This window comes from Streptomyces sp. BF23-19, from assembly GCF_041106355.1.
Lineage (GTDB): Bacteria > Actinomycetota > Actinomycetes > Streptomycetales > Streptomycetaceae > Streptomyces > Streptomyces virginiae_A.
This window is the reverse complement of the sequence record NZ_JBGBPT010000026.1, coordinates 1-57,671: the sequence shown is the minus strand read 5'-3', so window position 1 is coordinate 57,671 and position 57,671 is coordinate 1. Positions and strand designations below refer to the sequence as shown.

The window sequence follows — 57,671 nt, the reverse complement described above, 5'->3', positions numbered from 1 at the left end:
CACGTTCTGGCCGAGCAGGGTGATCTCCGAGACACCCTCGGCGACGAGGGCCTCCACCTCGGCGAGGATGTCGCCGGGCCGGCGGTCCTCCTCCTTGCCGCGCAGGGCCGGGACGATGCAGAAGGTGCAGGTGTTGTTGCAGCCGACGGAGATCGAGACCCAGGCGGCGTACGCGGACTCGCGGCGGGTCGGGAGCGTGGAGGGGAAGGCCTCCAGCGACTCGGCGATCTCGACCTGTGCCTCTTCCTGGATGCGGGCGCGCTCCAGCAGCACGGGGAGCTTGCCGATGTTGTGCGTGCCGAAGACGACGTCGACCCAGGGGGCCCGCTTGACGATCGTGTCGCGGTCCTTCTGCGCGAGGCAGCCGCCGACGGCGATCTGCATGCCGGGGCGCTTGGTCTTCATCGGGGCCAGCCGGCCGAGGTTGCCGTACAGCTTGTTGTCGGCGTTCTCGCGGACCGCGCAGGTGTTGAAGACCACGACGTCGGCGTCGCCGTCGGCGCCCTCGGGCGCCCGGACGTAGCCGGCGTCCTCCAGCAGACCGGAGAGCCGCTCCGAGTCGTGCACGTTCATCTGGCACCCGTAGGTGCGCACCTCGTAGCTTCGCTTCACGTCCACTGCCTGGCTCCGGTCGCTGCTGGTCATGCAACAAGGGTAGGCGGTACCCGGTGGCCCTCCGGTCCCCCGTTCGGCCGACCCGGGGGAAGGCGGCAGCCGAGGAGGACGAGCAGCAGGTCCTGGCCGCCACCGGCCTTGGCGCCGGCGGCGGACCGTGCGCGCCGCGGACCGTGCGCGCCGCGGATCACCGCGCCGGGGCCGACCGGCCGGGGCGCACCGGCCTGGCGCACGGACGGACCGCCCGGGCCGGCCGCGCGCACACCGCTGGGAAGGCTCCGCGCGCAGGCCCCCGGAAGACCCGCGCCGTGACAGGACGGCGGACGGGTGGCAGGATCGCGGCCATGCCTCTCGTACCGCCCCGGATCAGCAGGCGCCACGCCCTGCGGGTCCTGGTGGCCGTACTCGCCGTGCTCGGAGTCCTGACGTGGTGGCTGAAGCCCTTCGGGCACCCGGAACTGCAGGGCGAGCTGACCTTCAGCACGGGCGCGCGGGCAGGGGTCTACCACCGGTACGGGGAGCTGCTGGAGCAGGCCCTCAAGCGGGACATGCCCGGCGTCGACGTGCGGCTGGAGACCAGCGAGGGCTCGCAGGAGAACCTGAAGCGGCTGGCCACCGGCCAGGCGGACTTCACGGTGGCGACGGCGGACGCGGTCGCCAAGTACCAGCTCGACAAGAGGGCCGGCGCGGACCGACTGCGCGGGGTCGCGCGGCTCTACGACGACTACGTGCAGCTGGTGGTCCCGGCCGACTCCCCGGTGCAGTCGGCCCGTGACCTGCGCGGCAAGCGGGTGGCGATCGGTCAGCCGGGGTCCGGGGTGCGGCTGGTCTCGGAGCGGCTGCTGAGGGCGGCCAAGATCGACCCGGTGCTGGACATCACGTCGGTGTCCATCGGCATCGACAGCATGCCGAGCGAGCTGGAGGCAGGCCGGATCGACGCGTTCTTCTGGTCCGGCGGCCTGCCGACGAACGCCGTGCGGGAGCTGTCGGAGCGCTTCGACATCCGGCTCGTGCAACTCGGCGACCTGGTGGAACAGCTCCAGGAGAGCGGCTCCCCGGCGCGTTACTACCGGTCGGCCGTGATGCCGCAGGACACCTACGCGCGGGCGCGCAACACCAGCGCCGTGTCGACCCTGGCCGTGCCGAACCTGCTGGTGACCATGGCGGGGACCGACCCCCAGCTCACCGAGCAGTTGACGCGGACGGTGATCCTCAGCCGCGACCTCGTCGGACGTCAGGTGCACGCGGCGCAGCTCGTGGACCTACGGACGGCGATCTACACCGACCCGGTGGACCTGCACGAGGGCGCACGCCGCTACTACCGGTCCGTCAAGCCCTGACCTCGAGAACCTGGGGGTCCCGAGGACCTTCAGGTTCACGACGCGGACGGCTGTGGCGACGGCGAAGGCAGCAGCATGCTCGCCGCCGCGGCCGCGCCGATCAGTCCCGCATGGGTGCCCAGCATCGCCGGCACCACCTGGATGTCCTTGACGAACGAGAGCGTGGCGTAGGCCGCGAGGTGGCTGCGGATCGGGGCGAAGAGGGTGTCGCCGGCGGCGGCCACTCCGCCGCCGATGACCGCGATGTCCGTCTCCACCAGGGTCGCGGTGGCCGCGATGGCGGCGGCCAGGGCGCGGCCCGCCCGGTCGAAGGCGGCCAGGGCGATCGGGTCACCCTCGGCGGCGGCGACGGCCACCCCGGCCGCCGTGGCATCACGCCCGCCGCTCGCGCCGCCCGCGCCGTTCCCGCCTCCGCCGCCGGCCGCGGTGCCCGACGGGGTCCAACCCTGGTCCCGGGCCCAGCGGGCGATCGCCGTACCGGAGGCGATCGACTCGACGCACCCGTGGCCGCCGCAGGCGCACGGTTCGCCGTCGAAGGCCACGCTGATGTGACCGATGTGTCCCGCGTTGCCCGTGGGGCCGGGGTGGAGCTGGTTGTTCAGGATCAGGCCGCCGCCCACGCCGGTGGAGACCACCATGCACAGCGCGTTCGCGTGGCCCCGGGCCGCGCCCAGCCAGTGCTCGGCGGCGGTCATCGCCACCCCGTCACCGGCCAGCACGGTCGGCAGGTCGGCCCCGCGCGCCGCGAGTTCCGCCACGACCCGTTCCTGGACCGGGAAATCCCGCCAGGCTCCGATGTTGACCGGGCTGACGGTGCCCCGGGAGGTGTCCACCGGCCCGGCGCTGCCGATCCCGCAGCGCTGGGCCGAGGCCCACAGCGGCGACGCGGAGAGGTCGGCGACGACCTCGGCGACCGCCGCCATGACACCGTCGGCGTCCGCCCCGCGCGGGGTCGGGCGGCGGGTGGTGGCCGTCATCGTGCCGTCGGGGTGCACCAGCGCACCGGCGATCTTCGTGCCGCCGATGTCGATCGCCACGGTCGGCCCGTAGGCCTCCGCGGCTGCCCGCGGTGCGGAGAACGGGGCGCTGGGAATGATCACGGTGGCGGCTCCAGGAAGGTTTCAGGGTTAAGTATGCGCCGAGGGTGGCGCCGTGCTCTCGCGAGGCTCCAGACGGGGCCGCTCGCTGATCCGCACCCCGGGCGGGTCGCCCGCGAGGACGGCCAGGAGTTCCTCGGCGGCCAGCCGGCCGAAGCCGGCGGTGTCCCGTACGAGAGCGGTGAGCCGGGGATGGGTGACCCGGCAGAGCGCGGAGTCGTCCCAGGCGACGATCGACAGCCTGCCCGGGACGGGGATGCCCAGCTCGGCGGCGACCGCGCTCCCGGCCACGGCCATCACGTCGTTGTCGTAGACGAGGGCCGTGGGCGGCTCCGGCTCGGCGAGGACCCGCCGGGTGGCCGCCGCGCCCTCGGCGTCGGAGTAGTCGGTGAGCACCGAGCGCACCTGGTCCGGGCCGAGCCCGCGACGCCCGGCCTCGGTGCGCAGGGACTCCATCCGGCGGACGGTGTGGGCGAGGCCGGGGAGCCCGGCGACATGCACGATCCGACGGTGGCCGAGCCCGTAAAGGTGCTCCAGGACCTGGGCCATGGCGCCGGCGTCGTCGGCCCGGACCGAGGACAGGACGGAGGACAGGACCGCGGGCCGGGCCGCGGACGGCACCGCGGGCGTGGCCGCGGCCGGTACCGCGGGCGTGGCCGCGGCCGGATCGGTCCCGCCCCCACCCTCACCCTCCTGGGGCAGGGCCTCGCCGATGGTGACCGCGGGCAGCGCCAGTGCCTCCAGGAGCGCCGGTCGCGGGTCGCTCGTCCGCGGGTCGACGACGAGGACGCCGTCGACCCGGCGCTCGGCCCACCAGCGGCGGTAGACCGCGCATTCGGCGTCGATGTCCTCGACGACCTGGAACAGCAGGGCGGTCCGGGCGGCGGAGAGGACCTCCTGGATGCCGGAGACGAGCTGGAGGAAGAAGGACTCGACGCCGAGCGTGTGGGCGGGCCGGGCGAGGACCAGGCCGACGGCTCCGGAGCGTTCGCCGGACAGGGCACGGGCCGCGCTGTTGGGCTGCCAGCCGAGTTCCTCGGCGACGCGGCGGATCCGGGCCCGGGTGTCCTGCGAGACGCCCGGCCGACCGTTGAGCGCGAAGGAGACGGCGCTCTCCGAGACGCCGGCCTGCCGGGCGATGTCCTTGATCGTGGGTCTGCGGGCCATGGACTGCCTCATTCGTCCTTCGGGTGCGGTCACGCGTGGCGGAATACGGATGGCGATGGCCGGACCGTACGCGATCCTGCCCTGACAGGACGCTTTTATGACGATCCACGGTCCGCCGCGCCTCCGGAGCTGCGCGCGCCGCCGACCCGGCCGGCTGCCGGTGGTGTCCGCGCGCGGGACGCGCGGGCGTCGGAGCGGCGATCGACGTGACCGAAATATCACTGTCCATTTCCGCCCACACCCTCACCCCACCCCTCACCATCAGGCAGAACTAAAGCGCATTAGTTCCCTCAGGGTCTTCGGCACACAACCCTTGTGTCAACTGGGCTGAAGCGCATAAGTACACAGCCGTGGGGCGATCGGTCGCCCTGTTGACTTTCCTCATCCGCACCGGCAGGTTGTGGCGCATCCGGTGAATTCGTCGAGTACTCGCGTACTCCAGAACTCCAGGACGCCCCGTGCCCGATGACGCGCTCCGCTTCGGCGCCAACTACACGCCGTCCCAAGGTTGGTTCCACCACTGGCTGGACTTCGATCTCGACGAGGTGCGGGCCGACCTCGACTCGATCGCGGCGCTCGGCCTGGACCACATCCGCGTCTTCCCGCTGTGGCCGGTCTTCCAGCCGAACCGGACGCTGATCCGGCCGCGCGCGGTCGAGCAGCTCGTCGCCCTCGCCGACGCGGCCGCCGAGCGCGGGCTCGACGTCAATGTGGACGGCCTGCAGGGGCACTTGTCGAGCTTCGACTTCCTGCCCGCCTGGACCCGGACCTGGCACCGGCGCAGCATCTTCACCGACCCGGACGTGGTCGCCGGGCAGGAGGAGTACCTGCGCACGCTGGCCGCCGCCCTCGCCGAACGGCCGAACTTCCTGGGCATGACGGTCGGCAACGAGATCAACCAGTTCTCCGGCGCCCCGCACCCCGACCCGGACCGGATCACCCCGGACCAGGCCGCCCGCTGGCTGGAGCGGATGCTCGCCGCCTGCGAGGAGGGCGCCCCGGGGCGGCTGCACCTGCACGCCGAGTACGACGCCGCCTGGTACCAGGACGGGCACCCCTTCACCGCGGCCCAGGCGGCCCGGCTGGGCGGGGTCACCGCCGTGCACTCCTGGGTGTTCAACGGCACCGCGCAGCGCCACGGCCGGAGCGGGACGGCGACCGAGCAGCATGCCGCGTACCTGATCGAGCTCTCCAAGGCCTGGGCGCTGGACCCGCACCGCCCGGTGTGGCTCCAGGAGGTCGGCGCCCCGGCGCCGCTGATCCCGCCCGAGCACGCGGCGCGGTTCACCGAGGCCACCGTCGCGAACGCCCTGGACTGTCCGGACCTGTGGGGCGTGACCTGGTGGTGCTCGCACGACGTGTCCCGCGAGCTCGTGGACTTCCCGGAGTTGGAGTACGGCCTCGGCCTGCTCACCAACGACCGACGGACCAAACCGGCCGGCGCCGCCATCGCCCGGATCACCGCGCGGTGGCGGGGCCGTGCGCACCGCCCGGCCCCGCGGTCCACCGCGCTCGTCGTCGACATCGGCGAGGACGGGGGCGAGGTCGTCGGTGGGGCGGCGCGGGCTCCGGGGCGCTCGGTGTGCGCCCCGGGCGGGGCCTTCTTCGAGGCGTGGGCCTCGCTCACGGCCCAGGGGGTGCGCCCCGCGGTGGTCCTCGCGGAGCGCGCCTCGGATCCCGCGCATCTGGCCGCGCGCGGCATCACCGAGGTCCTGCGCGTCCACGACGTGACGTGACCTGACCTGATGCAGCCGCCCCACCCCGCCCCGCCCCCCGATCCACTCGTGAGGAGCCCCGCATGCCCGAGACCGACAACGGCGTCGATCCGCGTACGCCGCCCGCCGCGACACGTCCGAACCGGCGCAGGGTGCTGGCCACCGGGGCCGGGGCGGCCGTGCTGCTGGGCCTGGCGGGCCGCGCCCGGGCCGCCGCCGCGCCCGCGCCCTTATCGGTGGGAACGTCCGCCCTCGCAGCACCCGCCCAGGCCCCGGCCCCGGTCTCGGCCCAGGCCCCGGCCCCGGCCCCGGCCCCGGCCGATCTGGCCCCGTACGCCTCGTACTGGTTCCCGGACTCCCTCCCGTCGGGTACCCCCGGCCCCGGGATCGTGTGGCGCTCGCTCAGCCGGTGGACCCCCGAGAGCGACCCCGATCTGGCCCACAACACCTCGACCGTGCCCCTGGCGCAGCGGTTCACCCCGGTCCCGGCGAACCGGACCGCCCGCGCCGGCCAGGCCCGTATCGCCTCCCTGGTCTCCTTCGGGCCCACCGCCGGGAACCCGTCCCAGGGCTCCCCGACCGCCGACCACTACGCGCTCACGCACTGGGCGTACATCGACGAGCTGGTCTTCTGGGGCGGGTCCGCCGGCGAGGGCATCGTGCTCGCGCCCAACGCGCCCGTGGTCGACGCCGCCCACCGCAACGGGGTCCGGGTGCTGGGCAACGTGTTCCTGCCGCCCGTCGCCTACGGCGGCGACCTCCGGTGGACCCGCGACCTGGTGCGGCGGGATGCCCTCGGCCGCTTCCCGATCGCCGACAAGCTCGTCCAGGTCGCGCGGACCTACGGCTTCGACGGCTGGTTCGTGAACGCCGAGACCGACGGCGGGGACAGCGCGCTCGCCACCCGGATGCGGGAGTTCCTGCGCGCCCTGCGGGCTGGCGGCGAGCCCCACGGCCTGCGCATCACCTGGTACGACGCCATGAACAGCACCGGCCGGGTGGGCTGGCAGGGCGCCCTCAACGCGCTCAACCAGGAGTTCTTCGAGGACCGGGCCGGGAAGGTCGCGGACACGATGTTCGTGGACTTCCGCTGGACCCCGCAGACCCTGGCGGCCTCGGGCGCGCTCGCCGACCGTCTCGGCCGCTCCCGCCACGAGCTGTGGGCCGCCGTGGACACCGAGTCCCGCGGCTGGGACTCCGTCGTGGACTGGGACGCGATCGTCCCGCGCGAGCGCGATCACGTCGTCGGCTACGGCTTCTATCGCCCCGAGTGGACCCGCAACCACCTCACCGACCGCTCCCCCGGGGCCTTCCACCGCGCCGACGACCGGTTCTGGACGGGCGAGTCCCTGGATCCGTCCCGGCCCGCACCCGCGCCCGATTCCGGCTGGCGGGCTCCCGCCACGGTCGTCGCCGACCGGTCCACCGTCACCGGGCTCCCCTTCGCCTGCTCCTTCAACACCGGGCACGGGCTGCGCTGGTACGACGGCGGCAGGGTCGTCTCGGACCTGCCCTGGAACCACCTCGGGCTCCAGGACCGGCTCCCGGGCCGCCGCTGGGCGGTGGACACCGCCGGGGCGCGCCCCTCGGTCACCCTGGACTTCGCGGACGCCTGGCGCGGCGGCTCCAGCCTGCTGGTGGAGGGTGTCCCGACCGCGCCGGTGATCATCGGGTTGCATGCGACACGACTGCCGTTGACCCGCGGGGCGGTGCTGGAACTGGTGCACGCCACCGGGTCGTCGGAGCCGGTCACGGTGGAGGTCGGCGTGGCCGTCCGCGAGCCGTCCGGCCCCGCCGAGCCGGTCCCGTACACGTGGATGCCGGCCCGGACCCGGGACAGCGGGCAGGGCTGGCGCACGACCCGGGCCGGGCTCGCGGCACTGGCGGGCAGGACCGCGTACGGCCTTGCGGTACGGATCACCGCGCCCGGGAGGAAGCCGGTGGTGTGGCGGATCGGCGCCCTGTCGGTGCACGACGAGACCCGCACCCGGCGCCCGGCCCCGCCCACGGCTCCGGTCGTGGACGCCTCGGCCCGACAGGACGGCCGGGCCTGGCTGCGCCTGTCCTGGCGGGCGGCGGCCGGTCCCGACGGGCGGCCACGCCACTACGAGGTGTGGCGGGTCCTCCCGGACGGCACCCGGCGCTTCCTCGGGGGCACCTGCGGCACCGCCCTGTACCTGCCCGCCGTCCCGCGCGCCGGGCGGGAGCGGGCGGCGGCCTTCGAGGTCCGGGCCGTCGACGAGCTGTACGCGGTGTCGGAGGCGGCCCGCACCACCCTCGTCTGGTAGCCGGCGCCTCCGGACCGGGCGGCGGAGGCCCAGCCTCAGGCTCAGGCGCCCTGGGGGTCGGTGCGCGGGACGGCCACCGTCACCCGCAGCCCGTGCGGCGGGTTCTTCTCGTAGGAGAGGGACCCGCCGCCGGCGGCGAGCAGGGCCCGGGAGATCGACAGGCCGAGCCCGGATCCCTTGATGTTCTGGTGGCGGCCGCTGCGCCAGAACCGGTCGCCGACGCGGAGCAACTCGTCCTCGGTGAGGCCGGGGCCGCGGTCGGCGACGACCACGAGGACGGAACGCCCCGCCGTGGAGACGGACACGTCGACCTCCTCACCCGTGGGGGTGAATTTGAGGGCGTTGTCGATGACGGCGTCGAGGGCGCTGGACAGGGCGATGGGGTCGGCCCAGCCGGTGATGGCGGTCCGGCCCGTCTCGGTGATCCGTACGCCCTTCTCCTCGGCGTACGGGCGCCACGCGGCGACCCGCTCGGCCGCCAGGGCGCCGATGTCGGTGAGGCTGATCTCGGCGGAGGCGTGCTCGGCCAGCGCCAGGTCCAACAGGTCGTCCAGGACCTGGGTCAGGCGCTTGCCCTCCGTGCGCACGGAGGCGATCTCCTCGTTGCCCTCGGGGAGTTCGAGGGCGAGCAGCTCGATCCGCAGGAGCAGCGCCGCGAGCGGGTTGCGCAGCTGGTGGGAGGCGTCGGCGACGAACGCCCGCTGCTGTTCCAGGACCTCTTCGACGTTGTCGGCCATCTCGTTGAACGAGCGGGCCAGGCGTTGGAGTTCCGGGGGCCCGCCGGCGGCCGCGACGCGCGAGTTCATCCGTCCGGTGGCGATGCCGTGGGCGGCCGCGTCCAGGGTCTGCACGGGCTTGAGCACCCAGCTGGTGAGCCTGAGGGCGGCGCCGAAGGCGACCAGCATGGCTGCGGCGAGGCCGCCCGCGATCAGCAGCCAGCCCCTCAGGACCCGGCCGCGCATCTCGTCGGTCGGTGATTCGGTGGCGACGACCGCGACCACGTCGCCGTCGAGGACGACCGGGGAGACGACGAGCAGTTTGCCGTCGGTCTGCCAGGGCCACACCTGCGGCGGATCGTGGCTGCGCCGGCCGGCCAGCGCGTCCAGCAGGGCCTTGCGGCCCTCCCGGGATTGCGGGAGGGTCCACCAGCTCGGGGATCGGACGAGGGCGTTGTCGTCGCGGAAGAAGATGCCGGCGCGGATTCCGTACAGGGTCTGGTAGCGGGCGAGTTCCTTGCCCAGGGTCTCGCGGCGCTCGGCGGCGCCGGTGGATCCGGAGCCCTCGGCGTCGATGACGAACTGCGCGAGGGCGGCGAAGCGGGCGCTGTCGTCGATCCGGTCGACCACCACCCGCTGCTGCTGCCCGGCGGCCAGGCTCACGGCGAGCGGGAAGCCGAGGGCGAGCAGCGTGCCCGCCATCAGGATGATGAGCAGGGGGAGCAGACGGGCACGCACGGCAGAGGGCCCCTAGGGAGCCGCCGGGGTGACGAGCCGGTAGCCCACCCCTCGGACGGTCTCGATGAGGGCGGGCATGCGCAGCTTGGAGCGCAGCGAGGCGACGTGGACCTCCAGGGTGCGCCCGGTCCCCTCCCAGCTGGTGCGCCACACCTCGCTGATGATCTGCTCGCGGCGGAAGACGACGCCGGGCCGCTGCGCGAGCAGGGCCAGCAGGTCGAACTCCTTGCGGGTGAGGGGTACGTCGGCGCCGTCCACGCTGACCCGGCGGTTGGGCAGCTCGATGCTGACGGAGCCGAGGCGGACCGTGGTGGGCGTGCCGGAGCCGGGGGCGGCGGCCTCGTCGGCGGCGCCGGTGCGCCGGGCGACGGCGTGGATACGGGCGAGGAGCTCGCCGGTGTCGTAGGGCTTGACCACGTAGTCGTCGGCGCCCATGTTCAGGCCGTGGATGCGGGAGCGTACGTCGGCCCGCGCCGTCACCATGATCACGGGCGTGGCGGTGCGCTTGCGGATCTTGCCGCACACCTCGTAGCCGTCCTGGTCGGGCAGACCGAGGTCGAGCAGGATCACGCCGTAGGGCTGGGGGCCGGTCGGCACGCCGGCGGGCAGGAGCGCTTGCAGGGCCTCTTCACCGTTGCGGGCGTGGGTGACCTGGAAGCCGTGGCGGGCGAGGATCGCGGACAGGGCCGCCGCGACGTGATCGTCGTCCTCGACGAGCAGCAGTCTCATGCCGTCCCCCTCTCCTCTTCTCCCACTCGGACTTCACCACGCATGGTCACACGTGAGGCCGCACAGAGGGCCACCATGCATCCACGCCGATGCGGAGTCCCACGTCAAGGGGGGCCCGCCCCGGCGCGCCTTCCGTTATGCACCCGGTACGCGGACATGATCGACCACGCGGGCACCGCGCACGGAGCGTATCCGGAAGAGGCCGGATCGTTATCCTCAATTCTCCCTCAGATGTGATGACGTTGTGCGCGTCACGTCACTACTGTCCTCCCAACCGAGGAGGACGGAGCAAGAAGCCGATGAGCGGAGTATCAGTGACCAAGGACGTGCAGGACGCGGCCGGTGCCGCAGACGACCTGGTCGTACTGAGCAACGTCAACAAGCACTTCGGCGCGCTGCACGTGCTTCAGGACATCGATCTGAGCATTGCCCGCGGTGAGGTAGTCGTGGTGATCGGTCCCTCGGGATCGGGCAAGTCCACGCTGTGCCGGACCATCAACCGCCTGGAGACCATCGACTCGGGCACCATCACGCTCGACGGCAAGGAACTGCCCTCCGAGGGCAAGGAACTGGCCCGGCTGCGCGCCGACGTCGGCATGGTCTTCCAGTCGTTCAACCTCTTCGCGCACAAGACGGTGCTGCAGAACGTCATGCTGGGCCAGCTCAAGGTCCGCAAGACCGACCAGGCCGCGGCCCACGCGAAGGCGCTGTCCCTGCTGGAGCGGGTGGGTGTCGGCTCGCAGGCCGACAAGTACCCGGCGCAGCTCTCCGGTGGTCAGCAGCAGCGTGTGGCCATCGCCCGGGCGCTGGCCATGGAGCCGAAGGTGATGCTCTTCGACGAGCCGACCTCGGCCCTGGACCCGGAGATGATCAACGAGGTGCTGGAGGTCATGCAGCAGCTCGCCCGCGAGGGGATGACCATGGTGGTCGTCACGCACGAGATGGGCTTCGCCCGCTCGGCGGCCAACCGGGTCGTCTTCATGGCCGACGGCAAGATCGTCGAAGAGGCCACCCCCGAGCAGTTCTTCAGCAACCCGCGCAGTGACCGCGCCAAGGACTTCCTGTCGAAGATCCTGCATCACTGAGGTTCACGTCTGGTAGTCATCCGTATGCGGATCACCGCCGGATCGTTCCTGTCGGCCGCGCGTGCGCCGTAAGCGTCGCTCGTCGTTCAACAACGTCTCATCCGAGGGAAGTTCACCATGAAGATCTCCAAGGCCGCTGCGGCCGCGGCCGTCGCCGTCGCCCTTGCCCTGACCGCGACCGCCTGTGGCGGCAGCAAGCAGGACGCCGCCAGTGACGGCGGTGCGTCCGGTGGCGCGAAGGACAAGATCGTCGTCGGCATCAAGTACGACCAGCCCGGTCTGGGCCTCAAGACCCCGGACGGCAAGTACGCGGGCTTCGACGTCGACGTCGCGACCTACGTCGCCAAGGAGCTCGGCTACCAGCCCGACCAGATCGAGTTCAAGCAGGCCGTCAGCGCCGAGCGCGAGAACCTGATCGCGAACGGCGACGTGAAGTTCGTCGTCGCGACCTACTCGATCAACGACAAGCGCAAGGAGAAGGTCGACTTCGCCGGCCCCTACTTCCTCGCGCACCAGGACCTGCTGGTCCGCGCCGACGACACGAGCATCACCAAGGTCGAGGACCTGAACAAGAAGAAGCTCTGCTCGGTCACCGGCTCCACCTCGGCGCAGAACATCAAGAAGACACTCGCCCCCGAGGCCGACCTGCAGGAATACCCGGGCTACTCCGACTGCCTCACCGGCCTGGAGAACAAGGCCGTCGACGCCCTGACCACGGACAACTCCATCCTGGCCGGCTACGCCGCGCAGGAGAAGAACAAGGGCAAGTTCAAGCTCGTCGGCCTGAGCATGAGCAACGAGAACTACGGCATCGGTCTGAAGAAGGGCGACAAGGAGCTCCAGACCAAGATCAACGCCGCGCTCAAGAAGATGGTCGAGGACGGCAGCTGGCAGAAGGCCGTGGACGCGAACCTCGGTCCGGCCAACTTCAAGAGCGAGCCTGCCCCGCAGATCACCGAAGGCAGCTGATTCATCGGTGAGGGGCGTCGCCGCCCGCCTGCCGCGGGCGGCGGCGCACCTCACCGGCCATCCTGGGGAGAGCGCAGGGCATCGTGTTCGATTTTCTTGATTCCGGGCAGTACGACGTGCTCGGAGCCTTCTGGGTGACGGTTCAGCTCACCCTTTACTCGGCGGTCGGATCCTTGATCTGGGGCACCGTCCTGGCCGGGATGCGGGTCAGTCCGGTCCCGCTGCTGCGGGGCTTCGGCACCGCGTACGTCCACCTGGTACGCAACACTCCGCTGACCGTACTGATCCTCGGCTGCTCGCTGGGCCTGTACCAGACGCTCGGCATCAACCTGGGCGGCGACACGTCCAAGGAGACGGGCTTCCGGCTCGCGGTCCTCGGACTGATCGCCTATACCGGCACCTTCGTCTGCGAGGCCCTACGCTCCGGCATCAACACCGTGCCCGTGGGCCAGGCCGAGGCGGCCCGCGCACTTGGGCTGAGCTTCTTCCAGGGACTCCGCCTGATCGTGCTCCCCCAGGCCTTCCGGGCGGTCGTCGCTCCGCTCACCAACGTGCTGATCGCTCTCACCAAGAACACCACGGTGGCGGCGACCATCGGCGTGGCCGAAGCGGCCCTGCTGATGAAGGAAATGATCGAGAACGAGGCGGACGCGCTCTTCGCCGTCTTCGGGGTCTTCGCCCTCGGCTTCGTCCTCCTGACCCTGCCCACCGGTCTGCTGCTGGGCTGGGTTGCCAAGCGAGTGGCGGTGAAGCGATGACCTCCGTGCTGTACGACGCCCCGGGCCCCAAGGCCAAGGCGCGCAACTGGATCTACAGCGGCATCTTCGTCGTGTTGTTCGGGCTCGCCCTGTGGTGGGTGCTGTCCCTCATGGGCGAGAAAAACCAGCTCGAAGCCGATAAGTGGACCCCCTTCGTCACCGACAGCCAGGTCTGGACCACCTTCCTGATCCCCGGCCTGCTGGAGACCCTCAAGGCCGGCGCGCTCGCCATGGTGATCGCCCTCCCGCTGGGCGCACTGCTGGGCATCGGCCGGCTGTCGGACCACGCGTGGGTGCGGGGGCCGGTCGCCGCGTGGGTTGAATTCTTCCGTGCCATCCCGGTACTGATGCTGATGCTGTTCGGCAACGCGCTGATGGCACCGCAGTTCTTGGACGTTCCCTCCGACACCCGGCCCTTCTGGGCCGTGGTCACGGGCCTGGCTCTCTACAACTCGGCCGTAATCGGCGAGATCGTCCGGGCGGGCGTGCTCTCCCTGCCCAGGGGCCAGACCGACGCGGCCAAGGCGATCGGCATGCGCAAGGGCCAGACCATGGTCCACGTGCTGATCCCGCAGGCCGTCACGGCGATGCTGCCGGCCCTGGTCAGCCAGCTCGTGGTGATCCTCAAGGACACAGCCCTCGGCGGCGCCCTGCTCGGCCTCGCCGAGCTGATGTCGACGTACCGGCAGATCTCGGCCAACTACAGCAACACCATCGCCACCCTCCTCGTGATCGCACTGATCTACATCGTCGTGAACTTCGCCCTCACCACCTTCGCCTCCCAGCTGGAAGGCCGGCTGCGGAAGTCGAAGAAGAGCACCGGCGCCGTCGTCGAGGGCGACGTGGCCGAGGTTGACGCGGGCGGCGCGGCCGGCGTGGGCAAGGCCCCCTGATACGGAGGGCGAGCGCGGCCGGAACTGCCGCGTTGCGCAGAGGCGACACGCCGGGGCACTAGGTCGCTGGCACTCGGTCAGTACACAGGCATGGCACATGTGGTGCGGCGGATCTCATCCGCCGCACCACATGGCGTTGTGCCGACCGGGGTCACGCTGTCGGACATCTGGACAGCCGGGGCCGCACCCCAGGAGGGATATGCATGGTGTCGAACGCACCGACCCAGAACACTCGCCGCCCGGCGGGAGCAGCGGCAAGCTGCTTGATGACCATGCCTTCAGGTAGCTCCTGATGCGAACCATCGGGATCGAGGGCCGCCACCACTGCCCCGACCCGTCATGCTCGCACGGCCCAGCAGGCCCAATTCCGTTTTGGCAGCGGACCGTCCGTGTACTCCTGCGGCCTGCTGATTCCCAACAGCACCAACATCATCACTGCGACTGCAGTGGTCGGCCGACCCGCTGCACCGTTGGCCCGGAGGGACGGCCAGGCCGTCTGTGTCCCAGGCCCCCGGCAGCAGTGCTCCGATCGAGCCGCAGGCTCCTTCGTGACACGTACGTCGACGCCTCAGATCGTGAACAGTGCGAGGGAAGCCACGCCGCATGCGCCGGACCACGTCGGCCGTTCACACCGTGGGACGCTACGCGAACACAGGAGACCGTGGGGTTGTCGTCCTGCTAGTAGGACCTTGTCCAGACGGAGCCGGTCTTGACAGAGGTGTTCGGCGGGCAGAAAGCGAAGGAGTACCCGCTGGTGGACCAATCCGCCGCATCGTGCTCGACGAGGCCCTTACCATCCCAACGCTCACACGTAATGGTCGCCTTGAAGCGTCCGCCATTGGGATGTTCGCATGTTGCCATCCAGCCGCCACCCGGAGTCCGGAGGCTACTACAGCCTTCCGGCCAGCCCATGGGAGCCGCGGTCGCCGTGCCTTGAAGTCCGAGAACAGCCATCGCCGCGCCGGCGAGCAGCGCCGTGTAAACCTTCTTCATTTTCGTTGACCCTTTCGTGATCGATCTGGACGTTCTCAGGTGTTATTCCTCGGGGACGACATGAGTCCCGCAGAAATGGCACGATAGGATCCCTGGCAGTAAGCATAGGAAAACCCGACCTGCCTCCAATCACCGTAGAACTGCTCCACCTCTCCGGTATCGGTGCTCTTGCAGTTGGCGACAGCCTGATAGGAGCCGCCATTAGCGTTCTTACACCTGGCGACCGCCCCCCAATCCCCATCAGGCTTCTCCGCAAGGCAACCAGTGGGGTGTGCCGTGGTGCCAGACTCGGAAGCCGATGCGGTTGCCCCGCCGCCGAGCGATAAGAGACCAGCCAGCACGACTCCAAGCGCCGGAGCGGCAACGATCCGCCGAATGCGAATGCTCTTCAACAAATTCCTTCATCCTTCACCCTGAGCGACAAACGCTCAATATGTCATTCCGACAGGACAGCAGGGGGCCTGACGTTTTCTAAGCCTTCGACTCCCCCTACATGCGGTGGACACTTCCCCCCGCATGACCACGACAATTCCACGCCCACCGGAGCAGGGCAAGCGAGATAACCACCTTCTGAGGGTTACTTGAGACTCACGCCACCCAGGGTGAACGAAATAAGGAGGCAAAACGCAGCATAACCACCCCATGCAAATAAATGAAAGGATTAATTCCGGCCGAAATGGCCTGATCTCGAGATAGGGAATTCGAGCCACATTGAGACCGAAATGCTTAACACGGGAATTCGAGCCTCTCGATGACTGAAATCAATCGAGCCGCATACTGTGGCCACGCTCGCCCCGGCGGCAATCCGGCACCCGGTGCGCCTGCCGGCACCTCACCGACATGCGGATCACGGGGAGGGCGCATCCAGTGGCGGCAACCCGAGCGATGCGGAGCAGCCGGCCTGCCGGTAGCCAGGCGGTCCGCGTGAGTGCGCATCTGCGCGGAGCAACGCCCTTTTCGGAATTAATGCTTCCAGTTATCGCTGTGCCGACCAGGGTCACTTGACGCGGGCACCTACAGTGGGTTGCATACGTTCTGTGATCACATACCGGACATCGGGAGCCGCGCCATGGACCCGGTGATCGTCGTCGGCGCGGGCCCCGTCGGGCTGTCCCTCGCGCTCGCCCTCGCGGGTGCGGGCGTGCCTTCCGTCGTGCTCGACGAAGGGCCCGGCAAGGAGGAGGTCCGCCCGGCCCGTACCGTCGTGCTGCACGCCGAAACGGCGGCCATGGCGCACCGGCTGGGCTGCACGACCCTGCGCGACGAAGGGGCGTACTTCGCCGCCTGGCGCACCATGCGCCGGAGCCGGCCCGACCGGCGGATCACCTTCGAGGACCACCCGGCCCCGCTGCACGTGCCGCAGCACGCGCTGACGCGCGGACTGCGCGACGCCGCCGCGGCCCACCCGCTCGTCCAACTGATCACCGACAGCAAAGTGGACTCCCTGGAGCAGGACGGACGGGGCGTCACCGCGCACACCCGGGGCGCCGAGACCACCTGGTGGCGCGGGAGTTACCTGGTCGGCTGCGACGGCGCCCGCTCCACCGTGCGCAAGCTCCTCGGCATCCGCTTCCCCGGCCGCACCGCCGTGGAGCGGCACGCCGTGGCCGCGCTGCGCACCGAACTGCCCTGGCCCGGCGAGGCCTTGTTGCACCGGAGCCCGCCGCAGGAGGTCACCTCCCGGCCACTGCCCGACGGAGTCTGGCGGCTGGACTGGTTGCTCCCGCCCCGCGGGGAGCTCGTGACTCCCGACGCGCTGGTGACCCTGATCCGCGACACCCTCGCGGTGTGGTGCGGCGGCACAACGCCCCCGTACGACCTCATCGACACCGGGGTCCACACCCTGCACCACCGGCTTGCCCGGCGCTGGCGCGACGGGCGCGCCTTCCTCGCCGGAGACGCCGCCCACCTGCTGGGCGCGCTCGGTACCCAGGGCGTGGAGGAGGGGCTCCGGGACGCCGAGAACCTGGCGTGGAAGCTCTCGCTGGCCTGGCACCAGGGGGCCTCCGAGGCCCTGCTCGACAGCTACGAGGGCGAGCGGCGCACCGCGGTCGCCTCCCGGCTGCGCGCGGCCGACCAGGCGATGCCTTCGCTGCGGGCCGGGGGCGGCCTGCGCACCTACCTCCCCGGAGCCGCGCGCAGCGCCGAATCCCTGCTCACCGACGGCCACCTGGGGCGCGGGCCGCTGGGCGCGGAGCCCACGTACGCCCCGCCGGTCGCCGTCCGGGAGGTGCCGACGGCCACGGAGCCGGGCGGCCCGGTGGCGAACGTACCGGTGACCGCGCCCGACGGGGCGACCGTGCCCCTGCGGGACCTGCTCGGGCAGGGTCGGCTGCTGGTGGTCCTGGTGGCCCCCGGCACCGGGGTCTGGGACCGGCGCCACTGGCTCGGCGCCGGGCTGATGCCCCGCCTCGCGGCGGCGGTGAGCGCCCTCCCGGTCCGCACCGACCTGCTGGTCGCGGACAGCTACCCGGGGGCCCCGGCGCACACCGTGCTGCTGGTGCGGCCGGACGGGCACCTGGCGGCGACCTTCGCGGGGGTCCGCCCGGCGGAGCTGTACGAGGCGGCGGACACGGTCCGGGCGGGCGCGCCCGCGTCCCGGGTGCCGACGCCCTCCACGGCGAGCCCGGCCGCCAAGCCGACACCGACACCGACCGTGGTGATCGATTGACCGTCTCCGGGACTCCGTGGTTCACTCGCGGAATGACCGGCAACGACGTACGCCTGTGGCGGAGGGTCCATATGGACCTGCTCCGCTACGCGGGCTGCGTGTGTCGCCCTTCCTGCTGATTCGCCCTTCCCTCCGCGCGCCCCGTGCCGTCCACCGGCCTGCGCGCACCTCCGCGAACCCAGGAACGGTCCCCCTTCATGTCTGCACCCGCATCCGCACCCTCGTACGCCCCGGAGTCCTTGCCCGCGGCCGGGGGCCCCACGGCCGCCGAACTCCTCGACTTCGCCCTCCGCACGGCGGCCGACCCCGCGGTCGTGGCCTCGCTGCCGCTCGATCCGCAGGGCCGCACCTGGATCCGGCTGGACGGGCCGGGAGGCAGTGAGGCATGGCTGATCGGCTGGCCGCCGGGCACCGGCACCGGCTGGCACGACCACGCCGAATCGCGGGGCGCGTTCGCCACCGCCCGAGGTCGGCTCACCGAGCACTCGCTGGCCGTGCGGCTGCCCTCCGAGGGCTGGAAGTCCCTGGAGTTGGCCCAGGACGTCGACCGCCACCGGACGCTGGGCGCGGGCTCGGGGCGCGCCTTCCGGGAGCACCACGTGCACGAGGTCCTCAACGAGTCGCCGGCCGAGCACGCGATCTCCGTGCACGCCTACTACCCGCCGCTCCCGCTGATCCGCCGCTACAGCCGCAGCGGCCCGGTGCTCAGCCTGGAGCACGTCGAGCGTCCGGCGGACTGGCAGTGAGCGCCCCGATCGGCATCGACGAGCTGCTGGAGCGGGTCCGTACGGGCTACACCCGCGTGGACGCGCGGGAGGCGTACGCCGCCTCCCGCGCCGGGGCCGTCCTGGTGGACATCCGCTACCAGGCCCTGCGCGAGCGGGACGGGCTGATCCCGGGCGCCCTGGTGGTCGAGCGCAACGAGCTGGAATGGCGCCTGGACCCGCGGGGCAGCCACCGCCTCCCCGAGGCCACGAGCCACGACCTCCAGGTGGTGGTGATCTGCAACGAGGGCTACGCGTCCAGCCTCGCCGCGGCCTCGCTCCACGCGCTGGGCCTCCACCGCGCGACGGACCTGACCGGCGGCTTCCAGGCCTGGAAGTCGGCGGGCCTCCCGGTCACACCCGCCTGAGTCTCCGGGCGCCGCCCCCGGCGACGGCGCCGCACGTGCGACGGTCCCGGGGCCGCACCGCTCAGGCGGTGCGGTCCCGGGGCCCGGATCCCCGTACGGGGCTACCCCTTCGCCGTGGCGACAGCCACCGGCGCCACCCGCAACGCCACCCGCCCCGGGAGGGAAGTGGCCGCCAGGGCCAGCGCCCCGGCCGCCCCTACCACCGCCGCGTAAGCCACCGGCAGCACCGCGGGCGCCGCCGCCCCCGTCATGCCCACGCTGAACGCGGTCAGTACCGCCAGTGCGATCCCCGACCCCAGCGCCGTCCCGATCAGGACCACCGCCAGCGCCTCCCGGCCGATCATGCGGCGTAGCTGCCCCGGGGTGGCGGCGATGGCCCGCAGCAGGGCGAGTTCGCGGTGGCGCTGTTGGACGGAGAGCGCGAAGGTGCCGACGACGACGAGGATCGCGACGAGCAGCGAGGTGCCGCCCATCGCGCCGCCCATGGAGACCAGCTTGATGCGGGCACCGGCGGCGTCGAGGAATTCGACGGGGCCGCGCTCGTCGCCCGTGGCGACCTGCGCGGTCGTGCCCCGCAGCGCCCGCTCGACCCGGGCGGCGAGCTCGGTGGCGCCGACCCCGGGTACGGGCAGCACTCCGATGGCGCTGACCTGGCCGGCGCGGGCGGCGAGCCGCTGGGCCTCGTCGTCGCCGAAGAAGAGCGCGCTCTGCCGGGCGAGGTCGCCCCGATCGGTCCTCGCGACCCCGCTGACCCGGTACGTCCTGGGTTCGCCGGTGGACTGCACGGGGAGTTCGGAGCCGGGGCCCAGTCCGGCGCGGTCGGCCAGCGCGCGGTCGACGACGACCTCGTCCCCGCTCTGCGGGGCGCGGCCCTCGGTGAGGGTGAAGGGGGTCAGTGCGGCGGAGCTCCAGGCGTGCCCGTACGAGGGCAGCGGCTTTCCGGGGGTCTTGACCAGGGGGACGGCCTGGAAGGTGAGCTCGGGGACGGCCCGCTCGACACCGGGCACGGCGCGGACGGTGTCCACGGTGGCGGCCGGGAGCCAGGCCCGCTCGGCGACGGGCTTGGCCTTGTGCTTGGTCTTGGTGCGTCCGCCCTTCTTCTCCTTGACCGTGGTCTCGTGGACGTTCTGGTCGGCGGAGACGAGGATCGGCGTGGCCGCGTAGCGCTCGGTGCCGATCTTTCCGCGGAGTCCCGTTTCAAGGAGCGTCCCGCAGGCGGTGACGAGGGCGGCCGCGCACAGCAGGGCGACGAAGGCGCCGAGGAAACCGGCCTTGCGGTCCCTGACGGTCTGAAGGGCGTAACGCAGCATCATGCGGCCAACTCTGCCGCCGTGCCCTGGCCCTGACATTGGCGTGTCCCGGCGTCCGGTCCCGGGGGTTACCCCCACCCCGGGCCCACCGGCTCATTCCCCGGGATATCCCAGGTCGTCGGCGTCCTCGCCCTCCGTCTCCAGCGCCCGGCGCACGACCCGCAGGGCCATGCCCTCCGGGTATCCCTTGCGGGCGAGCATCCCGGCGAGGCGCCGGATCCTCTTGTCCCGCTCCAGGCCCCGGGTGGAGCGGAGCTTGCGCTCCACGAGCTCCCGGGCGGTCTGCTCCTCCTGGTCGGAGTCCAGCTGCTCCAGGGCCTCCTCCACGAGGGTGGCGTGCACCCCTTTGGTCCGGAGCTCCTGGGCCAGCGCCCGGCGGGCCAGGCCCCGGCCGCGGTGCCGGGACTCGACCCAGGCTCCGGCGAAGGCGGCGTCGTCGATCAGGCCCACCTCCTCGTACCGGGAGAGGACCTGCTGCGACACCTCCTCGGGGATGCCCCGCTTGTGCAGGGCGTCCGCGAGCTGGCGCCGGGTACGCGGGCTCCCGGTGAGCAGGCGCAGACAGATCGCCCGCGCCTGCTCCTCGGGGCTCTGGGGCGGCAGCTCCGAACGGCCCTCACGGCCGCCTCGGCGCTCGCCGCCCCCTTCCTGCTCGCGCACGGGTCAGCTCTTGGCCACGGCGGCCTTGGCCGTCGTCTTGGCCTTCGATGCCGGGGCGGGCACGGCGGTGGCCGCGGCGTCGGTCGCGTCCGCACCCGTTTCGGCGGCGGCGTCCTTGCGGACACCCACGCCCAGCTTCTCCTTGATCTTCCGCTCGATCTCGTTGGCGAGGTCGGGGTTGTCCTTCAGGAAGTTGCGGGCGTTCTCCTTGCCCTGGCCGAGCTGGTCGCCCTCGTACGTGTACCAGGCGCCGGCCTTGCGCACGAAGCCGTGCTCCACGCCCATGTCGATCAGACCGCCCTCGCGGCTGATGCCCTGGCCGTAGAGGATGTCGAACTCGGCCTGCTTGAACGGCGGCGCGACCTTGTTCTTGACGACCTTGACGCGGGTGCGGTTACCGACCGCGTCCGTGCCGTCCTTGAGGGTCTCGATGCGGCGGATGTCGAGGCGCACGGAGGCGTAGAACTTCAGCGCGCGACCACCGGTGGTGGTCTCGGGCGAGCCGAACATCACGCCGATCTTCTCGCGGAGCTGGTTGATGAAGATCGCGGTGGTCTTGGACTGGTTGAGCGCACCGGTGATCTTCCGGAGCGCCTGGCTCATCAGTCGGGCCTGGAGACCGACGTGCGAGTCGCCCATCTCGCCCTCGATCTCCGCACGCGGCACGAGGGCCGCCACGGAGTCGATGACGATCAGGTCGAGCGCACCGGAGCGGACCAGCATGTCCACGATCTCCAGCGCCTGCTCGCCGGTGTCCGGCTGCGACAGGATGAGGTTGTCGGTGTCGACGCCGAGGGCCTTGGCGTACTCGGGGTCGAGCGCGTGCTCGGCGTCCACGAAGGCGACGGTGCCGCCGGCCTTCTGTGCGTTGGCCACGGCGTGCAGGGTCAGGGTCGTCTTACCGGAGGACTCCGGGCCGTACACCTCGATCACACGGCCGCGGGGCAGCCCGCCGACGCCGAGGGCGATGTCCAGCGCGGTCGACCCGGTGGGGATGACCTCGATGGGGTCGTTCGGCTTGTCGCCGAGGCGCATGACCGCACCCTTGCCGAATTGCCGTTCAATCTGTGCGAGAGCGGCGTCGAGAGCCTTCTCGCGGTCGGTGCCTGCCATGGGTTCCACCCGGTTTGCTTGAGTCGATCGCTTCACGTCACTGACGCTAATGCCTGCCACTGACAATGCGCCTCCACGAGCGTTTCGGCTGTGGATAACCCATCAGAATGGATGTTCGATTTCCCTGTCAAGCGCGCCACGCCCACCCCTCCCCCCACCTGCGCCGTTGCCCGTCGGCGGCCACGTCCGCGCCTCATCCGGTCGCGGCGCCGCGACCGCTCGGATCCCACGGACGCCGAGCTACTCGTCCTCGTCCGTGACCGCGTCCCAGGCCTCCATCGGGGTCCCCGCCGCGGTCGTGACCTCCAGCACCCGGCATTCCATGAGCTCGGCGGCGGCGAAGAGCCGGTGGCGGACGTGCTCGGTGTCCTCGGGCGGGAAGGCGATCCGGATCCGGTGAGGGTGGGGGTGTCGTAGGTGAGCAGCCAGTCGGCGTCGAGGGTCGCGAAGTGGTCCTGTCCGCTCCCGTCGCGCTCCGAGCGCCACGTGCCGCGGTCCGTGGTGGGGGCCAGCGCCGTACGCAGGCGCCTCAGGCGCTCGTCATGGGGCAGGGGCCCCTCGGACAGGACCAGGCACCGGTCGACGCGGGGCCGGAAGGTGTTGAACCAGGGCGCCAGGTCCGGATCCATCGCGCCGAGCAGGCGGGAGTGGACGCGGCCGCCGACCCAGCCCTCGACGAAGGCGGCCGCGCCCGTGCGGTGGGTCTCGTACCAGCCCTCGCTGCTCCACACCACGACGGGCCACTCCTCGGGGTCCCCGTCGGTGAGCCGGCAGAGCCGGTCGGCGTTCATGGTGGTGCCCCAGATCAGCAACCCGCCCGGCGCGGGGTGCAGCGGGTACGGGTAGCGCTCGCGGTCACGCTCCGGCGATTCCGTCGGATGCGCGCCCTGCCACTCGACGCGGTTGTACCGGTTCGCACCGAAGGGTGTGTGGAGGTAGAGGAAATCGCCGAACTCCCCCCATCCGTAGGTGGCGACCAGCCACTTGTAGTCGTCGGGCAGCCGTACCCCGAGCCCGGTCTCGGCCGCGGTCCAGTTGCCACGGGCCTCGACGGGCGCGGTCGGCGGTGTCACGAGCCGCGCGAGGGCGTCGTGCCCGGTCACGGCAGGTCACGCAGGACGAGCGCCTCCGCGAAGGGCGTGCCGGTCCGCCGCGCGTACGCCATCCGCTCGCGCACCTCGTGCAGGGTGCGCGGCCGGTAGCCCGGCCCGCCGCAGCAGCTCTTGTGGAACCGCACGCCCGCGTTCAGCAGCACGGCGAGGGTCCGCCATCCCGCGGCGTCGCGGCGCGGGGGTGCGGCGAAGGCCGAGCCCACATGGACCAGGGTTCCCGCACACCGCGGGCAGATCCGCTCCCGGTCCCTGTCGTAGGGCTGCTTGTACGAGGCCCGGCAGGGCAGGCAGACGTAGGAGGTCTTCGCATGAGCCATGCCGGCAGCCTAGGCAGCACCCCGCGCGGGGATCGACACGATCCGCGCGAGGTGTCCCCCGCCCAGGGTGGAGAGGCCGGCCGTCAGTCGCCGGAGAAGCCCCAGAAGTAGATCTCCTCCGGCCTCCCGTGGGCGTCGTGCAGGACCGCGCATCTGCCGAACCACCGTCGGTCGGCGAGCGGTTCGATGTCCGGGACGTGGGCCCGCGTGAGGCGGTCGGTACCCGCCACGCGATGGGCCTCGGCAGGCTGAACGGGCTGCACGGTGCCGTGGTCGGGGTTCTCGCCGGGGCGCACGATCCGCCACATGTCGAGGATGGAGTGCGTCCCCTCCTCCTGGACCCGCTCGTCCTGCCACAGCTGGTCGAACGTCGACGGCCAGGCCTTGGCCTCGTCCCCCTCGCCCTCGCCCTCGTCGTCGTCCCAGGGGTCCCAGTAGTAGGTTCACCGGCATGGCGTGGCGGCGTGCCGACGTCGGCGATTCATTCCCGGACTGCCCGTCCGTGGACGAGTCAGCGGTGGCGGGTCAGTTTCTCGTCGAGCCGCCGCAGGGAGGCCAGGTTGTCAGGCCGTTCGTGACGGCGCGCCCGTTCCAGCCCGGCCGCCATCCCTCCGGCTCCTGGCCACACCCACACCCACACCCACTCACCCCTTCGCGATTCGGGAGCATCCGCCCCGACGGGTGACCATGGGTTAACGCGACCTGTGCAGGGTCGGCGAGCGCGCGGTCAGAACCAGTGCAGGCAGTGCGGGGGACGGTCGGCGCGGAAGAGGGCGTCGGCGAGGGTGACCGCGCTCGGGTGGTGGGCCCGGATGTGTCCGGCACGCACGAGCGTGCTCGGGGCGGTGCCACCGAGGTAGATCGAGCCCAGGTCGCGCATGTCCAGGGACAGGTCGGGATCCCGGTCTGTCGGGATGCAGTCTGCCTTGCCTTCCTGGACGGTCAGCAGGTAGCGGCCGTGTTCGCCGAGGAACGGGTCTTCGACGTCGAGGACGAGTTCGCCGTCCGTGAACCAGCCACGTGCGGTCAGCGCACGCGGGACGTCCAGCAGCCGCACCCAGAGCCAGTCCATGTCGCCGCTCACCTCGCCGGCGCGGAAGTCCGCAAGCTGCCAGCGCAGCGGGTGCTCGGGCGGGACATGCCTGAACACGACCTGAGAGACCAGGTCGTGTCCGAGTGCGAACCGGGCCAGGGCTGTGAAGACGGCGTCGTCGGTGGTGATGGTCTCGTCGACCATCAGGGTGCCGGACTCGATCGAGTAGCTGGCGTACCCGTCCGCGACGCCGTCGGCGTCACGGTGGACGGCGACGTAGCGCGGCGCCGGCGAGATCGGGGGCTGCCCCGCACGCAGGGCCCACCAGCGGTGCGGCCGGGACAGCGCGCCGGGCTGGGCGCGGCGATACCGGTCGTAGACCTCTTCCAGAATCTCGCCGCACTCCGCCCGCCGCAGCACCTCGACCGAGCCGTTGTCCGAGCCGGCCGCTGGTGCGTGGGCCACTCCGCGCGCCCGGGGAACGGCGAGGGCGGCCTGGTGGCGCGGCACCTTCAGCCGCGCCGTGTAGGTCGCCGGTCCGTAGCCGAACCTGCCGTAGATCGGGGCCTCGGATGCCAATAGCACGGAGAGGAACTCTCCTCGGGCCCGCAACTCGGTGAGCTGGTGCCGCATCATCGTGCTGAGCACGCCTTGGCGCCGGTGGGAGGGCAGGACGCCGACGGCGGTCACCCCGGCGGCCGGGACGAGGGTCTCACCGGGCAGGGTGAGCTCGAAGGAGTGCGTGGCGGCGGTGCCGACGGGCCGCCCGTCCGCAGTCAGGGCGAGCAGGCAGCGGTCCATTTCGAGCGCCGACCACCAGAGCCCGCCGCCCTCTATCGGGGTTTCCGGGAAGCGCCCGAACGCGGCATGGACTGTGTCGACGAAGACGTCGAGATCCTCGTCGGTCGTGGAACGGATCTCCATTGCTGCCGCTGCCTCCTCGGGATACCGGCACCACGACTCGTGGTGTCTGGCCACAGTGCAGCGTTGACCCGTGGCCCGGTCAAACGAATTACGGCTCAGCCCGCGGCCGGTCAGCACAATCCGGTCCCAGCCCAGCGCCGGGGGTGAGTGCGGTGGTCGGCGGGCGGGCGGTTCGTGAGCGAGGCGTCAGGCTGTGACGGGGTCGGTGCCACCCTTCCTGGCCCAGCAGGACCCGGAGGTCGGGCGGATGCCGAGCGGGCCGAACTCGCCGAAGGCGAAGGTCCGGTCGGGCCGTTCAGTCAGCGCGTACTCGATCCGCTCCGGTTCGGTATCGAAGTCTTGGTCGCTGGATTCCTTCCAGGTCTTGGTCCGCTGGAACGTCACGCCGCGGCGCGCGAGCAGGCAGCGCAGGGCCTCACGGCCGATGCGTATCGGTCGGGCGACGTTGCGCCGCAGATGGTCGGCGAACTTGCGAACCCTGACCGACTCTGCCGCGCCGATCGGACGTGTCGTCACATCCAACCGGTGCAAGGCCAGTCGGCACCGATCCGGTGATCGTCTCCGGTCGGAGCACCAGCAACCGTCACTGACATCCGGCCCGTTCAGGTCACTTGGCCGCCGCCAGGCCCGCCTTGATCATCGAGACGGTGTTCACCAGCTTGGGGAGGCCTTCCGTCTGGACCGCCGTGATGCCCCGGGCGACCTGGGCCTCTTCCTTCTTCGCGGCCCCGTCGGCGCATTCACCCGCACCCCGCCGGAATCCGCCGAGGGCTTCCTTCCAGTACCGCTGGGCGGCTTCGTCCGGGATCGGGTCGAGCTTCTCGGCCTTGGTGGTCTGGGCCAACAGGTCCTGGCAGGCGGGTCCTTGGACGTCGATCGTGCGCATGCTCACCTCGTTGACCCGGCCGGCGTCCTCGTTCAGCTTCCTGATCTGGGCCTCGCCTCCCGAGCTGTACCACTCCTCCAGCCGCTCGGCCGGGGACTGGGAGCAGCCCCCGAGCATCAACGTGCCGGCTGCGACGGTCGCTACGGCGAAGGCGACGCGGGTCGCCACGGGGACACGCACACGGAATCTCATGGAACCTGGAACCCCCCTGGATCGGTCCGACCGATGCTGCCAGGGCCGCTCCGGGCCCGTCCCCCTCGTGATGGTTTCGTGACGGGTCGTCGGGTCGTCGGTCAGGGGGAGATCGCTGTCCCGAGGGATTCGGCGCACAGGAACTTCGGCGCCCCCTCCTCGTAGAAGACGTCGAGGGCGGTGATCGTGAATCCCGCCGCCACCAGCAGGTCCGGGGCGGAGCGGGTGAGGTGGCAGCCGCCCAGGAGCCGCATGTTCAGCGGTTCGAGCCGGCGCTGCAGGCGGCGCACGCGCCGGTCGCCCGCCGGGGCGAGTCCGTGTTCGACGAAGTGCAGGGTGCCGCCGGGCTTCAGGACGCGGCGCAGCTCGCGCAGGGCCGCCACGGCGTCCGGGATGGTGCACAGCGTCCAGGTGGACAGCGCGGAGTCGAAACCGTCGTCCTCGAAGGGCAGGGACTGGCCGTCCAGGCCGGCCCTTCGGACCGGGACGCGGGCGTCCCGTACGCGCTTGGCGGCCAGCCGCCACGCGACGTCGGAGGGCTCGACCGCCGACACGCTCGTGACGCCCTGCGGATAGAAGGGGGCGTTGTGCCCCGCGCCGAAGCCGATCTCGACGACCTCGCCCGCCAGCCCCTCGCAGACCCGGCGCCGCAGCGGCCGGGCCACCTTGGCCCCGCAGGCGACGTCGAGGATCCGCGGCACTGCCTGCTCGGCGTAGAACCCCATGGCGGCCTCCGCGTCTCGACTCTCCTCCACAGGATGGCACCGGCACCCCGGCCCCGCGCTCATGAACACCCCACACCCGAGTGACAACCCAGGGTTGACACTCATCGAAGTGTCAACCTACGGTTGCACCTATGACGAACCCTTCGATGGAACCCGTTCGCATGACCAACCCGGTACGCCTCGACGACCTCATCGAGGCCATCAAGAAGGTCCACACCGACACCCTGGAGCAGCTCAGCGACGCCGTCGTCGCCGCCGAGCACCTCGGTGACGTGGCCGACCACCTCATCGGCCACTTCGTCGACCAGGCCCGCCGCTCCGGAGCCTCCTGGACCGACATCGGCCGGAGCATGGGCGTCACCCGCCAGGCCGCCCAGAAGCGCTTCGTCCCCAAGGCGGACAAGGAGGGCGACGGCGGCCTGGACCCCCAGGCGGGCTTCGGCCGGTTCACCCCCCGCGCCCGCAACGTCGTCATGACCGCCCAGAACGAGGCCCGCGCCGCCGGCGGCACCGAGATCCGCACCGAGCACCTGGTCCTGGGCCTCCTCGCCGAGTCCGAGAGCCTCGCCGGGTATGCCCTGCGCGCCCAGGGGGTCGCCGCCGACGACGTACGCGCCGCCGTGACCGCCCTGCTGCCCCCGGCCCAGCCGGAGGTGCCCGACCTGATCCCCTTCGACGCGTCCGCGAAGAAGGCCCTCGAACTCACCTTCCGCGAGGCCCTTCGCCTGGGCCACGACTTCGTCGGTACGGAGCACGTCCTGCTCGCGCTCCTGGAGCTGGAGAACGGCCAGGGCCCGCTGAGCGGCCTCGGTCTGGACAAGGCCGCCGTCGAGGCGACCGTCAGCGAAGCCTTGGCAGTCGTACGCGTCGACGTCGACGGGAAGTAGAGGACTCCGCGTCCCGCGTCAGCTCGTACCGCTTGACGTACGCGCCGAGGAAGGACTGCAGCGTGGCGACGGCCGGGATCGCGATGAGCGCCCCGACCGCGCCCAGCAGTGCGGTGCCCGCGATGACCGATCCGAAAGCCACGGCCGGATGGATGTCCACGGTCTTCGAGGTCAGCTTCGGCTGCAGGACGTAGTTCTCGAACTGCTGGTAGATCACCACGAAGCCCAGTACGTACAGCGCGTACCAGGGATCGACGGTGAAGGCGAGCAGCACCGGCAGCGCGCCCGCGAGATAGGTGCCGATGGTGGGGACGAACTGCGAGACCAGCCCCACCCACACGGCGAGCGCGGGCGCGTACGGCACCCCGAGGACCGCCAGCACGATGTAGGTCGCGACACCGGAGATGAAGGCCATCAGCCCGCGCGAGTAGAGGTACCCGCCCGTCTTGGCGACGGCGATCTCCCAGGCGCGCAGCACCTCGGCCTGCTTCGCGGGCGGCAGTACGGAGCACAGCGCGCGCCGCAGCCGCGGGCCGTCGGCGGCGAAGTAGAAGGAGAACAGCCCGATCGTCAGCAGCTTGAAGAGTCCGCCGAGCACGGTGGCGGACACGTCGAGCACGCCGGACGCGCTGTTCTGCACGTACTTGCGCAGCCAGTCGGAGCGCAGCACGCTCTCCTGGATCTCCAGCCGGGACAGTTCGGTGTGGAAGGTGGAGTTGATCGCCTTGATCACCGCGTCGATATAGCCCGGGAAGCCCTCGACCATGGCGACGATCTGCCCGGCGAGCAGCGAGCCGAGCAGCGCGAGGAAGCCGGCGGTCACGACGAACACCGCGAGGAACATCACGAAGGTGGCGAGCCCGCGGCGCATGCCCGTGGCTGCCATCCTGGCCACCGCCGGCTCGATCGCGAGCGCGAGGAAGAACGCGATCAGGATGTTGACCAGCAGGCCTATCAGCTGGTGGAAGGCCCAGCTGCCGAGCTGGAAACAAGCGACGAGGGCCAGTACGAGGATCACGGCGCGCGGCAGCCAGCGCGGCATGCGCGCGTCGTCCGCGGCGTCGGCCGCACCGGAGGGAGGTGGAGTCGGCGGCACGGGCGGAACCGGCGATGTCGGCTCCTCCACCCGCACCGGCGGTGTCACTCCTCGTGCCTCGGCGGACTGATCGGTCGTCTCTTCGCTGGCTGCCACGGCGCCAAGTCTGTCCCACCCTCGCCCGCCACGGCGAAACAGCGCGCCGGCCAGGGCGGCGTCAGCGCAGCGACGCCGGCACGTCCATCGCCGAACACACCGCGCGCCACACGTCCTTGGTCTCCCAGCCCGCGTCCAGCGCCTGGTGGACGGTGCGCCCGCCCAGCTCCGTCATGACGTGGTCGCGCGCGAAGGAGTCGGCGTAGGCCGCGCCGAAGTGCTCCGCCATCCGTTCCCAGAAAATCGTCAACCGCATGCCCCCAGTATCCCGCCCCGGGAGAGTGCACCGCCCGCGTTCGGCCCTCCCCGCCGCACCACCGCGTCCTAGGTTGCACGCATGCCCGGAGACGAAGCTTCCTCGCAGACCCCACGATCCCCCCAGCCCCCACAGACCCCGCTGGCCCGCGCCGAGGGTTTCATCTGGCTCACGGCCCGCGTGCTGGAGCAGCGGCGGTTCGCGTTCCACTTCCTCGGCGGGGACGCCGACCCGGTGGACACGGCCCTCGGCTCGTATCTCAACACGGACGGGGGCTACGGTCACGCGCTCGATCCGGATCTTCGCGGTCCGCTCAGCCAGCCCCTGCACACCGCGCACGCGCTGCGCGTGCTCGACAGCCTGGGCCGCTGCGCCGGGCAGCGCATCGAGCGGCTCTGCCGCCACCTGACCGGGGTCTCCACCCTGGACGGCGCGCTTCCGGTGGTCTTCCCGGCCCCCCGCGACTATCCCGCGGCCCCCTACCACCCGATGCACGACGACCCGCCGGGCGAGCTGCTGACCACGGGCCCGGTGGTCGGCGTACTGCACCGCAACCGGGTCTGGCACGCCTGGCTCTTCCGGGCCACGGACTTCTGCTGGGACCGGGTGGAGAACCTGCGCCACTCGCATCCGTACGAGGTCCAGAGCGCGGTGGCCTTCCTCGACGGCATCCCCGACCGGGCGCGCGCGGCGGCGGCCGCGGACCGGCTGGGCCGGCTGGTGCGCGAGCAGCGGCTCGTGGTGCTCGATCCGGTACGGCGGGCGGAGTACCCGGAGGCCCCCGGCTACGCGCCGGGCGAGCGACTGTATCCGCACGACTACGCGAAGCGGCCGGAGTCGCTGGCCCGCGGCTGGTTCACCGACGCGGAGCTGCGCCGCTCACTGGACTTCCTGGCCTCCGAGCAGCAGCCCGACGGCGGCTGGCCGGTACGCCGGCGGGCCTGGGCTCCGGGGAGCTCGCTGGAGCGGCGGCCGATCGCCACCTTGGAGGCCCTGCTCACGCTGCGCGCCTACGGGCGCCTGCCCGCCACGGTCAGCCACCCAGGGCCCGTACCCCCGCGGTGACGACGACGGCGGCCGCGACCACGACCAGGAACGGGGCGCGCAGCAGCAGCGCCAGCCCGGCGGCCGCGAGCCCGGCGGCGCGGGCGTCGACGACGAGGGCGGACCCGGTGCTGAAGGTCTGCTGGGCGGTGAGCGCGGCGAGCAGGGCGACCGGCAGCAGGGCGGCCAGGCGTCGCACGAGCGGCCGTTCCAGGGCCCCGGCGGGCACCAGCAGCCCGGCGAGCTTGACGGCGTAGCAGCCGACGACGGTGAGGCCGATGGCGATCCAGACGGTCACGGACGGCGTCCCTTCATCCACAGCACGACGGGGGCGGCCAGGGCCGCGATCAGCACGGGTACGCCGGCGGGCAGTACGGGCAGGAAGCCGAGCCCGAGGACGAGCGCGAGGACGGCGACCGCCCGCTCGGTGGAGGTCTTCAGCATCGGTGCCAGCAGCGCCAGGAACACGGCGGGTCCGGCGGCGTCCAGGCCCCAGGCCCGGGTGTCCCCGATGGCCTCGGCGCCGAGCGCGCCGAGCAGGGTGGTGAGGTTCCACAGCGCGTAGAGGGTGAGCCCGGTGACGGTGAAGCCGAGGCGGGCCGACTTCCGGTCGGGCTGGGCCAGCGCGACGGCGGTGGTCTCGTCGATCACCCAGTGCGCGGCGAGGGGCCGCACGGGCCGGGGCAGCTCGAGCAGCTGCGACAGCCGCAGCCCGTAGAAGGCGTTGCGGGTCCCGAGGAAGAAGGCCCCGGCGGCGGCGGTGAACGGGTTCCCACCCGCCGCGAGCGCTCCGACCAGGGCGAACTGCGAGGCGCCGGTGAAGACGAGCAGGCTGAGCACACAGGCCTGCAGGGTGCTGATGCCGGCCCCGGCTGCGGTCACCCCGAAGGCGAACCCGGACAGTCCGACGGCCACCCCGACCCCGAGCGCGTCGCGGACGACGGCGGCCCGCGGCCGCCCCTCGGCGACCCCCTCGGGGGTCTCCTGTATCACTGCTCGATGTTCTCCCACGCCCCGAAACTACGCAGGACGGGGCCGGCCGGTCTTGTACGTTCTTGCGCGCGCGGTCCTAACCGGTTCTTGCGCGCGCGGTCCTGACCGGCCCGCTCCCGCCGGTACGCGCCGGGCGGCACCCCCACGATGCGGGTGAAGTGCCGGTTCAGGTGCGGCTGGTCGGTGAAGCCCACGGTGACGGCCGCCTCCGCGGGCGCCGTGCCCGCGTCGAGGAGCCGGCGTGCCTGCCGGACCCGGGCGTCGGTCAGCCAGGTGTGCGGCGGCATCCCGTACCGCTCGCGGAAGGCTCGCAGCAGGGCGAAGGGGCTCGTACCGAGCTCCCCGGCGAGCTGCTCCAGCGACGGCGGGTCGGCCATCCGCTCCTGCAGTACGGCGCGTGCCGCGGCCGCGTCGGCGCCGCCCGCGCCCCGGACCGTACGGGCGGGCAGCGGTCCGGCGTGCCGGGTCAGCATCCGCGCCACCACACCGCGCAGCAGGGTGTCGGCGGCCAGCGCGTTCCCGGCCTCGGCGGCCCGGTGGACCTCGGTGATGGCCTGCGAACCCCGCGCGTCGGAGATCATGTCGGCGGTGAAGCCAGGAGTGCCGCGCAGCGTGCCGATCTCCTCGGCGACCTCGGTGATCAGCGCGCGCGAGGGGTAGAGGGTGGCATACGCCCAGCCCTCGGGCACCCCGGCGCGCGCGGTGTGCGGTACCTCGGGGTTGATCAGGACCACGCTGCCCGGCCCGGCGCGCACCACGTGGCCGGGGAGCCCGATCTCCTCGACGCCTCCGGTGACGGCCGCGATGACGTACCCGTCGTGCGCGTGCCGCGGGAAGGTGTGGCGTACGTAGTGGGCACGCAGCAGGTCCAGCCCGGGCAGTTCCGCGTACTGCCAGTGCCGTGCCCACTCCCGGCGGCCCCCGGCGCCCTCGTCCGTCCCCATCCCCCCATTCTGCGCCCCGTCCGCGTCGCGCGTTTCCCCAGGTCCGGCCCGTTGTCAGTGGCCGGGTGCACGATGGGGGCATGGCAGGCGCTGCGCTCGACTCGTTCTCCCCCGCGACCCGCTCGTGGTTCACGGGGGCCTTCGTCACCCCCACCGACGCCCAGGAGGGTGCCTGGCGGGCGATCGGGGAGGGCTCGGACGTGCTGGTGGTGGCTCCCACCGGCTCCGGCAAGACCCTGGCCGCATTCCTCGCCGCCCTCGACCGGCTCGCTTCGACCCCGCCGCCCGCGGAGTCGAAGAAGCGCTGCCGCGTGCTGTACGTCTCGCCCCTGAAGGCGCTGGCCGTCGACGTGGAGCGCAATCTGCGCAGCCCGCTGACCGGGATCCGCCAGGAGTCGGTCCGCCTCGGCCTGCCCGAGCCGGACATCCGGGTGGGGATCCGCTCCGGTGACACCCCGCCCGCCGAGCGGCGGGCGCTGGTCACCCGCCCGCCGGACATCCTGATCACGACGCCCGAGTCGCTGTTCCTGATGCTGACCTCGGCGGCCCGGGAGGCCCTCACGGGGATCGAGACGGTGATCCTGGACGAGGTGCACGCGGTCGCCGGGACCAAGCGCGGCGCCCATCTCGCCCTCTCCCTGGAGCGGCTGGACGAGCTGCTGCCGCGCCCGGCGCGCCGGATCGGGCTGTCGGCGACGGTCCGGCCGGTGGACGAGGTGGCCCGGTACCTGGCGCCGCGCGGCAAGGTGGAGATCGTCCAGCCGCCTTCGACCAAGGAGTTCGACCTGTCGGTGGTCGTCCCGGTGCAGGACATGGGCGAGTTGGGCGGCTCCCCCGCGACCGAGGGCAAGGAGGGCGGGGACAAGCCGTCGATCTGGCCGCATGTGGAGGAGCGGATCGCCGACCTGGTGCAGGCGCACCGCTCGACGATCGTGTTCGCCAACTCCCGCCGGCTCGCCGAGCGGTTGTGCAACCGGCTCAACGAGATCGCGTACGAGCGCGCCGTGGGCGAGAGGCTGCCGGAGGGAGCGCCCCCGGCCGAGATCATGGCCCAGTCCGGGGCCGCCCTGGGCGCTCCGCCGCTGCTGGCCCGCGCCCACCACGGCTCGGTCTCCAAGGAGCAGCGGGCGCTGGTGGAGGAGGACCTGAAGGCGGGCCGGCTGCCCGCCGTGGTCGCCACCTCCAGCCTGGAGCTGGGCATCGACATGGGTGCGGTGGACCTGGTGGTGCAGGTCGAGTCCCCGCCCTCGGTGGCCTCCGGGCTGCAGCGGGTGGGCCGGGCCGGGCACCAGGTGGGTGCGGTCTCCACCGGGGTGGTCTTCCCCAAGTACCGCGGCGACCTGGTGCAGGCGGCGGTGGTCACCGAGCGGATGCGCACGGGGGCGATCGAGTCGCTTCGGGTGCCCTCCAACCCCCTCGACGTCTTGGCGCAGCAGCTGGTCGCGATGGTCGCGATGGACACCTGGCAGCTGGACGACCTGCTCGCCCTGGTGCGGCGGGCGGCGCCGTTCGCGGCGCTGCCGGAGTCGGCGTTCACGGCGGTGCTGGACATGTTGGCCGGGCGCTATCCGTCGGACGCCTTCGCCGAGCTCAGGCCGCGGGTGGTCTGGGACCGGGTGGCGGGCACGATCACGGGCCGGCCGGGGGCGCAGCGCCTCGCGGTCACCTCGGGCGGCACGATCCCCGACCGTGGCCTCTTCGGTGTCTTCCTCGCGGGTTCCGACCCCAAGAAGGGCGGCGGCCGGGTCGGGGAGCTCGACGAGGAGATGGTCTACGAGTCCCGCGTCGGGGACGTCTTCACCCTGGGCACCACCTCGTGGCGGATCGAGGACATCACCCGCGACCGGGTCCTGGTCACGCCCGCCCCCGGGGTGCCGGGCCGGCTGCCGTTCTGGAAGGGCGACCAGCTCGGCCGGCCGCTCGAACTGGGGCGCGCGGTCGGCGCGTTCCTCCGCGAGCTCGGCGGCCTCGGAGAGGAGGACGCCCGGTTGCGGCTGGTGGCGGCCGGCCTGGACGCCTGGGCCGCCGAGAACGTGCTGGCGTACCTCGCCGAACAGCGCGAGGCGTGCGGCCACGTCCCCGACGACCGGACCATCGTGGTCGAGCGGTTCCGTGACGAGCTGGGCGACTGGCGCGTCGTGGTCCACTCCCCCTTCGGTGCGCAGGTGCACGCACCGTGGGCGCTGGCGCTGGGCGCCCGCCTCGCCGAGAAGTACGGCATGGACGCACAGGTGATGCACGCCGACGACGGGATCGTGCTGCGCCTGCCCGACCTGGACCTGCTGTCCATGGACCTGCTGGACCACGACCCGGCCGCTCCGCAGGGCTTCGAGTTCGACGACGAGAAGGCCCCGCTGGGCGCGGCCGATGTCGCCTTCGACCACGGTGACATCAACCAGATCGTCACCGACCAGGTGGGCGGCTCCGCGCTGTTCGCCTCCCGCTTCCGCGAGTGCGCGGCGCGCGCCCTGCTGCTGCCGCGCCGCAGCCCCGGCCGGCGCACCCCGCTGTGGCAGCAGCGCCAGCGCGCCTCCCAGCTGCTGCAGGTGGCCTCGGAGTTCGGCTCCTTCCCGATCGTGCTGGAAGCCGTACGGGAGTGCCTCCAGGACGTCTTCGACGTGCCCGGCCTGACCGAGCTGATGGGGGACATCGAGGCGCGCCGCGTCCGCATGGTCGAGGTCACCACCCCGGAGCCCTCGCCGTTCGCCCGTTCCCTCCTCTTCGGGTATGTGGCCCAGTTCCTCTACGAGGGCGACTCGCCCCTGGCGGAGCGCAGGGCGGCGGCGCTGTCGCTGGACTCCCGGCTGCTGGCCGAGCTGCTCGGCCAGGCGGAGCTGCGCGAGCTCCTCGACGCGCAGGTGTTGGAGGAGCTGGAGCGGGAGCTCCAGTGGCTCACCGAGGACCGGCGGGCCAAGGATCCCGAGTCGGTGGCCGACCTGCTGCGCCTGCTCGGCCCGCTGACGCCGGACCAGTTGACCGAGCGCGGGGCGGATCCGGCCTGGGCGCGGGAGCTCGTCGAGGCCCGCCGCGCCATCCCGGTCAGGATCGGCGGCGCGGACCACTGGGCGGCGATCGAGGACGCGGGCCGGCTGCGGGACGCGCTGGGCACGGCACTGCCCGTCGGCGTCCCGGAGGCGTTCACCGAGCCGGTCAAGGACCCGCTCGGGGACCTGCTCGCCCGGTACGCCCGCACCCACGGGCCCTTCACCACGGCCACCGTCGCCACCCGCTTCGGCCTGGGCGCGGCGGTGACCGAGGGCGCCCTGCACCGGCTGGCCGCGGCCGGCCGGGTGGTGCAGGGCGAGTTCCACCCGGCGGGCATCGGCCAGGAGTGGTGCGACGCGACGGTGCTGCGCAGGCTCCGCCGCCGCTCGCTCGCCGCGCTCCGCCAGGAGCTGGAACCGGTCCCGCCGACCGCGCTGGCCACCTTCCTCCCCCAGTGGCAGCACCTGGGCGGAGCCCTGCGCGGTCTCGACGGGCTGGCTCGGGCGATCGAGCAGCTCCAAGGCGCCCCGGTCCCGGCCTCCGCACTGGAACGCCTGATCCTCCCGTCCCGGGTGGCCGGGTACTCCCCGGGCCTGCTGGACGAGCTGACCACCGCGGGCGAGGTGGTCTGGGCGGGTGCCGGAGCCCTCCCGGGCAAGGACGGCTGGGTCTCGCTCTATCTGGCGGAGGCGGCCCCGATGCTGCTGCCCCCGCCGCACCCGCTGGAGCAGAGCCCCCTGCACCAGGCGGTCCTGGCGTCGTTGGCGGGCGGGTACGGCCTGTTCTTCCGGCAGATCGCGCAGTCGATCCGGGCCGAGTTCCCCGAGGTGTCGGACGTCGCGCTCTCCGAGGCGGTGTGGGACCTGGCCTGGTCGGGCCGGCTCACCAACGACACCCTGGCCCCGTTGCGCTCGCTGCTCGGTTCGGGCCGCACGGCGGGCTCGACGGCCCATCGGGCCCGACGCACCGTGCCCCGCGGCCGGTACGGCACGCTCAGCGCGACCGTGTCCCGTACCGGGCCGCCCACGGTGTCCGGCCGCTGGTCCCTGCTGCCGGCCGCGGCCCCCGACCCGACGCACCGGGCCCATGCCCTGGCCCGCACCCTGCTGGACCGCCACGGGGTCGTGACCCGCGGGGCGGTCGCCGCGGAAGGGGTGGCGGGCGGCTTCAGCGCGGTCTACCGCGTTCTGTCGGCCTTCGAGGACAGCGGCCAGGCCCGTCGGGGCTATGTGGTGGAGGGGCTGGGCGCGGCCCAGTTCGCGATGGACGGCGCGGTGGACCGGCTCCGGGCCGCCGAGCGGACCCCGCCCCCGCTGGCGGCGGTGGTGCTGGCCGCCGCCGACCCGGCGAACGCGTACGGCGCGGCCCTGCCCTGGCCCGAGCCCCCGGCCGGGGCCACCCACAAGCCCGGCCGCAAGGCGGGCTCCCTGGTGGTCCTGGTGGACGGGGAACTCACGCTGTACCTGGAGCGCGGCGGCAAGACCCTGCTGGCCTGGCCCGCCCCGGAGGATCCGCGACTCGCGGCGGCCACGACCGCCCTGGCGGCCGCCTCCCGCGCGGGCACGCTCCCGGCCCTCACGGTGGAGCGGATCAACGCGGCGGCGGCCCTGACCTCGCCGCTGGGCCCGACCCTGGAGGCGGCCGGCTTCCACGCGACCCCGAGGGGTTTGCGCTTGCGTTCCTGATGGCTGCAAAACGGCGCCGACTGTTCCGCTCACGTCCTGGACATGTCACAGAACCGTAGTGAGCCGCCCCTGAGCTGGCAGTGGCGCTTATTCATCCCTTATCAAGATGATCACAGGCATTGCATGGGCGATGCGCAGTCATGGGGGAGAAGAAAAGTGAGCACCATCAGCATGCGTTCCACCACCCTCGGTGCGATCGGCCTGGCCGTCGCCGGAACCCTGGCCCTGACGGGCTGCAAGAACGGCAACGAGGAGCCGGCCCCCGCGCAGTCGGGCGGGGCCGGCTCGGCCGCTGCCCCGTCCGCCTCGCCCGCCGCCCCTTCCGAATCGGCTGCCCCCGGCGCCGGCGGCAGCGAGGCCCCCGGGGCGAACGGCACGGCGAAGTCCGGCCAGACCTTCAAGATCGGCGAGGCCGCGGAGATGCCGTTCAGCTACGGCAGCAACAAGGGCGGTCAGATCGCCCTCACGGTCACCGCGATCGAGCAGGGCAACCCCGCCGACCTGGACACGCTCAAGCTCGGCGACAAGGTGAAGGGGATGATTCCGTACTACATCCGCTACTCGGTCAAGAACACCGGCACCACGGACCTGTCGCACTCGTCCGTGACCCAGGTCAAGGGCCTGCTCGCGGACGGCACCGAGGCCCAGCGCGTGTCGATCATAGGCAAGTTCGAGAAGTGCCCGAACGAGGCGCTGCCGAAGGGCTTCACCAACGGCCGGACGCAGACCAGCTGCGCCGTGGCCCTCGCCCCGTCGGCCCAGACGAAGGTCACCGCCGCCGAGTACTGGGGCAACCCGTACAGCTACCCGAACAAGGGGCTCGTCTGGAAGTGATGGGCGGCCCCGGCGGCCCCTCGTCCCCCTCCTGACCCGAAGGGCCCCTGCGGCTGCACCACGCCGCAGGGGCCCTCGCCGTTCGCCGGCTCCGCCCGTTACCCGCACCGCCCGTCGCCCTTACCGCCCTTCGCGCGCACCGCCGGGCTCCCGGGACGCAGGGCTCCCGGACCACCCGGGCCCTCCCGAGCCCTCTCGGGCCACGGCGGAGGGACAATGGGCCCATGCCCGAAGGCGACAGCATCCGGCGCGCGGCGACCCGGCTCCACGCCGTCCTCGCCGGCCGCGTGCTGACCCGCAGCGACCTGCGGGTCCCCCGCTTCGCCACCGCCGACCTCACCGGCCGCGTCACCCTCGACGTCACCCCTCGTGGCAAACACCTCCTCACCCGCTTCGAGGGCGGCCTCACCCTGCACAGCCACCTCCGGATGGACGGCGCCTGGCACGTCTTCACCTCCGGCGAGAAGTGGCGCGGCGGCCCCGCCCACGAGATCCGGGCCGTCCTCGGCACGGCCGACCACACCGCCGTCGGCTATCGCCTCCCCGTCCTGGAGCTGATCCGCACCGCCGAGGAGGACCGCGTCGTGGGCCACCTCGGCCCCGACCTCCTCGGCCCGGACTGGGATCCGGACCTCGCCGCCGCCCGCCTTCTCGCCGCCCCCGAGCGGGCCCTCGGCGAGGCCCTGCTCGATCAGCGCAACCTCGCCGGGGTCGGCAACATCTACAAGGCCGAGCTCTGCTTCCTGGCCCAGGTCACCCCGTGGACCCCGGTCGGCGCGCTCCCCGAGTCGGCCCTCCCCCGACTGGCCGCCGCCGCCCACCGGCTGCTGTCCGCGAACACCGGCGAGCGGCCGGGCCCGCGCAACACGACCGGCAGCCGCCGCCCCGGCCAGGACCTCTTCGTCTACGGCCGCACGCACCGCCCCTGCCTGCGCTGCGGCACCCCCGTCCACGAGGCCCCGCAGGACGGCCGCCCCACCTACTGGTGCCCCCGCTGCCAGCAGGGCCCGACCCCGTAGAGCGCGGGAAGCGGCACCGCACACCGATTGACGGTCCGTCAGATACGGTCGTACGGTCCCGGCATGCCCACACCCACAGACCCGTACGGCCTCGTCGGCCGCACCGCCCTCATCACCGGCGCCGCCAGCGGCATCGGCCGCGCCACCGCCGTCCTGCTCGCCGAGGCGGGCGCGCACGTGCACTGCGCGGACCGCGACGAGCAGGGCCTCGCCGAGACGGCCGCCCTCGTCACCAAGGCCGGCGGCGCCGCCACCGTCCATCCCCTCGACGTCACCGACCGGGCCGCGCTCCGGGCGGCCGTCACCGCGGCGGGCCCGCTCGACATCACGGCCGCCATCGCCGGGGTCATGCACACGAGCAGCGTCCTGGAGACGACCGACGAGGACCTCGACCGGATCCTGGACATCAATTTCAAGGGGGTCCTGCGCACCTGCCAGGAGGCCGCCCGCTCCATGATCGCGGCGGGCCGCCCCGGCTCCATCGTCACCATGGCCTCCGGGGCCGTGGACGCCGCCCAGCCCGGCCTGCTCTGCTACAGCGCCGCCAAGGCCGCCGTCGTCCAGCTGACCAGGACCCTCGCCACCGAGGCCGGTCCGCACGGCATACGGGTCAACGTCGTCGCCCCGGGCTGGATCCGCACCCCCATGACCGGCCGCCACAGCCCCGAGGTCCAGGAACGGACCGAGGCGGCGATGGTCCGCATGTCCCCGCTGCGCCGGGTCGGCGAGCCCGAGGACATAGCCCGGGCGGTCCTCTACCTGGCCTCGGACGCCTCGTCCTTCATGACGGGTCAGATCCTTCGCCCGAACGGTGGGGTGTCCATGCCCTGGTAGCCCCCTCGACCGCCCGCAGCGCCGAGCGCCGTGCCTTGCGCACCGGGCCCGGCACACAGTGCACCGGCAGCAGCCCCAGACCCCAGCCGCCCACCGCCACCGCGCCCTCCACGGCCCCGGACTCGGCGGGCGCCAGCACCAGCCGCAGCACGGCCCACCACCACAGCGCCCCCACCGTCAACGCGAGGACCGACACCGCGGGTATGCGCAGCAACCGCCGCACGACTGCCTCCCAGGGGCCGGAACCCGGACGGCCCCATCCTCCCGCACCCTCCGCGCCCCCGCACCCAGAACGGCCGGGAGCCCCGGCCGGTGCACCAGGCACCGGCCGGGGCTCCGGCCACGCTCAAACACGCACGTGCTCGCTCACGCGGCTACGACATTCACCGCTTCCGCAGGCGCCTTGATGGTCACCCGCTCCGGTCCACCCGTGACCGAAGCCATGGAGACCGAATTGAGCATCGGGCGGACCGGCACACTCACCGGTTCGCTTGCCGCGGCCGACTGTGCCAGCTCGGCCAGCGACAGTTCGTCACTGACTTCGCGCATCAGCTCGGACATCCGTACGTCCAACGCGTCGCAGATCGCGGAGAGCAGCTCGGAGGATGCCTCCTTCTGCCCCCGCTCCACCTCGGAGAGATAGCCGAGAGAAACTCGGGCCGACGAGGAGACTTCGCGCAGAGTACGGCCCTGGCGCTGGCGCTGCCGACGCAGCACGTCACCCAGCAGGCGACGGAGCAGAATCATCGGTGGCTCCCTCCTCTGACCGTGTAGCCGCATCCTTCACGCCCCACCGTACCGCCTCGCGCCGCGGCCGTGCGGGGAGCGATGTCGTGTTCACTCAGGGCTGCAAACATCAAATCCCCCCGTTCTGTTCCGTATCCTGCCCCCGCGCATTCTCGCGGAGTTGGTCCGAGAGAAGCCTGAGCACTGTGCGTGCACTCTCCCTACGGATTTCCGCGCGGGAGCCTTTCAACCTCAGACGGACCGTTTTCCTGCTTCCCGGACCGTCCACCGCGACGAAAACGGTGCCCACCGGCTGCCCGTCCTGCGGCTCCGGACCGGCCACTCCGGTCGTCGAGATCCCCCACGAAGCGCCCATCACACGCCGTACGCCGGCCGCCATCTCCGCCGCGACCTGCGCGTTCACCGCGCCTTCGGCCTGGAGCAGTCCCCCGTCCACCCCGAGGACCAGGTGTTTGATCTCCGTCGCGTACGCCGTGACCGAGCCGCGGAAGGATCGGGAGGCTCCGGGGACGGCCGTGAGCTCGGCGGCGACCATGCCGCCGGTCAGCGATTCCGCCACCGCGAGGGTCTGGTCACTCTCCGCAAGCAGGCGCAGCGCATCCGCAGCCACGGCGGTCACATCCACCGCTCCCGGCGCGGCTTCCGCCGCCGGAAAATCCCCCGCCGCGTGGGTCACTTCGCGGCCCGCTCCGCGGCGAGTCCCTGGCGGCGCAGCACGACCGCCTGACGGATGTAGTCCAAACCGGTGACGACGGTCAGCACGACGGCGATCGCCATCACCCAGAAGCGCATGGTCGCCAGCGCCCCGGTCAGTGCGAGGACGTACATGCCCACGGCCGTGCCCTGGGCGAGGGTCTTCATCTTTCCGCCCCGGCTGGCCGGAATGACTCCGTAGCGGATGACCCAGAACCGGAGCAGGGTGATCCCGAGCTCCCGTCCGAGGATCACCCCGGTCACCCACCAGGGGAGGTCACCGAGCCAGGAGAGACAGATCAGCGCCGACCCCATGATCGCCTTGTCGGCGATGGGGTCGGCGATCTTGCCGAAGTCCGTGACCAGGTTGTACGTCCGGGCCAGGTGCCCGTCGAAGATGTCCGTGATCATCGCGACGGCGAACGCGGCCCAGGCCCAGGCCCGCCAGGCCGGGTCGTAGCCGCCGTCGGCGAGCAGCAGCAGGACGAAGCCCGGCACGAGCACGAGCCGGATCATCGTCAGGATGTTGGCGATGTTCCACAGGCTGGCCTGATTGACCGCCGCGGCCCCCAGCTTCGCGCCGGGTACGGGCCGGCGGCCGGCCTCGCCCGCCGCAGATGCCGGGACTCCGGTCATCCGGCCGCCTCCTCAAGATCCATGCCGAGGGGCTCGGCCACCAGGTCCACGCCCAGGGTGCCGACCACCTTTGCCGTGACGATACGCCCGGGCACCAGGCCCGTGCTGTCCGTGAAGACCACCTGGCCGTCCGTTTCGGGTGCCTGGTGCGCGGCGCGCCCGTAGGCGCCCTCGCCGTCCTCGTCGACCGCTTCCACGGTCTCGACGAGCACTTCGAGGGTCTCCCCGATGCGCTCCTCGGCGCGCTGCGAGGTGAGCTCCTCGGCGAGCCGCTGCATGTGCGCGAGCCGCTCGGCGATGGTGTCCTCGTCCAGCTTGTTCTCGTAGGTGACGGCCTCGGTGCCGTCCTCGTCGGAGTAGCCGAAGACGCCGATGGCGTCGAGGCGCGCGTGGGTGAGGAAACGCTCCAGCTCGGCGAAGTCCGATTCCTTCTCGCCGGGGAAGCCGACGATGAAGTTGGAGCGGACGCCGGCCGTCGGGGCCTTGGAGCGGATGGTGTCCAGCAGTTCCAGGAAGCGGTCGGTGTCACCGAAGCGGCGCATGGAGCGCAGCACGTCGGGGGCCGAGTGCTGGAAGGACAGGTCGAAGTACGGCACGACCTTGGGCGTCGAGGTGAGTACGTCGATCAGGCCGGGCCGCATCTCGGCGGGCTGCAGGTAGCTGACGCGGACGCGCTCGATGCCGTCCACCTCGGCCAGCTCGGGCAGCAGGGTCTCCAGCAGCCGGATGTCGCCGAGGTCCTTGCCGTACGAGGTGTTGTTCTCGGAGACCAGCATGATCTCCTTGACGCCCTGCTCGGCGAGCCAGCGGGTCTCGCCCAGCACGTCGCTGGGGCGGCGGGAGATGAAGGAGCCGCGGAAGGACGGGATGGCGCAGAAGGAGCAGCGCCGGTCGCAGCCGGAGGCCAGCTTGACCGAGGCGACGGGGCTCTTGTCCAGGCGGCGGCGCAGGGGCGCGCGCGGACCCGAGGCGGGCGCGAGACCGTCCGGCAGGTCGGCGGGGGCCTCGGCGACCGGCTCCTGGGCGTGGCCCGGGAGGGAGACCTCGGCGGCCTGGCGCTCGGCCGGGCTGATCGGCAGCAGCTTGCGCCGGTCGCGCGGGGTGTGGGAGGCGTGGATGCCACCGTTGAGGATGGTCTGGAGGCGGTCGGAGATGTCGGCGTAGTCGTCGAAACCGAGGACTCCGTCGGCCTCGGGGAGCGCTTCGGCGAGTTCCTTGCCGTAGCGCTCGGCCATACAGCCGACGGCGACGACGGCCTGGGTCTTGCCGTGATCCTTGAGATCGTTGGCTTCCAGCAGGGCGTCTACGGAGTCCTTTTTGGCGGCTTCGACGAAGCCGCAGGTGTTGACGACGGCTACGTCCGCATCGGCGGCGTCCTCGACGAGCTCCCAGCCATCCGCCGCCAAGCGGCCTGCGAGCTCCTCCGAGTCCACCTCGTTACGGGCGCAGCCAAGAGTGACAAGGGCGACGGTACGGCGTTCGGGCATGGACTCAAGACTACTTCGTCCCGGCGTCGGCCCCAGCCGCACGTCCCCGTACAGCAAGATCCCCGGGGTGCGGCGCAGCACCCCGGGGATCCGGATTCAAGCCTTCCGCCCTAGGGCGGTCCGGTGTCAGCCCGCCTGGGGCTGGTCCTGGAGAGGGTCGGCCTTCGTGTATTTCAGACGCTCCACCTGACCCGGCTGGAAGTCGTCCTTGATCTCCTTGCCGTTCACGAAGAGCTTCACGGCCCCGGCGTCGCCGAGCACGAGGTCGACGGACTCCTTGTCCGTGAAGGTCTTGGACTCACCCTGCGTGAGGGTGCCGTCGAAGAGCAGCCGGCCGGTGGAGTCCTTCGCGGAGATCCAGCTCTCGCCCGTGTCGGCCGTCAGGACCACGGTGACGAGGTCCTTGGGTGCGGCGGCGATCGCGCTGTCCGAGGGCTCCGGCTTGGGCGCCTGCGGGGTCTGCTGGGGCGGTGCGGCCGGCTTGGCGCCGCTCTGCTTGGGTGCGGGCTTGGGGGAGGCGGAACCTTCCGCCACCGGGCGCTTGTCCTTCTCGTCGCCACCGCTGAAGGCGGTGAAGCCCACGAAGCCGATCACGGCGACGATGGCGGCGACCATGGCAGCGGTCCAGTTGGGCCGCTGCCGCTCGGGGCGGATCCGCTCGGCGTCGAACATCGGCGCGGCGGGCGTGGGTGCCGGCCGGCCGCCGTGGGCCGCGTCGTAGCTCTCGACCAGGGGTGCCGGATCGAGGCCCACGGCGCGGGCGAGCGTACGGATGTGACCGCGGGCGTAGACGTCGCCGCCGCACCGCGTGAAGTCGTCCTCTTCGATCGCGTGCACGATCGGGATGCGCACGCGGGTGGTGGAACTGACCTCGTCGACTGTGAGCCCGGCGGCGATCCGGGCCTTCTTGAGGGCCGTCCCGATGGACGGTCCTTCGACGGGACGTTCGACGATGCGGTCCTCGGACCGGTCGTCGGTCGAAGGCCGCTCTTCTTCGGGGGAGTTGGAGTTGCCGATGGACACGTGGGCGCCTTTCGAGCGTGTAGCCACCTGCTGGAAGTCCAGTCTAGGGGGGTGACGAAAGGGTGGAGCAACCGGAGGGTGCACTCCCTACGCCATCCGAATGGCGAAGGGAGGTCATGCTCGGGTGCGGCGGCCCGGCGCTGCGAGCGTTCTCGCGCGCCTACCGCCACCTCTCTTCAACTTGACGCGGGCCCAAGGGAAACGGTTGCCCGCGATTTCATTACGGATGGGCCTCGCCTCGGATGACGGCGAGCACTCCGTCCAGGTCATCGGCCTTCAGCAGGACGTCGCGCGCCTTCGAGCCCTCGCTCGGGCCGACGATGCCCCGCGACTCCATGAGGTCCATGAGCCGACCGGCCTTCGCGAAGCCCACCCGCAGCTTGCGCTGGAGCATCGAGGTGGACCCGAACTGCGTGGAGACCACCAGCTCCGCCGCCTGGCACAGCAGGTCCAGGTCGTCGCCGATGTCCTCGTCGATCTCCTTCTTCTGCTTCTGCCCGACGGTGACGTCGTCCCGGAAGACGGGCGCCATCTGGTCCTTGCAGTGCTGGACGATGCCGGCGATCTCGTCCTCGGTGACGAAGGCTCCCTGGAGGCGGACCGGCTTGTTGGCGCCCATCGGCAGGAACAGCCCGTCGCCCTTGCCGATCAGCTTCTCGGCGCCCGGCTGGTCGAGGATGACCCGGCTGTCGGCGAGCGAGGAGGTGGCGAAGGCCAGGCGCGAGGGCACGTTCGCCTTGATCAGACCGGTGACCACGTCCACCGAGGGCCGCTGGGTGGCGAGCACCAGGTGGATGCCGGCCGCGCGGGCCAGCTGGGTGATGCGGACGATGGAGTCCTCGACGTCGCGCGGGGCCACCATCATCAGGTCGGCCAGCTCGTCGACAATCACCAGCAGGTACGGGTACGGGCTGAGCTCCCGCTCGCTGCCCGGCGGCAGTTTGATCTTGCCGTCCCGGATGGCCTGGTTGAAGTCGTCGATGTGCCGGTAGCCGAAGGCGGCGAGGTCGTCGTAGCGCAGGTCCATCTCGCGCACGACCCACTGGAGCGCCTCGGCGGCCCGCTTGGGGTTGGTGATGATCGGCGTGATCAGGTGCGGGATGCCCTCGTACGCCGTCAGCTCGACGCGCTTGGGGTCCACGAGGACCATCCGGACGTCCTCCGGGGTGGCCCGGACCATGACGGAGGTGATCAGGCAGTTGATGCAGGAGGACTTGCCGGAACCGGTGGCGCCGGCGACCAGCACGTGCGGCATCTTGGCGAGGTTGGCCATCACGTAGCCGCCCTCGACGTCCTTGCCGAGCGCGACCAGCATCGGGTGGTCGTCCTCGGCCGCGTCCGCGAGGCGCAGGACGTCACCCAGGTTGACCATCTCGCGGTCGGTGTTCGGGATCTCGATGCCGACCGCGGACTTGCCCGGGATCGGGCTGATGATCCGGACGTCGGGCGAGGCCACGGCGTAGGCGATGTTCTTGGTCAGGGCGGTGATCCGCTCGACCTTGACCGCGGCACCCAGGGTGACCTCGTAGCGGGTGACGGTCGGTCCCCGGGTGAAGCCGGTGACGTCCGCGTCGACCTTGAACTCGGTGAACACGTTGCGCAGGGAGGCGACCACCGCGTCGTTGGCGGCGCTGCGGGTCTTGCCGGGCCCGCCCTTCTCCAGCAGGTCCAGCGAGGGCAGCGCGTACGTGATGTCCCCGCGCAGCTGGAGCTGCTCGGCGCGCGGCGGCAGCGCCTGGGTCTGCGGCGGGGCCTTGGTCAGGTCGGGCACCGCCAGTGTCCCGGAGGCCGCGGCCGTGGTGGCGTGCGGCGTCCCGGCGGCCGGCTCGGCGGCACTCCCGGGCGCGCTCTCGGGGGTGGCGTCCGGTACGGGCCGCTCCGCGCGGGCGCCCGGCACCGGAGTGGTGAGCTCCGCGCCGTCGCGCTCGACGGTGATCCCCTGCGTGAGGTCGGCGACGAGCGGGGAGGGCGGCATGCCGCCGTAGACCACCCCGTCCAGCGCGGCGGGGGGCGCCGCGGCCACGTCGACGGCGTTCATCCCCCGGTCCATGGCGGGCCGGGCCGGGCTCCTCCGGGGCTTGCGGCGCCGGGCCGGCGCCTCCTCCTCGGCCTCGTCCACGAGGTCGCCGGGGCCCTCGCCCGCCTCGCCACGGGCCCGCCACCGCTCCGGGTCGTGCCGCTCGCCGGCGACCCCCTCGGCCTCGCCGTAGCCCTCGTCGTACTCGTTCGGGGCGATGATCCCGAGCCGGATGCCGAGCCTGCGCAGCCGCTGCGGGATCGCGTTGACCGGGGTCGCGGTGACCACGAGCAGTCCGAAGATCGTGAGCAGCACCAGCATGGGCACGGCCAGCGGCGCGCCCATGGTGAAGATCAGCGGCTTGGAGGCGCCCCAGCCGATGAGCCCGCCCGCGTTCTGCATCGCGGTGGTGCCCTCGTCCCGACCGGGCGCCCCGCAGGCGATGTGCACCAGGCCCAGGACGCCGATGACGAGGGCCGACAGCCCGATGCCGATGCGGCCGTTGGCATCGGCCTGCTCGGGATGGCGGATGAAACGGACCGCCATGACGCCCAGCAGGATCGGGACGAGCAGATCCAGCCGGCCGAAGAGACCGGTGATCAGCATCGTGACCAGATCCCCGACGGGACCGCTCAGATTCGACCAGGTACCGGCGGCGACGATCAGCGCGAGGGCGAGCAGCAGCAGTGCCAGGCCGTCCTTGCGGTGAGCGGGGTCGAGGTTCTTGGCCCCCTGGCCGATCCCGCGGAAGACGGCGCCGACCGCGTGCGCGCAGCCGAGCCAGACGGCGCGCACCAACCGCACCACGCCCCCGGTCGGGGAAGGCGCGGGCTTGGCCGCGGCCTTCTTGGCCGGGGCGCGCTTGGCGGCCGCGGGCTTCTTCGCCGCGGGCCTCCGCGCGGGCGCGGCCTTCTTCGCCGGCGCCGCCGTACGGCCGGTGCGGCCCTTCGCGGTGCCCGCCGTGCTCTGGGAACCCTTACCGGACGTACGTGAGGCCATGGGGCCGAGGTTACCGGTGCGCACGCCGGTGGACACGCGTGCCCACCCCTTCACCCGTTCGTGTCGTCGGCTCCGTAGGCGCTTTGACGCACCGCCAGTACCGACCCGCGTACGGTCAGTTCTGCGCGGGCAGGACCGGAGCCCCTCCGGCGGTCCCGGGCTCCAGTGCGTCGAGCGCCCGCCGCAGTCCGGTGAGTTTGCGCTCCAGGTGCGCCGCGGTCGCCACCACGCCGGCGTCGGCCGAATCCTCGCCGAGCTGCTTGGTCAGCGCCTCGGCCTGCTCCTCGACCGCCGCGAGCCGGGCGGAGAGCTCGGCCAGCAGTCCGGCCGTCTCCTTGCCCGCGTCCACGCCGTTCGAGCTGCCGCCCTCCAGCTGGAGCCGCAGCAGGGCCGCCTGCTCCCGCAGTTGGCAGTTCTTCGTGTACAGCTCCACGAAGACCGAGACCTTGGCCCGCAGCACCCACGGGTCGAAGGGCTTGGAGATGTAGTCGACCGCACCCGCCGCGTAGCCGCGGAACGTGTGGTGCGGACCGTGATTGATCGCGGTGAGGAAGATGATCGGGATGTCCCGGGTCCGTTCCCGCCGCTTGATGTGCGCGGCCGTTTCGAATCCGTCCATACCCGGCATCTGGACATCCAGCAGGATGACCGCGAAATCGTCCGTAAGCAGCGCTTTGAGCGCTTCCTCTCCCGACGACGCCCGGACCAGTGTCTGATCGAGCGCGGAGAGGATGGCCTCCAGCGCCAGCAGATTCTCCGGCCGGTCATCGACCAGGAGGATCTTGGCCTTCTGCACCATGCCCTGTCCTCCTCGCCCCGGCATGGGGCCTCCCCGGCTCCGGGCTCCGGCCCGTGCGCCGGGCCCCGCCCCAGAGGACGGCATCCTTGCGCCGTCCGTCCTTGTGCCGGTCATCGTAGCCCCAGTCCCGAGATCGCCACACCCTGTCACCAAGATGTCACTGTGCACGAAGCAGAAACGTGGTGGGAGAGCAGAAGGTTCCCCGTTCACCGCCCTCCCACACCGCACCGGGCACAGTGAGTCAGCGATCGTTGTCCTTCCGCCCTCCCGGCGATCACTTGCCGCGCATCCACTGCTCCATCACCGACAGCAGATAGTCGGGATCGACCGGCTTGGTGACGTAGTCGGAAGCACCGGAGTCGATCGCCTTCTCCCGGTCCCCCTTCATCGCCTTCGCCGTCAGCGCGATGATCGGCAGCCCCGCGAACTGCGGCATCCGCCGGATCGCCGAGGTCGTCGCGTACCCGTCCATCTCGGGCATCATGATGTCCATCAGCACGACCGTCACATCGTCGTGCTGCTCCAGGACTTCGATGCCCTCCCGCCCGTTCTCCGCGTACAGCACGGCCAGTCCGTGCTGCTCCAGCACGCTGGTGAGCGCGAAGACGTTGCGTACGTCGTCGTCGACGATGAGCACCTTCTCGCCGTGGAAGTCGTACGTCCGGGGCACCACCGGGAGCTCGTCCTCCGCGCTGCCCCAGCCGTCCTCGGCCCCCACGACGTTCGGCTGACCCGGCACCGCCGTACGCGGCTCCAGATCGCTCGCCGCCTTGCGCCGCCGCCGGAACAGCGCGGCTCCGCCGCCCTGCCCCTGCCCGGCGGGCTCGGCCGCCGACAGCGCCGGACGCACCGGCTGCGCCTGCACCGACGGCATGGCCGCCGGCCCCGCCTGGGTTCCCGGCAGCGAGGGCCGGCCCCCGTCAAGGGACCTGCGGTACAGCTCGCCGCGGGCACCGCCGGGCGTCGGCGGCGCGTACCCCTGCGGAGGCAGCTCGCTCGGGTGCAGCGGCAGGTACAGCGTGAAGGTGGACCCGCGGCCGGGCTCGCTGGCCGCGTGGATCTCACCGCCCAGCAGCCGGGCGATCTCCCGGCTGATGGACAGCCCGAGCCCGGTGCCGCCGTACTTGCGGCTCGTCGTCCCGTCCGCCTGCTTGAACGCCTCGAAGATCACCAGCATCTTGCTCGCGGCGATCCCGATGCCGGTGTCCGTGACCGAGAAGGCGATCAGGTCCGCGTCCGCCTCCCGCAGCGAACCGGCCTCCAGCAGCTGCTCCCGGATCGCGATGGGCACATCGGCGCCGGCAGGCCGGATCACCAGCTCCACCGCCCCGGTGTCGGTGAACTTCACCGCGTTCGACAGCAGGTTGCGCAGCACCTGCAGCAGCCGCTGCTCGTCGGTGTGCAGCGTGGCGGGCAGCTCCGGGGAGACCCGTACCGAGAAGTCCAGGCCCTTCTCCGCCGTCAGCGGCCGGAAGGTCGCCTCGACGTAGTCCACGAGCTGCACCAGCGCGATCCGGGTCGGCGAGACGTCCATCTTCCCGGCCTCGACCTTCGACAGGTCGAGGATGTCGTTGATGAGCTGCAGCAGGTCCGAACCCGCGCCGTGGATGGTCTCGGCGAACTCCACCTGCTTCGGCGAGAGATTGCCCTCCGCGTTGTCGGCGAGCAGCTTGGCCAGGATCAGCAGCGAGTTGAGCGGCGTCCGCAGCTCGTGCGACATGTTCGCCAGGAACTCGGACTTGTAGCGCATCGAGACCGCGAGCTGCTCGGCGCGCTCCTCCAGGACCTGCCGGGCCTCCTCGATCTCGGTGTTCTTCACCTCGATGTCCCGGTTCTGCTGGGCCAGCAGCTCGGCCTTCTCCTCCAGCTCCGCGTTGGCGGCCTGCAGGGCCTTCTGCCGGTTCTCCAACTCGTCGGAGCGCTCGCGCAACTGCTCGGTCATCTCCTGCGACTGCTTCAGCAACATCTCCGTCTTGGAGTTGACGCTGATGGTGTTGACGCTCGTACCGATCATCTCGGCGATCTGGCTGAGGAAGTCCTTCTGGATCTGGGTGAAGGGCGTGAAGGAGGCCAGCTCGATGACGCCGAGCACCTTCCCCTCGAAGAGCACCGGCAGCACGATGACGTGCGCCGGCGGCGCCTCGCCCAGCCCCGAGGAGATCTTCAGGTAGCCGGGCGGGGTGTTCTCGACGAGGATCATCCGCTTCTCCTCGGCGACCGCCCCGATCAGCCCCTCCCCCGGCCGGAAGGAGATGGGCATCTGACCGCCCGCGTACGCGTAACTCCCGCGCATCCGCAGCTCGTACGAACCGTCCGCGCCCCCCTCCGTCCCGATCTCGGTGGTACCGCCGGCCGGCAGCGCCAGGAAGAAGGCACCGTGCTGCGCGGAGACCACCGGGGTCAACTCGCTCATGATCAGCGAGGCCACGTCGTCGAGCTCCCGACGGCCCTGCATCAGCGCGGAGATCCGGGCGAGGTTGCCCTTGAGCCAGTCCTGCTCCTTGTTGGCCAAGGTGGTGTCGCGCAGGTTCGCGATCATCGTGTTGATGTTGTCCTGGAGGACCTGGATCTCGCCCGCCGCGTCCACGTCGATCTTCAGGTTGAGGTCGCCGCGGGTCACCGCGGTGGCCACGGCCGCGATCGCGCGCACCTGCCGGGTGAGGTTCCCGGCCATCTCGTTCACGGACTCGGTCAGGTCCCGCCAGGTGCCGTCGACGTCCCGGACGCGCGCCTGGCCGCCCAGGATGCCCTCGGTACCCACCTCGCGGGCCACCCGGGTCACCTGGTCGGCGAAGGACGACAGCTGGTCGACCATCGTGTTGATGGTGGTCTTGAGCTCCAGGATCTCGCCGCGGGCGTCGATGTCGATCTTCTTGGTCATGTCGCCCTTGGCGATGGCGGTCGTGACCATGGCGATCTGGCGCACCTGACCGGTCAGGTTGGAGGCCATGAAGTTCACCGAGTCGGTGAGGTCCTTCCAGGTCCCCGAGACGCCCGGCACGTGCGCCTGACCGCCCAGACGGCCCTCCGTGCCCACCTCGCGGGCCACCCGGGTCACCTCGTCGGCGAAGGACGACAGGGTCTTCACCATCGTGTTGACGGTGTCGGCGAGCTGCGCGACCTCGCCGCGCGCCTCGACCGTCACCTTCTTCGTCAGATCGCCGTTGGCGACCGCCGCCGAGACCTGGGAGATGTTGCGCACCTGCGAGGTCAGGTTGTTGGCCATCAGGTTGACGTTGTCGGTCAGGTCCTTCCAGATGCCCGTCACCCCGCGCACCCGGGCCTGGCCGCCGAGGATGCCCTCGGAGCCCACCTCACGGGCCACCCGCGTCACCTGCTCGGCGAACGACGACAGCTGGTCCACCATCGTGTTGACGGTGGTGACCAGTTCGAGGATCTCGCCCTTGGCGTCGACGGTGATCTTCTTGGAGAGGTCGCCCATGGCCACGGCCGTGGTCACCTCGGCGATGTTGCGCACCTGGGACGTGAGGTTGTTCGCCATGAAGTTGACGGACTGGGTGAGGTCCTTCCAGGTACCGGAGACCCCCTTCACCTCCGCCTGGCCGCCGAGGATGCCCTCGGTACCCACCTCGCGCGCCACCCGGGTCACCTGCTCCGCGAAGTTCGAGAGCTGGTCGACCATCGTGTTGAGGGTGTTCTTCAGCTCCAGGATCTCGCCCCGGGCGTCCACGTCGATCTTCTGCGAGAGGTCACCGCGGGCCACGGCCGTCGCGACCTGCGCGATGTTGCGCACCTGCGAGGTCAGGTTCCCGGCCATGCCGTTCACGGAGTCCGTCAGGTCACGCCATACGCCGGCCACCCCGGGCACCTGCGCCTGACCGCCGAGGCGCCCCTCGGTACCCACGTCCCGGGCCACCCGGGTCACCTGCTCGGCGAAGGCCGAGAGCTGGTCGACCATCGTGTTGATGGTGTTCTTCAGCTCCAGGATCTCGCCCCGGGCGTCCACGTCGATCTTCTGGGACAGGTCGCCCCGGGCCACCGCCGTCGTCACCTGGGCGATCTGGCGCACCTGCGACGTCAGGTTCCCGGCCATGAAGTTGACGGAGTCGGTGAGCTCCTTCCAGGTGCCGGACACCCCCTCGACCCGGGCCTGGCCACCGAGCCGGCCCTCCGTACCCACGTCCCGCGCCATCCGCGTGACCTGGTCGGCGAAGGAGGACAGCTGGTCCACCATCGTGTTCACGGTGTTCTTCAACTGGAGCATCTCGCCGGAGACGTCCACCGTGACCTTCTGCGACAGGTCGCCGTTGGCCACCGCCGTCGTCACCTGCGCGATGTTGCGCACCTGACCGGTGAGGTTACGGAAGGCGGTGTTCACCGAGTCGGTGAGGTCCTTCCACGTCCCGGCCGCCCCCGGTACCTGCGCCTGACCGCCCAGTTCACCCTCGACGCCGACCTCACGGGCCACACGCGTCACTTCAGCACCGAAGGAGGACAGCTGGTCCACCATCGTGTTGACGGTGTTCTTCAGCTCCAGCATCTCGCCGGCCACGTCGACCGTGACCTTTTGCGACAGGTCGCCGTTGGCCACCGCCGTCGTCACCTGCGCGATGTCCCGCACCTGGGTGGTGAGGTTGCGGAAGACCGTGTTCACCGAGTCGGTGAGGTCCTTCCACGTCCCCGCGGCACCCGGCACCTGCGCCTGACCGCCGAGCAGACCCTTCGCCCCGACCTCGCTGGCCACACGCGTGACCTCGTCCGCGAAGGTCCGTAGCGTCTCGGTCATCTGATTGATCGTTTCGGCCAGCTGCGCCACCTCGCCGCGCGCGCTGACCCGTACCTTCTGCGACAGGTCGCCGTTCGCGACCGCCGTGGTCACCTGCGCGATCCCGCGCACCTGGGCCGTCAGGTTCCCGGCCATGGTGTTGACCGAGTCGGTCAGGTCCTTCCACACGCCCGCGACCCCGGGCACCTTCGCCTGGCCGCCCAGCTCGCCCTCCGTACCCACCTCGCGGGCGACGCGGGTCACCTCGGAGGAGAAGGACGACAGCTGGTCCACCATCGTGTTCACGGTGTTCTTCAGCTGGAGCATCTCGCCGGCCACGTGCACCGTGACCTTGCGCGACAGATCGCCCTTGGCCACCGCCGTCGTGACGAGAGCGATGTCACGTACCTGAGCGGTGAGCCGGTACGCCATCGTGTTGACGGAGTCGGTCAGATCCTTCCAGGATCCCGACATCCCGCGCACCTGGGCCTGACCACCGAGCTTGCCCTCGGTACCCACCTCCAGCGCCACCCGCGTCACCTCGTCGGTGAACGCCGACAGTTGGTCGACCAGGTTGTTGACCGTACGCCCGACCTTCAGGAACTCGCCGCGCAGCGGATGCCCGGCCCCCTCGGCCGCCTGCGTCCGCAGATCCATCCGCTGGTCCAGATCGCCCTCGGCCACCGCCGACAGCACCCGACCCACCTCGGACACCGGTCGCGCCAGATCGTCCACCAACTGGTTCGAGGCGTCGATCGCGGCCGCCCAGGAGCCCTCGCAGGCACCCGTTTCCAGCCGTTCGCTCAGCTTGCCCTCGCGGCCCACCATCCGCCGTACCCGGGACAGCTCCCCGGTCAGGTGGAGATTACGGTCGGCGACCTCGTTGTAGACGGCGGCGATCTCCGCCATCACGCCCTCGCCGGACACCGTCAGCCGCTTGCGGAAATTCCCGTCCCGCATCGACACCAGGGCCGTGAGCAGCCGGTTCAGAGCGGCGGTATCGACCTCCGTCGTGCCACTGCGCCGTGAACGTCCGCCTTTCGGCCGCGTTCCCGTGCGCCGCACCGCTGCGCCAGACTCCACCGTGTCCCTCCCGAAAGGGTCGACCACATTTCCACCGGACGCCTGACTCGTCACAAGCCGGCTCTGCAAGCCTGCCCAGTGTTTCACCCTGGCCGAACCCGGCCATAACACTTCGGCACCATCGCACACCCGCCGTACCCTGCGGGTGGAATCCCTGACGACGGCACCATGCCGACCGCGAAGGTAAGTAACCTGGCACCCGATGTCCAACCGCGTCGAAGGAGACCAGTGATCACGGCACGGGCGGCTGCCAGCTTCGATCCCCTCGGGCGCTCGGTCGCCGCCGCCCGCGGGTTCGTCCGCGACACCCTGCACGGCTGGGGCTTCGCGGACATCGTCGACGACGCGGTGGTCCTCACCAGCGAGCTCGTCACCAATGCCGTGGTCCACGCCGGAACCCGGGCCGAGGTCCTGTGCCTGCGCGCCGACGGCGGCGTACGCGTCGAGGTCGCCGACCGGTATCCGGAGCGCGAGCTCCCGCTCCAGCACCCCGGCGAACGCCCCTACGCCGACCCCGACCGCGAGAACGGCCGCGGCCTGATGCTGTGCGCCGCCCTCGCCACCCGCTGGGGCGTCGAGTACACCGCCACCCACAAGCACGTGTGGTTCCGCCTCGACCTGCCAGACCGGCCGGTCGGTACCCGCTCCGCGGGCCCCGTCGTCCCCGACCAGCTGCTGCCCCTGGCCGACAGCCGGGTCCGCGTCGCCGTCCTCCAGATCGACTCGGACGACGCGATCTCCGCCTGGAACGATGACGCCGAGCACATCTTCGGGCACCCCGCCGAGAAGGCCCTCGGCCGCCCGCTCGCCGAGCTCGCCGCCTGGCCCCAGACCCCCGGAACCGGCACCGGCATCGCCGAGGCCCTGCGCCTGTCCCGCTGGGAGGGCAGCTACGGCGTCCGCGGCGCCGACGGCCGCGTCATCCCCGTCTTCGCCTCGCACCTGCGGGTCCGCGACGCCCACGGCGAACCGTCCATCGTCTGCCTCCTCGTCCACGACGACGAGCGCGCCGTGCTCCAGACCCCGGTACGGGTCCCCACCAGCGACAGCGGCCATTTCACCGATCCCCGCCCCACGGACCCCTTCGAGGTCTTCATCGGTTCCCCGGCCCCCGACGACCTCGACGGCCTCCTCCAACGCACCGTGGAACGCGCCCGCGACCTCCTCGACGCCGACGCCGCCTTCCTGCTGCTCGCCACCGACGACGAGACCGAGCTGGAGGTCCGCGCCACCACCGGCCTGCCCTCCACCCGCCAGCGCTTCGCCCGCGTCCCCGTCGAGGCCGGCACCAACCGCTACGGGTCCGCCCGCATGCCCGCCGTCCACGACGACCTCATCGCCTCCCCCGGAGCCGTTCCGCTCCTGGAGGCCACCGGCATGCGCTCCGCCGTCACCGTCCCCCTCAAGGTGGAAGGCCGCCTCACCGGCTCCCTCGGCGTCGCCGCCGAGACCCCCGGCCGCTACTCCAACGAAGAGGCCCTGCACCTGCAGTTCGCCGCCGACCGCATCGCCCTCGCCGTCGAGTCCGCCCGCCTCGGTGAACTGGAGCGACTGCGCCGCGGTTCCCTCTCCTTCCTCGTCGAGGCCTCCGACCTGCTGGCCGGCACCCTCGACCGGGACCAGACCCTGGCCCTCATGGCGCAGATGACCGTCCCGACCCTCGCCACCTGGTGCGCCGTCTACACGATCGCCGACCAGTCCTCCGACCCGTACCTCTCCTACGTACTCCACGAGGACGAGGAGCGCATCGACGGCCTCAAGGACCTGCTCTCCCGGGTCAGCCCGCCCGAGCCGGTCCGCGAGGCCGGCGCCCGCCCGTGGGCCGAGGCCACCACCGCGGTCGGCGGCGAGACGGTGGTCCTGCCCCTCCTCGCCCGCAACCGCGTGATCGGCATGCTCACCCTCGGCAAGCCGCGCGAGGAGCACTTCCGCCAGGAGATCCTCGAGCTCGCCGAGGACCTCTCCCGCCGGGCCGCCCTGGCCCTCGACAACGCCCGCCTGTACTCCGAGCGCACCGCGATCAGCCGCTCCCTCCAGCGCAGCCTGCTGCCGCCCGGCTCCCCCGCGATCCCCGGCATGGAGGTCGAGGTCATCTACCGCGCGGCCGGCGAGGGCAACGAGGTCGGCGGCGACTTCTACGACGTCTTCCCGATCCGCGACGGCGCGTACGGCTTCGCCATCGGCGATGTCTGCGGCACGGGCCCGGAGGCCGCGGCCGTCACCGGCCTCGCCCGGCACGCCCTGCGCCTGCTGGCCCGTGAGGGCCTCGGCGGCCCTGCGGTCCTCGAACGCCTCAACGCGGCCATCCTCGACGAGGGCGCCCGCAGCCGCTTCCTCACCCTCCTGTACGGCGAGCTCCACCCCCAGCCCGACGGCGGCGCCCTGATGAAGGTCGTCTGCGCGGGCCATCCGCTGCCGCTGCGCCTGCGCCCGAACGGCCAGGTCGACGCGGCCGCGGATCCGCAACCGCTGCTGGGTGTGATCGAAGACCTGGACCTCTACGAGCAGACCCTCACCCTCGACCCCGGCGACGTGCTGCTCTGCGTCACCGACGGCGTGACCGAACGCCGTGAGGGCACCCGCATGCTGGGCGACGACGGCCTCACCGAGGTCCTCACCACCTGCACGGGGCTCACCGCGGGCGCGGTCGCCTCCCGCGTCCTGCGCGCGGTGGAACGCTTCGCCGCCGAACCCGCCTCGGACGACATGGCGATCCTCGCCTTCCGCGTCCCGGAACAGCGCGTGGGCGAATAGCCGGCGCGTACCTCGGCGAGAAACCTGGGCCCGACAGATGCCGAGCCCAGGTTTCGGGGAGTACGAGTCGGTGGCCGCCCGGCGTTCACCCCGGACGGGCCGGTGTGATCCGACGGGTGGCGGAGCGCAGGGCGAAGGCCATCACCAGCTCGAAGACTCCCAGCAGGACGAGCCAGAGTCCCAGGAGCCGCGTCAGGGCCACGGCGGAGTCCACGGGGAAGCAGAGCACGACGATTCCGGCGACGGCGCCGAGAGCGCCCAGGCCGAACTGCAGGCCTCGGTGCACGAGGGTGTGATCGGCGATCGCGGTGAACGCCGCGAGCACTCCGGACAGCAACCAGAACACCCCGATGATCAAGGACAGCGCGCCGATCGTCTGCATCGGATGACGCAGCACCAGGACGCCTGCCAGGAACGCGAGCATGGCGATCAGGACACCCGCCAGCCTGCTGCCGCCGTCCCTGCTGTGCGAAAAGGCGGTGACGAAGCGGAAGGCACCCGCCACCAGGAGCTGCAGGCCGATGATGACGGCCAGGACGTGCAGCGTCTCGTCGGGCCAGACGAGCACCAGAATGCCGGGGATCAGGGTCGCGAGGGCGAAGCCGAGAGCCCAGAGCCACGTGCTGCCGAGGTGCGTGAGGACGTCCTCGGGGTCGTTCTGCTTGTGCTGCGGTGCCGCTGCGTCGGGGGGTACGGTCATCACGCCTCCTGGGCCCAACCGAGCGGCCCGTGGGGGCACCTCGAAGCCGCCGGAACGTACCTTATCTACCCTTCACATCCATGGTAGGCAGCTCCGCTACGGCCCGCCCCTCCGGCCCTGGGAGGGTGGGAGGGCCCCGTCGCCGGCCGTTCGGCC

The 57,671-nt window shown here is 71.8% G+C and carries 47 protein-coding genes and 1 pseudogene (1 of these 48 running past the window's edge); 18 read left to right on the top strand and 30 right to left on the bottom strand.

The features are described from left to right. Positions 1–645 carry the start of a tRNA (N6-isopentenyl adenosine(37)-C2)-methylthiotransferase MiaB gene (gene miaB / locus AB8A24_RS17050; RefSeq protein WP_328961382.1) on the bottom strand. The gene continues 879 nt to the left of window position 1, outside the view, so 645 of the gene's 1,524 nt are visible here — the first part of the coding sequence; its start codon is at positions 643–645; its stop codon lies beyond the left edge, outside the window. A gap of 314 nt (positions 646–959) precedes the next feature. Between miaB and AB8A24_RS17045 the strand changes: the two genes are divergently transcribed. After that, entirely contained in the window at positions 960–1,955 is a 996-nt protein-coding gene (locus AB8A24_RS17045) for a TAXI family TRAP transporter solute-binding subunit (protein WP_328961383.1), read from the top strand. Positions 1,956–1,990: 35 nt separating this feature from the next. Here AB8A24_RS17045 and AB8A24_RS17040 read toward each other — a convergent pair whose 3' ends face one another. Together AB8A24_RS17040 and AB8A24_RS17035 are read right to left on the bottom strand one after the other, a co-directional pair. After that, positions 1,991–3,049: an ROK family protein gene (locus AB8A24_RS17040; protein WP_328965827.1), complete on the bottom strand. Its 1,059-nt coding sequence runs from the start codon at positions 3,047–3,049 to the stop codon at positions 1,991–1,993. 33 nt (positions 3,050–3,082) lie between these two features. After that, positions 3,083–4,219, bottom strand: coding sequence for a LacI family DNA-binding transcriptional regulator (locus AB8A24_RS17035; RefSeq protein ID WP_369476411.1), 1,137 nt, complete (start codon positions 4,217–4,219; stop codon positions 3,083–3,085). Between the two features lie 458 nt (positions 4,220–4,677). On the opposite strand from AB8A24_RS17035, the gene AB8A24_RS17030 reads away from it, so the two are divergent. Together AB8A24_RS17030 and AB8A24_RS17025 are read left to right on the top strand one after the other, a co-directional pair. Continuing rightward, complete coding sequence (locus AB8A24_RS17030) at positions 4,678–5,955, top strand: glycosyl hydrolase (RefSeq protein ID WP_328961385.1); 1,278 nt, start codon at positions 4,678–4,680, stop codon at positions 5,953–5,955. A 62-nt stretch (positions 5,956–6,017) separates the two neighbouring features. Further along, entirely contained in the window at positions 6,018–8,222 is a 2,205-nt protein-coding gene (locus tag AB8A24_RS17025; protein ID WP_369476409.1) for an endo-beta-N-acetylglucosaminidase, read from the top strand. A 41-nt stretch (positions 8,223–8,263) separates the two neighbouring features. On the opposite strand, the gene AB8A24_RS17020 is transcribed toward AB8A24_RS17025, so the two are convergent. Then, positions 8,264–9,676 carry a HAMP domain-containing sensor histidine kinase gene (locus tag AB8A24_RS17020; RefSeq protein WP_328961387.1) on the bottom strand — a complete coding sequence of 471 codons (1,413 nt, stop codon included), beginning with the start codon at positions 9,674–9,676 and terminating at the stop codon, positions 8,264–8,266. A gap of 12 nt (positions 9,677–9,688) precedes the next feature. Beyond that, a complete protein-coding gene (locus tag AB8A24_RS17015) occupies positions 9,689–10,405 on the bottom strand; it encodes a response regulator transcription factor (protein WP_328961388.1) in 717 nt (238 codons plus the stop codon). Between the two features lie 299 nt (positions 10,406–10,704). Here AB8A24_RS17015 and AB8A24_RS17010 point away from each other — a divergent pair, with 299 nt between their 5' ends. The 8 genes from AB8A24_RS17010 (at position 10,705) to AB8A24_RS16975 (ending at position 18,906) form a co-directional block, all read left to right on the top strand. Then, complete coding sequence (locus AB8A24_RS17010; RefSeq protein WP_033217393.1) at positions 10,705–11,490, top strand: amino acid ABC transporter ATP-binding protein; 786 nt, start codon at positions 10,705–10,707, stop codon at positions 11,488–11,490. Between the two features lie 117 nt (positions 11,491–11,607). After that, positions 11,608–12,459: a glutamate ABC transporter substrate-binding protein gene (locus AB8A24_RS17005; protein WP_369476406.1), complete on the top strand. Its 852-nt coding sequence runs from the start codon at positions 11,608–11,610 to the stop codon at positions 12,457–12,459. A gap of 83 nt (positions 12,460–12,542) precedes the next feature. Then, positions 12,543–13,217: an amino acid ABC transporter permease gene (locus tag AB8A24_RS17000; protein ID WP_369476404.1), complete on the top strand. Its 675-nt coding sequence runs from the start codon at positions 12,543–12,545 to the stop codon at positions 13,215–13,217. Next, positions 13,214–14,110 (top strand): amino acid ABC transporter permease, encoded by an 897-nt coding sequence (locus tag AB8A24_RS16995; RefSeq protein ID WP_369476402.1) that lies wholly within the window; start codon positions 13,214–13,216, stop codon positions 14,108–14,110. The genes AB8A24_RS17000 and AB8A24_RS16995 overlap by 4 nt, the downstream gene beginning before the upstream one ends. Before the next feature lie 2,062 nt (positions 14,111–16,172). Next, on the top strand, positions 16,173–17,774 hold the full coding sequence (locus AB8A24_RS16990) for an FAD-dependent monooxygenase (protein WP_328961393.1): 1,602 nt from the start codon (positions 16,173–16,175) through the stop codon (positions 17,772–17,774). Positions 17,775–17,806: 32 nt separating this feature from the next. Next, the gene (locus AB8A24_RS16985; protein ID WP_311318651.1) at positions 17,807–17,893 is read left to right on the top strand and encodes a putative leader peptide; all 87 of its coding nucleotides are present in this window, start codon (positions 17,807–17,809) and stop codon (positions 17,891–17,893) included. 78 nt (positions 17,894–17,971) lie between these two features. After that, entirely contained in the window at positions 17,972–18,520 is a 549-nt protein-coding gene (locus AB8A24_RS16980; protein WP_328961394.1) for a cysteine dioxygenase, read from the top strand. After that, entirely contained in the window at positions 18,511–18,906 is a 396-nt protein-coding gene (locus tag AB8A24_RS16975) for a rhodanese-like domain-containing protein (RefSeq protein ID WP_328965828.1), read from the top strand. Before AB8A24_RS16980 ends, AB8A24_RS16975 begins: the two co-directional genes overlap by 10 nt. Positions 18,907–19,007: 101 nt before the next feature. On the opposite strand, the gene AB8A24_RS16970 is transcribed toward AB8A24_RS16975, so the two are convergent. The 10 genes and pseudogenes from AB8A24_RS16970 to AB8A24_RS16925 form a co-directional block, all read right to left on the bottom strand. Further along, a complete protein-coding gene (locus tag AB8A24_RS16970; protein ID WP_328961395.1) occupies positions 19,008–20,219 on the bottom strand; it encodes an ABC transporter permease in 1,212 nt (403 codons plus the stop codon). A gap of 90 nt (positions 20,220–20,309) precedes the next feature. Next, positions 20,310–20,876: a recombination regulator RecX gene (recX, locus tag AB8A24_RS16965; protein ID WP_051774424.1), complete on the bottom strand. Its 567-nt coding sequence runs from the start codon at positions 20,874–20,876 to the stop codon at positions 20,310–20,312. Between the two features lie 3 nt (positions 20,877–20,879). Further along, entirely contained in the window at positions 20,880–21,989 is a 1,110-nt protein-coding gene (gene recA / locus AB8A24_RS16960) for a recombinase RecA (protein ID WP_328961396.1), read from the bottom strand. 32 nt (positions 21,990–22,021) lie between these two features. Further along, positions 22,022–23,092: an SMI1/KNR4 family protein gene (locus tag AB8A24_RS16955; RefSeq protein WP_369476398.1), complete on the bottom strand. Its 1,071-nt coding sequence runs from the start codon at positions 23,090–23,092 to the stop codon at positions 22,022–22,024. Continuing rightward, positions 23,089–23,418 carry a deoxyxylulose-5-phosphate synthase gene (locus AB8A24_RS16950; RefSeq protein ID WP_369476397.1) on the bottom strand — a complete coding sequence of 110 codons (330 nt, stop codon included), beginning with the start codon at positions 23,416–23,418 and terminating at the stop codon, positions 23,089–23,091. Before AB8A24_RS16950 ends, AB8A24_RS16955 begins: the two co-directional genes overlap by 4 nt. A gap of 83 nt (positions 23,419–23,501) precedes the next feature. Continuing rightward, positions 23,502–23,726: a hypothetical protein gene (locus AB8A24_RS16945; protein WP_369476395.1), complete on the bottom strand. Its 225-nt coding sequence runs from the start codon at positions 23,724–23,726 to the stop codon at positions 23,502–23,504. 419 nt (positions 23,727–24,145) lie between these two features. Beyond that, positions 24,146–25,375 (bottom strand): GNAT family N-acetyltransferase, encoded by a 1,230-nt coding sequence (locus AB8A24_RS16940; protein ID WP_328961400.1) that lies wholly within the window; start codon positions 25,373–25,375, stop codon positions 24,146–24,148. A gap of 213 nt (positions 25,376–25,588) precedes the next feature. Beyond that, positions 25,589–25,912: pseudogene (locus tag AB8A24_RS16935) on the bottom strand (IS630 family transposase); the annotation flags it as partial. 70 nt (positions 25,913–25,982) lie between these two features. Next, a complete protein-coding gene (locus AB8A24_RS16930; protein ID WP_328961401.1) occupies positions 25,983–26,441 on the bottom strand; it encodes a hypothetical protein in 459 nt (152 codons plus the stop codon). A 113-nt stretch (positions 26,442–26,554) separates the two neighbouring features. After that, the gene (locus tag AB8A24_RS16925) at positions 26,555–27,178 is read right to left on the bottom strand and encodes a class I SAM-dependent methyltransferase (RefSeq protein WP_328961402.1); all 624 of its coding nucleotides are present in this window, start codon (positions 27,176–27,178) and stop codon (positions 26,555–26,557) included. 131 nt (positions 27,179–27,309) lie between these two features. Between AB8A24_RS16925 and AB8A24_RS16920 the strand changes: the two genes are divergently transcribed. Continuing rightward, the gene (locus tag AB8A24_RS16920; RefSeq protein WP_328961403.1) at positions 27,310–28,065 is read left to right on the top strand and encodes a Clp protease N-terminal domain-containing protein; all 756 of its coding nucleotides are present in this window, start codon (positions 27,310–27,312) and stop codon (positions 28,063–28,065) included. On the opposite strand, the gene AB8A24_RS16915 is transcribed toward AB8A24_RS16920, so the two are convergent. Then, positions 28,019–29,161 carry an AI-2E family transporter gene (locus AB8A24_RS16915; protein ID WP_266384651.1) on the bottom strand — a complete coding sequence of 381 codons (1,143 nt, stop codon included), beginning with the start codon at positions 29,159–29,161 and terminating at the stop codon, positions 28,019–28,021. The two genes, AB8A24_RS16920 and AB8A24_RS16915, sit on opposite strands and share 47 nt — an antisense overlap. A 157-nt stretch (positions 29,162–29,318) precedes the next feature. After that, positions 29,319–29,513: a DUF3046 domain-containing protein gene (locus tag AB8A24_RS16910; protein ID WP_030729208.1), complete on the bottom strand. Its 195-nt coding sequence runs from the start codon at positions 29,511–29,513 to the stop codon at positions 29,319–29,321. A gap of 81 nt (positions 29,514–29,594) precedes the next feature. On the opposite strand from AB8A24_RS16910, the gene AB8A24_RS16905 reads away from it, so the two are divergent. Next, positions 29,595–30,578, top strand: coding sequence for a hypothetical protein (locus AB8A24_RS16905; protein ID WP_328961404.1), 984 nt, complete (start codon positions 29,595–29,597; stop codon positions 30,576–30,578). Here AB8A24_RS16905 and AB8A24_RS16900 read toward each other — a convergent pair. From AB8A24_RS16900 to AB8A24_RS16890, 3 genes are read right to left on the bottom strand one after another with little or no spacing between them, the layout of a single operon-like run. Next, on the bottom strand, positions 30,547–30,855 hold the full coding sequence (locus AB8A24_RS16900; RefSeq protein ID WP_033217373.1) for an AzlD domain-containing protein: 309 nt from the start codon (positions 30,853–30,855) through the stop codon (positions 30,547–30,549). The two genes, AB8A24_RS16905 and AB8A24_RS16900, sit on opposite strands and share 32 nt — an antisense overlap. Next, positions 30,852–31,550 carry an AzlC family ABC transporter permease gene (locus AB8A24_RS16895; RefSeq protein WP_266482107.1) on the bottom strand — a complete coding sequence of 233 codons (699 nt, stop codon included), beginning with the start codon at positions 31,548–31,550 and terminating at the stop codon, positions 30,852–30,854. Before AB8A24_RS16895 ends, AB8A24_RS16900 begins: the two co-directional genes overlap by 4 nt. Next, on the bottom strand, positions 31,547–32,494 hold the full coding sequence (locus AB8A24_RS16890; RefSeq protein WP_369476390.1) for an AraC family transcriptional regulator: 948 nt from the start codon (positions 32,492–32,494) through the stop codon (positions 31,547–31,549). The genes AB8A24_RS16895 and AB8A24_RS16890 overlap by 4 nt, the downstream gene beginning before the upstream one ends. 80 nt (positions 32,495–32,574) lie before the next feature. On the opposite strand from AB8A24_RS16890, the gene AB8A24_RS16885 reads away from it, so the two are divergent. The 4 genes from AB8A24_RS16885 (at position 32,575) to AB8A24_RS16870 (ending at position 39,851) form a co-directional block, all read left to right on the top strand. Beyond that, a complete protein-coding gene (locus AB8A24_RS16885; protein WP_328961406.1) occupies positions 32,575–37,164 on the top strand; it encodes an ATP-dependent helicase in 4,590 nt (1,529 codons plus the stop codon). A 156-nt stretch (positions 37,165–37,320) separates the two neighbouring features. After that, a complete protein-coding gene (locus AB8A24_RS16880; protein ID WP_328961407.1) occupies positions 37,321–37,998 on the top strand; it encodes a hypothetical protein in 678 nt (225 codons plus the stop codon). A 224-nt stretch (positions 37,999–38,222) separates the two neighbouring features. Then, on the top strand, positions 38,223–39,017 hold the full coding sequence (locus tag AB8A24_RS16875; protein ID WP_328961408.1) for a DNA-formamidopyrimidine glycosylase family protein: 795 nt from the start codon (positions 38,223–38,225) through the stop codon (positions 39,015–39,017). A 63-nt stretch (positions 39,018–39,080) separates the two neighbouring features. Beyond that, a complete protein-coding gene (locus tag AB8A24_RS16870) occupies positions 39,081–39,851 on the top strand; it encodes an SDR family NAD(P)-dependent oxidoreductase (RefSeq protein ID WP_328961409.1) in 771 nt (256 codons plus the stop codon). On the opposite strand, the gene AB8A24_RS16865 is transcribed toward AB8A24_RS16870, so the two are convergent. The 9 genes from AB8A24_RS16865 to AB8A24_RS16825 form a co-directional block, all read right to left on the bottom strand. After that, positions 39,799–40,074, bottom strand: a complete 276-nt coding sequence (locus AB8A24_RS16865) for a hypothetical protein (protein ID WP_078851642.1) — start codon at positions 40,072–40,074, stop codon at positions 39,799–39,801. The genes AB8A24_RS16870 and AB8A24_RS16865 overlap by 53 nt on opposite strands. 143 nt (positions 40,075–40,217) lie before the next feature. Next, positions 40,218–40,598: a helix-turn-helix domain-containing protein gene (locus AB8A24_RS16860; RefSeq protein ID WP_030012484.1), complete on the bottom strand. Its 381-nt coding sequence runs from the start codon at positions 40,596–40,598 to the stop codon at positions 40,218–40,220. A 109-nt stretch (positions 40,599–40,707) separates the two neighbouring features. After that, entirely contained in the window at positions 40,708–41,217 is a 510-nt protein-coding gene (locus AB8A24_RS16855; RefSeq protein ID WP_266384653.1) for a CinA family protein, read from the bottom strand. A gap of 53 nt (positions 41,218–41,270) precedes the next feature. Continuing rightward, positions 41,271–41,927 carry a CDP-diacylglycerol--glycerol-3-phosphate 3-phosphatidyltransferase gene (gene pgsA / locus AB8A24_RS16850; protein WP_266379007.1) on the bottom strand — a complete coding sequence of 219 codons (657 nt, stop codon included), beginning with the start codon at positions 41,925–41,927 and terminating at the stop codon, positions 41,271–41,273. Further along, positions 41,924–43,414: a 30S ribosomal protein S12 methylthiotransferase RimO gene (gene rimO / locus AB8A24_RS16845; protein ID WP_030729176.1), complete on the bottom strand. Its 1,491-nt coding sequence runs from the start codon at positions 43,412–43,414 to the stop codon at positions 41,924–41,926. Before rimO ends, pgsA begins: the two co-directional genes overlap by 4 nt. 126 nt (positions 43,415–43,540) lie before the next feature. Next, the gene (locus tag AB8A24_RS16840) at positions 43,541–44,437 is read right to left on the bottom strand and encodes a helix-turn-helix domain-containing protein (protein WP_033217359.1); all 897 of its coding nucleotides are present in this window, start codon (positions 44,435–44,437) and stop codon (positions 43,541–43,543) included. A 220-nt stretch (positions 44,438–44,657) separates the two neighbouring features. After that, positions 44,658–47,453 carry a DNA translocase FtsK gene (locus tag AB8A24_RS16835; protein ID WP_369476387.1) on the bottom strand — a complete coding sequence of 932 codons (2,796 nt, stop codon included), beginning with the start codon at positions 47,451–47,453 and terminating at the stop codon, positions 44,658–44,660. Between the two features lie 115 nt (positions 47,454–47,568). Then, positions 47,569–48,252 (bottom strand): response regulator, encoded by a 684-nt coding sequence (locus AB8A24_RS16830; protein ID WP_328961411.1) that lies wholly within the window; start codon positions 48,250–48,252, stop codon positions 47,569–47,571. A 274-nt stretch (positions 48,253–48,526) separates the two neighbouring features. Further along, entirely contained in the window at positions 48,527–54,061 is a 5,535-nt protein-coding gene (locus AB8A24_RS16825) for a HAMP domain-containing protein (RefSeq protein ID WP_328961412.1), read from the bottom strand. 168 nt (positions 54,062–54,229) lie between these two features. On the opposite strand from AB8A24_RS16825, the gene AB8A24_RS16820 reads away from it, so the two are divergent. Continuing rightward, positions 54,230–56,815, top strand: coding sequence for a SpoIIE family protein phosphatase (locus tag AB8A24_RS16820; RefSeq protein ID WP_328961413.1), 2,586 nt, complete (start codon positions 54,230–54,232; stop codon positions 56,813–56,815). Between the two features lie 85 nt (positions 56,816–56,900). Here the strand turns inward: AB8A24_RS16820 and AB8A24_RS16815 are convergent, their stop codons facing one another. Beyond that, complete coding sequence (locus AB8A24_RS16815) at positions 56,901–57,515, bottom strand: DUF308 domain-containing protein (RefSeq protein WP_328961414.1); 615 nt, start codon at positions 57,513–57,515, stop codon at positions 56,901–56,903. Positions 57,516–57,671 lie beyond the last annotated feature (156 nt).

Bases quoted from the DNA above. Each gene is read 5' to 3' on its own strand.
- AB8A24_RS17045 (WP_328961383.1), top strand. From the start codon at position 960: ATGCCTCTCGTACCGCCCCGGATCAGCAGGCGCCACGCCCTGCGGGTC.
- AB8A24_RS17035 (WP_369476411.1), bottom strand. From the start codon at position 4,219: ATGGCCCGCAGACCCACGATCAAGGACATCGCCCGGCAGGCCGGCGTC.
- AB8A24_RS17025 (WP_369476409.1), top strand. From the start codon at position 6,018: ATGCCCGAGACCGACAACGGCGTCGATCCGCGTACGCCGCCCGCCGCG.
- AB8A24_RS17015 (WP_328961388.1), bottom strand. From the start codon at position 10,405: ATGAGACTGCTGCTCGTCGAGGACGACGATCACGTCGCGGCGGCCCTG.
- AB8A24_RS17010 (WP_033217393.1), top strand. From the start codon at position 10,705: ATGAGCGGAGTATCAGTGACCAAGGACGTGCAGGACGCGGCCGGTGCC.
- AB8A24_RS17005 (WP_369476406.1), top strand. From the start codon at position 11,608: ATGAAGATCTCCAAGGCCGCTGCGGCCGCGGCCGTCGCCGTCGCCCTT.
- AB8A24_RS16995 (WP_369476402.1), top strand. From the start codon at position 13,214: ATGACCTCCGTGCTGTACGACGCCCCGGGCCCCAAGGCCAAGGCGCGC.
- AB8A24_RS16990 (WP_328961393.1), top strand. From the start codon at position 16,173: ATGGACCCGGTGATCGTCGTCGGCGCGGGCCCCGTCGGGCTGTCCCTC.
- AB8A24_RS16985 (WP_311318651.1), top strand. From the start codon at position 17,807: ATGACCGGCAACGACGTACGCCTGTGGCGGAGGGTCCATATGGACCTG.
- AB8A24_RS16980 (WP_328961394.1), top strand. From the start codon at position 17,972: ATGTCTGCACCCGCATCCGCACCCTCGTACGCCCCGGAGTCCTTGCCC.
- AB8A24_RS16970 (WP_328961395.1), bottom strand. From the start codon at position 20,219: ATGATGCTGCGTTACGCCCTTCAGACCGTCAGGGACCGCAAGGCCGGT.
- recA (WP_328961396.1), bottom strand. From the start codon at position 21,989: ATGGCAGGCACCGACCGCGAGAAGGCTCTCGACGCCGCTCTCGCACAG.
- AB8A24_RS16950 (WP_369476397.1), bottom strand. From the start codon at position 23,418: ATGGCTCATGCGAAGACCTCCTACGTCTGCCTGCCCTGCCGGGCCTCG.
- AB8A24_RS16945 (WP_369476395.1), bottom strand. From the start codon at position 23,726: ATGTGGCGGATCGTGCGCCCCGGCGAGAACCCCGACCACGGCACCGTG.
- AB8A24_RS16940 (WP_328961400.1), bottom strand. From the start codon at position 25,375: ATGGAGATCCGTTCCACGACCGACGAGGATCTCGACGTCTTCGTCGAC.
- AB8A24_RS16925 (WP_328961402.1), bottom strand. From the start codon at position 27,178: ATGGGGTTCTACGCCGAGCAGGCAGTGCCGCGGATCCTCGACGTCGCC.
- AB8A24_RS16920 (WP_328961403.1), top strand. From the start codon at position 27,310: ATGACGAACCCTTCGATGGAACCCGTTCGCATGACCAACCCGGTACGC.
- AB8A24_RS16910 (WP_030729208.1), bottom strand. From the start codon at position 29,513: ATGCGGTTGACGATTTTCTGGGAACGGATGGCGGAGCACTTCGGCGCG.
- AB8A24_RS16905 (WP_328961404.1), top strand. From the start codon at position 29,595: ATGCCCGGAGACGAAGCTTCCTCGCAGACCCCACGATCCCCCCAGCCC.
- AB8A24_RS16890 (WP_369476390.1), bottom strand. From the start codon at position 32,494: ATGGGGACGGACGAGGGCGCCGGGGGCCGCCGGGAGTGGGCACGGCAC.
- AB8A24_RS16885 (WP_328961406.1), top strand. From the start codon at position 32,575: ATGGCAGGCGCTGCGCTCGACTCGTTCTCCCCCGCGACCCGCTCGTGG.
- AB8A24_RS16875 (WP_328961408.1), top strand. From the start codon at position 38,223: ATGCCCGAAGGCGACAGCATCCGGCGCGCGGCGACCCGGCTCCACGCC.
- AB8A24_RS16870 (WP_328961409.1), top strand. From the start codon at position 39,081: ATGCCCACACCCACAGACCCGTACGGCCTCGTCGGCCGCACCGCCCTC.
- AB8A24_RS16860 (WP_030012484.1), bottom strand. From the start codon at position 40,598: ATGATTCTGCTCCGTCGCCTGCTGGGTGACGTGCTGCGTCGGCAGCGC.
- pgsA (WP_266379007.1), bottom strand. From the start codon at position 41,927: ATGACCGGAGTCCCGGCATCTGCGGCGGGCGAGGCCGGCCGCCGGCCC.
- rimO (WP_030729176.1), bottom strand. From the start codon at position 43,414: ATGCCCGAACGCCGTACCGTCGCCCTTGTCACTCTTGGCTGCGCCCGT.
- AB8A24_RS16835 (WP_369476387.1), bottom strand. From the start codon at position 47,453: ATGGCCTCACGTACGTCCGGTAAGGGTTCCCAGAGCACGGCGGGCACC.
- AB8A24_RS16830 (WP_328961411.1), bottom strand. From the start codon at position 48,252: ATGGTGCAGAAGGCCAAGATCCTCCTGGTCGATGACCGGCCGGAGAAT.
- AB8A24_RS16820 (WP_328961413.1), top strand. From the start codon at position 54,230: ATGCCGACCGCGAAGGTAAGTAACCTGGCACCCGATGTCCAACCGCGT.
- AB8A24_RS16815 (WP_328961414.1), bottom strand. From the start codon at position 57,515: ATGACCGTACCCCCCGACGCAGCGGCACCGCAGCACAAGCAGAACGAC.